The 56,324-nt window shown below is 66.8% G+C and carries 51 protein-coding genes (2 of these 51 cut by a window edge); 23 read left to right on the top strand and 28 right to left on the bottom strand.

All coding sequences use genetic code 11. The features are described from left to right. The 3 genes from G5A46_RS14300 to G5A46_RS14290 form a co-directional block, all read left to right on the top strand. Positions 1-727, top strand: partial view of a heme lyase CcmF/NrfE family subunit gene (locus G5A46_RS14300; protein WP_163850420.1) — the 3' end only. It extends 1,241 nt beyond the left edge of the window; only the last 727 of its 1,968 coding nucleotides appear in the window; the start codon falls outside the window, past its left edge; it ends in the stop codon at positions 725-727. After that, positions 724-1,185 (top strand): cytochrome c-type biogenesis protein, encoded by a 462-nt coding sequence (locus tag G5A46_RS14295; protein WP_163850417.1) that lies wholly within the window; start codon positions 724-726, stop codon positions 1,183-1,185. The genes G5A46_RS14300 and G5A46_RS14295 overlap by 4 nt, the downstream gene beginning before the upstream one ends. 89 nt (positions 1,186-1,274) lie before the next feature. Next, on the top strand, positions 1,275-2,054 hold the full coding sequence (locus tag G5A46_RS14290; protein WP_163850415.1) for an enoyl-CoA hydratase-related protein: 780 nt from the start codon (positions 1,275-1,277) through the stop codon (positions 2,052-2,054). 108 nt (positions 2,055-2,162) lie between these two features. Here the strand turns inward: G5A46_RS14290 and gltA are convergent, their stop codons facing one another. Both gltA and gltX read right to left on the bottom strand, forming a co-directional pair. Next, the gene (gene gltA / locus G5A46_RS14285; protein ID WP_163850413.1) at positions 2,163-3,458 is read right to left on the bottom strand and encodes a citrate synthase; all 1,296 of its coding nucleotides are present in this window, start codon (positions 3,456-3,458) and stop codon (positions 2,163-2,165) included. 81 nt (positions 3,459-3,539) lie between these two features. After that, positions 3,540-4,952: a glutamate--tRNA ligase gene (gltX, locus tag G5A46_RS14280; RefSeq protein WP_163850411.1), complete on the bottom strand. Its 1,413-nt coding sequence runs from the start codon at positions 4,950-4,952 to the stop codon at positions 3,540-3,542. A 78-nt stretch (positions 4,953-5,030) separates the two neighbouring features. Between gltX and G5A46_RS14275 the strand changes: the two genes are divergently transcribed. Continuing rightward, a complete protein-coding gene (locus G5A46_RS14275; RefSeq protein ID WP_163850409.1) occupies positions 5,031-7,109 on the top strand; it encodes a ComEC/Rec2 family competence protein in 2,079 nt (692 codons plus the stop codon). 32 nt (positions 7,110-7,141) lie between these two features. Here the strand turns inward: G5A46_RS14275 and lexA are convergent, their stop codons facing one another. The 6 genes from lexA to trpD form a co-directional block, all read right to left on the bottom strand. Further along, positions 7,142-7,843 (bottom strand): transcriptional repressor LexA, encoded by a 702-nt coding sequence (lexA, locus tag G5A46_RS14270; protein WP_163850407.1) that lies wholly within the window; start codon positions 7,841-7,843, stop codon positions 7,142-7,144. Positions 7,844-7,935: 92 nt separating this feature from the next. Beyond that, complete coding sequence (locus G5A46_RS14265) at positions 7,936-9,108, bottom strand: molybdopterin molybdotransferase MoeA (RefSeq protein ID WP_163850405.1); 1,173 nt, start codon at positions 9,106-9,108, stop codon at positions 7,936-7,938. After that, a complete protein-coding gene (gene moaC / locus G5A46_RS14260; RefSeq protein WP_275585268.1) occupies positions 9,105-9,578 on the bottom strand; it encodes a cyclic pyranopterin monophosphate synthase MoaC in 474 nt (157 codons plus the stop codon). Before moaC ends, G5A46_RS14265 begins: the two co-directional genes overlap by 4 nt. Continuing rightward, positions 9,578-10,393, bottom strand: a complete 816-nt coding sequence (trpC, locus tag G5A46_RS14255; RefSeq protein WP_163850403.1) for an indole-3-glycerol phosphate synthase TrpC — start codon at positions 10,391-10,393, stop codon at positions 9,578-9,580. The genes moaC and trpC overlap by 1 nt, the downstream gene beginning before the upstream one ends. Continuing rightward, complete coding sequence (locus G5A46_RS14250; protein ID WP_163850401.1) at positions 10,390-11,058, bottom strand: uracil-DNA glycosylase; 669 nt, start codon at positions 11,056-11,058, stop codon at positions 10,390-10,392. The genes trpC and G5A46_RS14250 overlap by 4 nt, the downstream gene beginning before the upstream one ends. A gap of 6 nt (positions 11,059-11,064) precedes the next feature. Further along, entirely contained in the window at positions 11,065-12,081 is a 1,017-nt protein-coding gene (gene trpD / locus G5A46_RS14245; RefSeq protein ID WP_163850399.1) for an anthranilate phosphoribosyltransferase, read from the bottom strand. A 343-nt stretch (positions 12,082-12,424) separates the two neighbouring features. Between trpD and G5A46_RS14240 the strand changes: the two genes are divergently transcribed. Continuing rightward, on the top strand, positions 12,425-14,056 hold the full coding sequence (locus G5A46_RS14240; protein WP_163850397.1) for a divergent polysaccharide deacteylase family protein: 1,632 nt from the start codon (positions 12,425-12,427) through the stop codon (positions 14,054-14,056). A 152-nt stretch (positions 14,057-14,208) separates the two neighbouring features. On the opposite strand, the gene G5A46_RS14235 is transcribed toward G5A46_RS14240, so the two are convergent. After that, positions 14,209-16,047 carry a SurA N-terminal domain-containing protein gene (locus tag G5A46_RS14235; protein WP_239520923.1) on the bottom strand — a complete coding sequence of 613 codons (1,839 nt, stop codon included), beginning with the start codon at positions 16,045-16,047 and terminating at the stop codon, positions 14,209-14,211. Between the two features lie 255 nt (positions 16,048-16,302). After that, entirely contained in the window at positions 16,303-17,556 is a 1,254-nt protein-coding gene (gene tyrS / locus G5A46_RS14230) for a tyrosine--tRNA ligase (RefSeq protein WP_163850395.1), read from the bottom strand. Positions 17,557-17,620: 64 nt separating this feature from the next. Between tyrS and G5A46_RS14225 the strand changes: the two genes are divergently transcribed. The 4 genes from G5A46_RS14225 (at position 17,621) to pgi (ending at position 22,685) form a co-directional block, all read left to right on the top strand. Further along, entirely contained in the window at positions 17,621-18,742 is a 1,122-nt protein-coding gene (locus tag G5A46_RS14225) for an anhydro-N-acetylmuramic acid kinase (protein WP_163850394.1), read from the top strand. A gap of 117 nt (positions 18,743-18,859) precedes the next feature. Continuing rightward, entirely contained in the window at positions 18,860-20,314 is a 1,455-nt protein-coding gene (gene zwf / locus G5A46_RS14220) for a glucose-6-phosphate dehydrogenase (RefSeq protein WP_163850392.1), read from the top strand. Then, positions 20,311-20,982 carry a 6-phosphogluconolactonase gene (gene pgl, locus G5A46_RS14215; protein ID WP_163850390.1) on the top strand — a complete coding sequence of 224 codons (672 nt, stop codon included), beginning with the start codon at positions 20,311-20,313 and terminating at the stop codon, positions 20,980-20,982. Before zwf ends, pgl begins: the two co-directional genes overlap by 4 nt. A gap of 83 nt (positions 20,983-21,065) precedes the next feature. Further along, the gene (gene pgi, locus G5A46_RS14210; RefSeq protein ID WP_163850388.1) at positions 21,066-22,685 is read left to right on the top strand and encodes a glucose-6-phosphate isomerase; all 1,620 of its coding nucleotides are present in this window, start codon (positions 21,066-21,068) and stop codon (positions 22,683-22,685) included. Positions 22,686-23,008: 323 nt separating this feature from the next. Here pgi and G5A46_RS14205 read toward each other — a convergent pair whose 3' ends face one another. From G5A46_RS14205 to guaA, 5 genes are all read right to left on the bottom strand, one after another. Continuing rightward, positions 23,009-24,067 carry a serine hydrolase domain-containing protein gene (locus G5A46_RS14205; RefSeq protein WP_163850386.1) on the bottom strand — a complete coding sequence of 353 codons (1,059 nt, stop codon included), beginning with the start codon at positions 24,065-24,067 and terminating at the stop codon, positions 23,009-23,011. Positions 24,068-24,327: 260 nt separating this feature from the next. After that, entirely contained in the window at positions 24,328-25,605 is a 1,278-nt protein-coding gene (gene eno, locus G5A46_RS14200; RefSeq protein WP_163850384.1) for a phosphopyruvate hydratase, read from the bottom strand. Positions 25,606-26,012: 407 nt separating this feature from the next. Continuing rightward, a complete protein-coding gene (locus tag G5A46_RS14195; RefSeq protein ID WP_163850382.1) occupies positions 26,013-26,435 on the bottom strand; it encodes a Fur family transcriptional regulator in 423 nt (140 codons plus the stop codon). A 157-nt stretch (positions 26,436-26,592) separates the two neighbouring features. After that, positions 26,593-27,372 (bottom strand): class I SAM-dependent methyltransferase, encoded by a 780-nt coding sequence (locus tag G5A46_RS14190; RefSeq protein WP_163850380.1) that lies wholly within the window; start codon positions 27,370-27,372, stop codon positions 26,593-26,595. An 89-nt stretch (positions 27,373-27,461) separates the two neighbouring features. Beyond that, positions 27,462-29,030 (bottom strand): glutamine-hydrolyzing GMP synthase, encoded by a 1,569-nt coding sequence (gene guaA / locus G5A46_RS14185; protein ID WP_163850378.1) that lies wholly within the window; start codon positions 29,028-29,030, stop codon positions 27,462-27,464. A 204-nt stretch (positions 29,031-29,234) separates the two neighbouring features. On the opposite strand from guaA, the gene G5A46_RS14180 reads away from it, so the two are divergent. Continuing rightward, positions 29,235-30,782 carry a trimethylamine methyltransferase family protein gene (locus G5A46_RS14180; protein ID WP_163850376.1) on the top strand — a complete coding sequence of 516 codons (1,548 nt, stop codon included), beginning with the start codon at positions 29,235-29,237 and terminating at the stop codon, positions 30,780-30,782. Between the two features lie 217 nt (positions 30,783-30,999). On the opposite strand, the gene G5A46_RS14175 is transcribed toward G5A46_RS14180, so the two are convergent. Next, complete coding sequence (locus G5A46_RS14175; RefSeq protein WP_163850374.1) at positions 31,000-31,350, bottom strand: DUF6477 family protein; 351 nt, start codon at positions 31,348-31,350, stop codon at positions 31,000-31,002. 312 nt (positions 31,351-31,662) lie between these two features. Here G5A46_RS14175 and G5A46_RS14170 point away from each other — a divergent pair, with 312 nt between their 5' ends. Then, a complete protein-coding gene (locus G5A46_RS14170; RefSeq protein WP_163850373.1) occupies positions 31,663-32,478 on the top strand; it encodes a DUF6456 domain-containing protein in 816 nt (271 codons plus the stop codon). A 97-nt stretch (positions 32,479-32,575) separates the two neighbouring features. On the opposite strand, the gene G5A46_RS14165 is transcribed toward G5A46_RS14170, so the two are convergent. Both G5A46_RS14165 and G5A46_RS14160 read right to left on the bottom strand, forming a co-directional pair. Beyond that, positions 32,576-33,307: a VIT1/CCC1 transporter family protein gene (locus G5A46_RS14165; RefSeq protein ID WP_163850371.1), complete on the bottom strand. Its 732-nt coding sequence runs from the start codon at positions 33,305-33,307 to the stop codon at positions 32,576-32,578. A 174-nt stretch (positions 33,308-33,481) separates the two neighbouring features. After that, positions 33,482-34,972 (bottom strand): catalase, encoded by a 1,491-nt coding sequence (locus tag G5A46_RS14160; protein WP_163850369.1) that lies wholly within the window; start codon positions 34,970-34,972, stop codon positions 33,482-33,484. 94 nt (positions 34,973-35,066) lie between these two features. On the opposite strand from G5A46_RS14160, the gene G5A46_RS14155 reads away from it, so the two are divergent. The 4 genes from G5A46_RS14155 (at position 35,067) to G5A46_RS14140 (ending at position 38,784) form a co-directional block, all read left to right on the top strand. After that, positions 35,067-35,990, top strand: coding sequence for a LysR substrate-binding domain-containing protein (locus tag G5A46_RS14155; protein WP_163850367.1), 924 nt, complete (start codon positions 35,067-35,069; stop codon positions 35,988-35,990). Positions 35,991-36,260: 270 nt separating this feature from the next. Further along, complete coding sequence (locus G5A46_RS14150) at positions 36,261-37,670, top strand: cytochrome ubiquinol oxidase subunit I (RefSeq protein ID WP_163850365.1); 1,410 nt, start codon at positions 36,261-36,263, stop codon at positions 37,668-37,670. 3 nt (positions 37,671-37,673) lie between these two features. Next, positions 37,674-38,678, top strand: a complete 1,005-nt coding sequence (cydB, locus tag G5A46_RS14145) for a cytochrome d ubiquinol oxidase subunit II (RefSeq protein ID WP_163850363.1) — start codon at positions 37,674-37,676, stop codon at positions 38,676-38,678. Between the two features lie 13 nt (positions 38,679-38,691). Then, on the top strand, positions 38,692-38,784 hold the full coding sequence (locus G5A46_RS14140) for a DUF2474 domain-containing protein (RefSeq protein WP_163850361.1): 93 nt from the start codon (positions 38,692-38,694) through the stop codon (positions 38,782-38,784). Positions 38,785-38,974: 190 nt separating this feature from the next. On the opposite strand, the gene G5A46_RS14135 is transcribed toward G5A46_RS14140, so the two are convergent. Then, positions 38,975-39,523, bottom strand: a complete 549-nt coding sequence (locus G5A46_RS14135; RefSeq protein WP_163850359.1) for a peroxiredoxin — start codon at positions 39,521-39,523, stop codon at positions 38,975-38,977. 296 nt (positions 39,524-39,819) lie between these two features. On the opposite strand from G5A46_RS14135, the gene lipA reads away from it, so the two are divergent. Beyond that, positions 39,820-40,773, top strand: coding sequence for a lipoyl synthase (gene lipA, locus G5A46_RS14130; RefSeq protein ID WP_163850357.1), 954 nt, complete (start codon positions 39,820-39,822; stop codon positions 40,771-40,773). A gap of 176 nt (positions 40,774-40,949) precedes the next feature. On the opposite strand, the gene G5A46_RS14125 is transcribed toward lipA, so the two are convergent. From G5A46_RS14125 to hpt, 4 genes are all read right to left on the bottom strand, one after another. After that, positions 40,950-41,837 (bottom strand): c-type cytochrome, encoded by an 888-nt coding sequence (locus G5A46_RS14125; protein WP_163850355.1) that lies wholly within the window; start codon positions 41,835-41,837, stop codon positions 40,950-40,952. 257 nt (positions 41,838-42,094) lie between these two features. Next, entirely contained in the window at positions 42,095-42,568 is a 474-nt protein-coding gene (locus G5A46_RS14120) for a c-type cytochrome (protein WP_163850353.1), read from the bottom strand. A 153-nt stretch (positions 42,569-42,721) separates the two neighbouring features. Further along, complete coding sequence (locus G5A46_RS19660) at positions 42,722-42,892, bottom strand: hypothetical protein (RefSeq protein ID WP_204318761.1); 171 nt, start codon at positions 42,890-42,892, stop codon at positions 42,722-42,724. Then, positions 42,892-43,431, bottom strand: coding sequence for a hypoxanthine phosphoribosyltransferase (hpt, locus tag G5A46_RS14115; RefSeq protein ID WP_163850351.1), 540 nt, complete (start codon positions 43,429-43,431; stop codon positions 42,892-42,894). The genes G5A46_RS19660 and hpt overlap by 1 nt, the downstream gene beginning before the upstream one ends. Positions 43,432-43,502: 71 nt before the next feature. Here hpt and G5A46_RS14110 point away from each other — a divergent pair, with 71 nt between their 5' ends. Further along, a complete protein-coding gene (locus G5A46_RS14110; protein WP_163850349.1) occupies positions 43,503-43,946 on the top strand; it encodes a type II toxin-antitoxin system RatA family toxin in 444 nt (147 codons plus the stop codon). Between the two features lie 160 nt (positions 43,947-44,106). On the opposite strand, the gene G5A46_RS14105 is transcribed toward G5A46_RS14110, so the two are convergent. Then, positions 44,107-45,285 carry an ammonium transporter gene (locus tag G5A46_RS14105; RefSeq protein ID WP_163850347.1) on the bottom strand — a complete coding sequence of 393 codons (1,179 nt, stop codon included), beginning with the start codon at positions 45,283-45,285 and terminating at the stop codon, positions 44,107-44,109. 146 nt (positions 45,286-45,431) lie between these two features. Next, positions 45,432-45,932 (bottom strand): CinA family protein, encoded by a 501-nt coding sequence (locus G5A46_RS14100; protein WP_163850345.1) that lies wholly within the window; start codon positions 45,930-45,932, stop codon positions 45,432-45,434. Between the two features lie 297 nt (positions 45,933-46,229). Here G5A46_RS14100 and G5A46_RS14095 point away from each other — a divergent pair, with 297 nt between their 5' ends. Continuing rightward, positions 46,230-46,733 (top strand): hypothetical protein, encoded by a 504-nt coding sequence (locus G5A46_RS14095; RefSeq protein WP_163850344.1) that lies wholly within the window; start codon positions 46,230-46,232, stop codon positions 46,731-46,733. 73 nt (positions 46,734-46,806) lie between these two features. Here the strand turns inward: G5A46_RS14095 and G5A46_RS14090 are convergent, their stop codons facing one another. Together G5A46_RS14090 and G5A46_RS14085 are read right to left on the bottom strand one after the other, a co-directional pair. After that, entirely contained in the window at positions 46,807-47,301 is a 495-nt protein-coding gene (locus G5A46_RS14090; RefSeq protein ID WP_163850343.1) for a phosphatidylglycerophosphatase A family protein, read from the bottom strand. Then, positions 47,298-48,497 carry a bifunctional 2-C-methyl-D-erythritol 4-phosphate cytidylyltransferase/2-C-methyl-D-erythritol 2,4-cyclodiphosphate synthase gene (locus tag G5A46_RS14085; RefSeq protein WP_163850342.1) on the bottom strand — a complete coding sequence of 400 codons (1,200 nt, stop codon included), beginning with the start codon at positions 48,495-48,497 and terminating at the stop codon, positions 47,298-47,300. Before G5A46_RS14085 ends, G5A46_RS14090 begins: the two co-directional genes overlap by 4 nt. Before the next feature lie 226 nt (positions 48,498-48,723). Between G5A46_RS14085 and dusB the strand changes: the two genes are divergently transcribed. The 5 genes from dusB (at position 48,724) to ntrX (ending at position 56,056) form a co-directional block, all read left to right on the top strand. Next, positions 48,724-49,719 carry a tRNA dihydrouridine synthase DusB gene (gene dusB, locus G5A46_RS14080; protein WP_163850341.1) on the top strand — a complete coding sequence of 332 codons (996 nt, stop codon included), beginning with the start codon at positions 48,724-48,726 and terminating at the stop codon, positions 49,717-49,719. After that, positions 49,716-50,894: a two-component system sensor histidine kinase NtrB gene (locus tag G5A46_RS14075; protein ID WP_163850340.1), complete on the top strand. Its 1,179-nt coding sequence runs from the start codon at positions 49,716-49,718 to the stop codon at positions 50,892-50,894. The genes dusB and G5A46_RS14075 overlap by 4 nt, the downstream gene beginning before the upstream one ends. A 6-nt stretch (positions 50,895-50,900) precedes the next feature. Beyond that, positions 50,901-52,268 (top strand): response regulator, encoded by a 1,368-nt coding sequence (locus tag G5A46_RS14070; RefSeq protein ID WP_163850339.1) that lies wholly within the window; start codon positions 50,901-50,903, stop codon positions 52,266-52,268. Between the two features lie 135 nt (positions 52,269-52,403). Then, the gene (locus tag G5A46_RS14065) at positions 52,404-54,620 is read left to right on the top strand and encodes a sensor histidine kinase NtrY-like (RefSeq protein WP_338050041.1); all 2,217 of its coding nucleotides are present in this window, start codon (positions 52,404-52,406) and stop codon (positions 54,618-54,620) included. 8 nt (positions 54,621-54,628) lie between these two features. Continuing rightward, the gene (ntrX, locus tag G5A46_RS14060; RefSeq protein ID WP_163850335.1) at positions 54,629-56,056 is read left to right on the top strand and encodes a nitrogen assimilation response regulator NtrX; all 1,428 of its coding nucleotides are present in this window, start codon (positions 54,629-54,631) and stop codon (positions 56,054-56,056) included. A 142-nt stretch (positions 56,057-56,198) separates the two neighbouring features. Here the strand turns inward: ntrX and G5A46_RS14055 are convergent, their stop codons facing one another. Further along, a protein-coding gene (locus G5A46_RS14055; RefSeq protein ID WP_163850333.1) for a retropepsin-like aspartic protease family protein crosses the window boundary here: on the bottom strand, positions 56,199-56,324 show its 3' portion. 456 nt of this gene lie beyond the right edge of the window; the window shows 126 of its 582 coding nt (coding positions 457-582); the start codon falls outside the window, past its right edge; its stop codon occupies positions 56,199-56,201.

The raw sequence follows: 56,324 nt of genomic DNA, 5'->3' as shown, positions 1-56,324 counted from the left end.
ACGGGCCAAGGTCGGGCGTGTTCTGCGACAATTGATGCCTGCGGCCGGGCTGGCGGTCGCAATCGGCGCGGCGGTCTGGGCGCTTGGCACCGGGCGCACGGCCGGCGGGCCACTGGGGCTGGCTCTGGGCGCCTGGCTGGTGGCGGGCTCTGCCGTGGACCTGTGGTCGCGCACCGGGCGCAGCGGTGCGGCGCGGCTGCTGCGGCTGCCCCGCGCCGATTGGGGGAAGGCCGTGGCTCATGCGGGACTGGGCGTCACCATTGCGGGCATCGCCGGGATGCTTGCCTGGGAAAGCGAGGATATCCGCATCGTCCGCTCCGGCGATACGGTGACTTTGGCAGGCTATGCCGTCACCCTGAACAGCGTGGCGGAGACGCAGGGCCCGAACTACCTGTCCACCATGGCCGACGTGACCTTGGCGGATGCGGATAGCGGGGACCGGATTGCCACGCTCTACCCTGAGAAACGGGTGTATCCGGTGGCCGGGATGCCGACCACGGAGGCGGCGATCGACAACGGGTTCCTGCGAGACGTCTACGTGGTGATCGGTGACCCGCAGGAGGGCGGTGGCTGGGCCTTGCGGACCCATGTCAAACCGTTGGCCAACTGGATCTGGGGCGGCTCCATCCTGATGGCTCTGGGCGGCGCGCTGTCATTGAGCGACCGCCGTCACCGGGTGGCGGCTGGCGCTAGACGGGGCTCTGCCGCGGGGGTGCCGGCGGAATGAAACGGCTGGTTTTGTTCCTTCTGCTGCTGCTGGTGCCGCTGTCCACCCCGGCGCTGGCCGTGCAGCCGGATGAGGTTCTGCCCGACGCGGCGCTGGAGACACGGGCCCGTGAAATCTCCAAAGGGTTGCGCTGCCTGGTCTGCCGCAACGAGAATATCGACGACAGCAATGCAGAGCTGGCCCGCGACCTGCGCCTGCTGGTGCGCGAACGGCTGGTCGCTGGGGATACGGATGCGCAGGTGGTGGATTTCGTGGTCGATCGCTACGGCGAATATGTGCTGCTGCAACCACGGCTTGGCGGTTCGACCTGGGTGTTGTGGGCGGCAGGCCCGGTGATGCTGCTGCTGGCGCTTGGCGCCGGTGGGCTGTTCATCCGCCGCCGGTCTCGCGCTACGGGCGGCTCTGATCCCTTGAACGCGGAAGAGCAGGCCAGGCTGCGCGAAATACTGGACCGATGACGCCCCGTTCCGGTTTACCTGGCGGCGGCGTCGGGGTCTGCTGACGGACAAATCGCCACATCGGCGACGTGACGACGAGGAGAGGCGCCATGAACTACGACACCATCACTCTGGACATTGCCGACAGCGGTATCGCGGTGATCACCCTGAACCGGCCCGACGTTATGAACGCGCTGAACACCCAGATGCGGGCGGAACTTACCGATGCCGTGCGCCGCGCCGGGGCGGAGGCACGGGTGATCGTTCTGACAGCACAGGGCCGGGCTTTCTGCTCGGGCCAGGACCTGACCGACCGGCGCGATGTGTCCAACCCTGATCTGGAACGCACGCTGCGCGACGAATACCAGCCGATGATCCGCGCCATCGTCGACAGCCCCGTGCCCACCATCGCCGCCGTCAACGGTGCCGCCGCCGGGGCCGGGGCCAACCTTGCGCTGTGCTGCGATGTGGTGATTGCGGCGGAAAGCGCCTATTTCCTTCAGGCGTTCAGCCGGATCGGCTTGATCCCCGACGCGGGTGGCACCTGGACCATGCCGCGGCTGATGGGCCAGGCCAAGGCGATGGGCGCGGCGCTGTTCGCCGACAAGATCAGCGCCCGCCAGGCCGATGAATGGGGGCTGATCTGGGAGGCGGTCGCCGACGACAGCTTTGCCGACCGCTGGCAGGCGCGCGCGCTGCACCTGGCCAAGGGGCCGACGCTGGCCTACCGCCATATCCGCGAATCGATCCGGGGAAGCTGGGAAAACACGCTGGCCGCGCAGCTTGATGATGAAGGCAAGCGCCAGGGAGATTGCGGTCAATCCCGCGATTTCAAGGAAGGCGTGGTCGCTTTCCTTGAAAAACGCCCGCCGCATTTCGAAGGGCGCTGACCGCGCCGCAGGGGCATCCGGGGCGATCCCTGTCCGTCCTCTGATCCGGAACGAAAAACGGCAGGCCCCAGGGCCTGCCGTTTGCATTTTCCGGAAGGTGGTCCCGCCTTAGCGGTTTTCCACATCCACGTAATCGCGGGCACCGGCACCGGTGTACAGCTGGCGCGGGCGGCCGATCTTCATCGCCGGATCCTCGATCATCTCTTTCCACTGCGAGATCCAGCCGATGGTTCGCGACATGGCGAAGATCGGGGTGAACATCGCGGTGGGGAAGCCCATCGCCTCGAGGATGATGCCGGAATAGAAATCGACATTCGGGAACAGCTTCTTGTCGACGAAGTAATCGTCCTGAAGCGCCTGTTTCTCCAGCTCTTTTGCCACCTGTAGGGTCGGGTTGTCCTCGATCCCCAGCAGGTCCAGAACCTCGTCCGCGCTTTCCTTCATGACCTTCGCCCGGGGGTCGAAGTTCTTGTAGACGCGGTGACCAAAGCCCATCAGGCGGAAGGGATCGTTCTTGTCCTTGGCACGGCGGATGTATTCGGGGATCTGGTCGACGGTCCCGATTTCGCGCAGCATTTCAAGGCAGGCCTGGTTGGCGCCACCATGGGCCGGACCCCAGAGACAGGCGATGCCCGCCGCGATACAGGCAAAGGGGTTCGCCCCGGAGGACGACGCCAGCCGCACCGTGGAGGTGGAGGCGTTCTGCTCGTGATCCGCATGCAGCGTGAAGATCCGGTCCATCGCGCGGCTCAGCACCGGGTTGGGGGTGTAATCCTCGGCCGGAACGGCAAAGCACATGCGCAGGAAGTTGGACGCATAGTCCAGATCGTTGCGCGGATACACGAAGGGCTGGCCGATCGTGTACTTGTAGGCCATCGCGGCGATCGTCGGCATCTTGGCGATCAACCGGATGGAGGCCACTTCGCGCTGCCAGGGATCGGAGATATCGGTGCTGTCGTGGTAGAAGGCCGACATGGCGCCGACCACGCCCACCATGATCGCCATCGGATGCGCATCGCGGCGGAACCCGGTGAAGAAACGGTGCATCTGTTCATGCACCATGGTGTGATTGGTCACGCGGCTTTCGAAATCTTCCAGCTGCGCGGGGGAGGGGAGTTCACCATACAGCAGCAGGTAGCACACTTCCAGATAATGCGATTTGCTGGCCAGCTGGTCGATCGGGTAGCCGCGGTGCAGCAGCTCGCCCTTGTCGCCGTCGATAAAGGTGATCTCGCTGTCGCACGAAGCGGTGGAGGTGAAGCCCGGATCATAGGTGAACACATCCGCCTGCGCGTAAAGCTTGCGGATATCGATCACGTCGGGGCCTTCGGTCGGGGACAGGATCGGCAGCTCGTAATTTGCGCCTCCGATCGTCAGGGTTGCCGTTTTGTTCGCGTCTGCCATGAAATCAAACCTTCCTTCGTTCCCGCGCCTTGGGCCGGTTTCCCGGCCGGGCGCCCCTTTTTTCTCACGGGGCGGGGTGCCTCAGGCACCTGCCGCCGTCGCTGCATCCGCGATGCGAAGGATCGACTCCTCCCGCCCGAGAACCAGCAACATATCGAATACGCTAGGGGTGGCGGCCCGTCCTGCGAGTGCGGCCCGAAGCGGACCCGCCAGTTTCCCGAATTTCACACCTTGCCCTTCGGCGAAGCCGTTCAGAGTTTCCTCCAATTCCGACCGGTTCCAGCTAGCATTTTGCAAGCGCGGCGTCAATTCTGACAGCATCTGTCGGGCGTTGTCGTCCAGGTGTTTGGCGGCTTTCTCTTCTGCCACGATGGGGCGATCTGTCAGGACAAATGCCGCTTTTTCAATGACTTCCGGGAAGGTCTTCGCGCGTTCTTTCAACAGCGGCATGGCCTGGGCCAGCAGCGATTTTTTCCCATCGGACAGGGCGTCACGGCCCGTCGCGGTCAGCCATGCCTCCAACTCATGCAGCAGTGCAGCATCTTCCGCAGCCGCCATGTGATGGCCACAGATATTCTCCAGTTTCTTGAAATCGAACCGCGCGGGTGACTTGCCCATCCCGTCAAAGCCGAACCAATCCTGCGCCTGGGTGTCGGTGAACACCTCGTCATCGCCATGGCTCCACCCCAGGCGGGCCAGATAATTGCGCATCCCGGCGGCCGGATAGCCCATGTCGCGATATTCCTCGACCCCAAGCGCGCCGTGGCGTTTGGACAATTTCTTGCCGTCGGGCCCGTGAATCAGCGGGATATGGGCGTAGACGGGCAGGGGCCAGCCCATCGCCTGGTAGATCCCCATCTGCCGCGCGGCATTGTTCAGGTGGTCGTCACCGCGGATCACGTGGGTGACGCCCATGTCATGGTCATCCACCACCACGGCCAGCATGTAGACCGGGCTGCCGTCCGACCGCAGCAGAATCATGTCATCCAGCTGGTCGTTGCGGATTCGCACGTCTCCCTGCACCTGGTCGGCGATCAGAGTCTCGCCGTCGCGCGGGGCCTTCAGGCGCAGGGCATAGGGGGCGTCCGGATGGTCCGACGGATTCGTATCCCGCCAAGGGGAGCGGAACAACGTCGAGCGCCCCTCTGCCTTGGCCGCATCGCGGAACGCCTGAATTTCTTCCTGCGTGGAAAAGCATTTGTAGGCTGCGCCCGCTTCCAGCAGCTCCAGCGCGACGGCGCGGTGCCGGTCGGCGCGCGCGGCCTGGCTGACGATCTCTCCGTCGTGGTCGAGGCCGAGCCAGGCCAGGCCGTCGATGATTGCCTGGGTGGCCTGTGGGGTGGACCGTTCGTGGTCCGTATCCTCGATCCTGAGCAGGAAGCGGCCGCCGCGTCCGCGCGCGAACAACCAGTTGAAAAGCGCCGTCCGCGCCCCGCCGATATGCAGGTATCCCGTGGGAGAGGGTGCGAAACGGGTGACAATCTGTTCTGCCAAGGAGGGATCCTAACCTTCGTTTAACCTGTCCCCGGATAGGGTCGGGCATTGTCTATCGGCCCGAGGAAGGGGTGACAAGTGCGGCGCTTGGGCGAAGTTGCGGCGGCGATCCTGATTGCGCAGCGCGGTGCGCTGTTCGGTTGGGCGCCGGTCTGTCTGGGTACCGGCATCGGGGTCTATTTCCTGCTGGGCGCGGAACCGGGCATCGGCTGGCTGGCGGGACTGGCCTGCGTGGCCCTGGGGCTGGCTGCGCTGGCGCTGCGCGCAGGCGCGGTGGCCGGGCCGCTGCTGTGGGCACTGACGTTGCTGGCAGCGGGGCTGTCGCTGGCGGGCGGACGGGCGCGCATGGTCGGCGCGCCGGTGCTGGAGGGTCGGTACTACGGGACGATCGAAGGGAGGATCGTGGGACTCGACCGCTCCGCCTCCGACGCGCTGCGCGTGACCCTGGACCGAGTGCGCCTGCCGGACCGCGCGCGTTGGCCGGTGCCGCGCCGGGTCCGGGTCTCGTTGCGCGGTCCGCAAGGCACCCGGCCCGAACCGGGCAAGCGGGTGATGACAACCGGGCATCTCTCGCCCCCCGGCGGCCCGGTGGAGCCCGGGGGCTTCGACTTTCAACGCCACGCCTGGTTCCTGCGGCTGGGCGCCGTCGGTTACACGCGTGTGCCGTTGATGGCCCACGCCCCGCCCCAGGGGGCGGAGGCGTTGGTGTTTCGTGCCCGTCTGGCATTGTCGGCGCGGGTCACGGGGGCTTTGCCAGGGGAAACCGGGGCGTTTGCCGCGGCTGTGATGACCGGAGACCGCTCCGCCATGGCGCCGGCCACGCTGGAGGCGCTGCGCGTGTCGAACCTGGCGCATCTGCTGGCGATCTCGGGCCTGCACATGGGGTTGTTGGCCGGATTTGTCTTTGGCGCCATGCGGTTGGCGCTGGTACTGCCGGAACGTATCGCGCTGCGTTGGCCGGTCAAGGCGCTGTCGGCCGGCGTCGCACTGGCGGCAGCGGCAGGCTACCTGGCGCTGTCGGGCGGAAATGTCGCGACAGAACGGGCCTTTGTCATGGTGGCGGTGGCGCTGATCGCGGTGATGGCCCGGCGGCGCGCGATGTCCCTGCGGTCAGTGGCGATCGCGGCATTGATCGTGCTGTTCCTGCGCCCGGAGGCCTTGTTGTCCCCGGGGTTCCAGATGTCCTTTGCCGCGACGCTGGGGCTGGTGGCGGTGTTCGGCGCCTTGCGCGGGCGGATGCGGGGGCGCGGCTGGGTCTGGGCGGTGGCCAGTCTGTTGATCTCCTCCGCCGTGGCGGGGGCTGCGACCGCGCCATTCGGGGCGGCGCATTTCAATCAGGTCTCGCCCTATGGGTTGGCCGCGAATCTGTCCTCTGTCCCTTTGATGGGGCTGGTGGTGATCCCCGCCGCTGTGGTCAGCGCCTGCCTGATGCCCTTGGGGTTGGAGGCGCTGCCGCTGGCCGTCATGGGGGTGGGATTGGATTGGATCCTGTTCGTCGCGCGCGGCGTCTCGGGATGGGAGGGCGCGCGGCAGATGGTGCCATCGCCACCGGGCTGGGCACTCACGACGCTGTCGGCGGGGGCGCTGATGCTGATCCTGTGGCGCGGACCGGGACGATGGCTGGGGCTGGCCCCGATGGGGCTGGCGCTGCTGGCCTGGGTGGGCCCCGCGCGCCCCCCGATCCTGATCGCGGACAGCGGTGGGCTGGTTGGAGTGATGACCGGAGAGGGCCGTGCGCTCAGCCGGCCACGCGGCGCCGGGTTCATCGCCAGCGTCTGGCTGGAGAACGATGGCGATCCGGCAAGCCAGGAGGAGGCCGCTGCCCGCCGCCCCGGTCGCAGCCCGGTGATCCACGTCACCGGCAAACGCGCGGTGGCCGAACTGACCGGATGCGCCGCCGGGACGATCCTGGTGCTGAACCACCCCGCGCCCGAGGGGCTGCGCGGCTGCACGATCCTCGACCCTGACAGTCTGCGCCAGACCGGAGCGATCGCCCTGTGGCCGGCAGGCGCGGGGGCGGCCGAACCGACGGGTATCGCCACTTCAGATCAGGGATGGCGCATGATCACTGCGCAATCGGTGACCGGGCGCAGGTTCTGGAATACCCCCGGCCTTTGGCATCCCTTGGCGATGGACATCGGGGCGATGCTGCCGTGATCCCCCCGGCGAACGCGTGGCGGCCGGATCTGTCAATAGGTGCGAATCAGGCCGACCAACCGCCCCTGAACCCGGACCCGATCCGCAGGCAGAAGGCGGGGCGGGTAGGCGGGATTGGCGGCGACCAGTTCGACGGTGCCGCCCTTGCGGTAGATCTTTTTCAGGGTGGCTTCCTGGTCCTCCACCAGGGCGACGACGATATCACCGTCATCGGCCACCTCCGTCTCCCGAATAACGACCACGTCGCCATTGTTGATCCCGGCCTCCACCATCGAATCGCCGCTGACCTCCAGCGCGTAATGGCTACCGCGCGCCGACAGCATGTCGGCGGGCACGGCGACATTGCGCGTCATCTGGTTGATCGCCTCGATCGGGACGCCAGCGGCAATCTTGCCCATGACCGACAGGCTTTGCGCCTGCGCGGCCTCCACCGGCTGGGCGTCGCGCGGCCGCGAGGCGGGCTCCGACCGGTCGCCGTCGATCACGCGGGGAGAGAAGCCGCCGAATTTCTGGTTGAACCCGTCGGGTAGCTTCACGATCTCGATCGCGCGGGCGCGATGGGCAAGCCGGCGGATGAACCCACGTTCCTCCAGCGCCGTGATCAGCCGGTGAATCCCCGATTTTGAGCGGAGGTCCAGCGCCTCCTTCATCTCGTCGAAAGAAGGGGGGACACCGTCCCGCTGCATCCTTTTGTGAATGAATTCAAGGAGATCTAGTTGTTTCTTCGTCAGCATCTGCCTTGCTCCGCCGCTATTGCGTCCGATTTTGTTCTACTCATGTTCCCTTTTTGTGTCAATAGCGCGAGAGTGGATACTTGCATAGCTGGTCAGATCGGGATGTACTCCACCACGGTCCCCTCCGGTGCCGCTGGCGCATCGGGCGGGCGCAGGATCAGCGCGTCGGATCGCGCCAGCACCGACAATAGCGCGCTGTCCTGACGGGATTCGGGCAGGATCCCGCCTGCGGTCAGGCTGGCGCGCAAGTAATGTTCCCGCGAACCATTTGCAGGCATCGCGGTGCCCAGCGGCGCGCGGCGACGGGGCGCGGGGGCTGCGGGCAGGCCTTGCAACGCGCGGATCACCGGGGCCACGAAGACATGCCCGCATACCATGGCAGAGACGGGATTGCCGGGCAGGCCGATCATGGCTGCCGTCCCCATGCGCCCGGCCATCAGCGGTTTGCCCGGACGCATGGCGACCTTGTAGAAGCTCTGCTTCATGCCGAGTTCCGTCGCAACCGCGCCGACCAGATCATGATCGCCGACGGAGGCGCCGCCTATGGTGATCACCAGGTCTGCCCCTCGCGCCAGGTCAAAGGTGGCGCGCAGGCTGTCGCGGCTGTCGCGGGCGATGGGCAACAGGCGAACGCGGGTGCCCATGGCGCGCAGCATTGCGTCCAGCCCGTAGGTGTTCGATGCGATGATCTGGTCCGGGCCGGGGCTGTCGCCGGGGTTGACCAGCTCGTCCCCGGTAGAGATCAAGGCGACCTCCGGCGCGCGTGTGACCTGCACCCGCGCCGCGTTCATGGAGGCCAGAAGCGCGATTTCCGACGGCCCCAGGAGACATGGCGCGGGAAAGGTGAAATCTGATGGAAAATCAGACCCCTGAGGGCGGATATTGATGTTCTGACTTAAGTCTTGCACCAATGTAACACCATCACCCTCGCGGCTCATGTCTTCTTGAATGATGACGCGGGCGGTGCCCTGGGGAATTGGCGCGCCGGTAAAGATACGCACCGCCTGATTTCCCCCGATACTGCCGGAAAATCCATGTCCTGCAGCGCTTTCGCCGATGATGTTGAACTGCGTGCCGGGGATGGGATCGGGGTCCGCCACTGCGTAGCCATCCATGGCGGAGGCGGAGAACGGCGGCTGCGCACGCCAGGCCCGGACCGGAGCGGCCAGCACCCGTCCAGCGGCGGCACGCAGCGGTATTTCTTCGGAGGGGAGCGGCGCGACGAGTTCGAACAGCGCGTCGAGGGCTTGGGAAACCGGGATCATTCCGCTACGTAACGGCCTGATTTCCCGCCGTCTTTGAGGGAAACCCGGATGCCTCCGATTTCCATCGCACGGTCGACGGCCTTGACCATGTCATAGATCGTCAGCGCGGCGATGGATACGGCAGTCAGGGCCTCCATCTCCACCCCGGTCTGACCGGAGGTCTTCACACTGGCCTCGATCCGCAGGCCGGGCAGCTCGGGATCCGGAGTGATCTCCACCGCTGCCTTGGTCACCGGCAGGGGGTGGCACAGCGGGATCAGGTCCGGCGTTTTCTTTGCGCCCATGATCCCGGCCAGGCGCGCGACGGCGGCCACATCGCCTTTTCCGGCCTGACCGTCAGTGATCATCTGCAAGGTCTCGGGGCGCATCTTCACCCAGCCCTGGGCGGTGGCGATCCGTGCGGTCACGGGTTTGTCCGAGACATCGACCATATGGGCATCGCCCTTGCCGTCGAAATGTGTCAGCGCCATCAGAGTGATCCCGCCGGGCGTGCGCTGCGGGCCAGCAGTTTGCGGGTGGCGGCCTCCACGTCGTCCTGACGCATCAGGCTTTCGCCAATCAGGAAGCAGCGGGCGCCATATTGCGCCATGTCAGCCAGATCTTGCGGCGTGGACAGCCCGCTTTCGGAGATGATGATGCGGTCTTCGGGGACACGGCGGGCCAGGTCACGGGTGGTGTCCAGGCTGGTTTCGAAATTGTGCAGGTTGCGGTTGTTGATGCCGATCAAGCGGCTGTCGAGCTGGGCGGCGCGCTCCAGTTCCTCGCGGTTGTGGACCTCCAGCAGAGCGTCCATGCCCCATTCGTGCGCGGCGGCTTCGAGTTCCGCCGCCTGGGCATCGGAGACGGAGGCCAGGATGATCAGGATGCAATCGGCGCCAAGCGCGCGCGCCTCCGTCACCTGGTAGGGGTCATACATGAAATCCTTGCGCAGCACCGGCAGGTCGCAGGCCTCCCGCGCGGTGATCAGGAAGTCGGGCGCGCCCTGGAACGAGGGGGTATCAGTCAACACCGAAAGGCAGGCGGCGCCAGCAGCGGCATAGGCGCTGGCGATCGCGGCAGGATCGAAATCCTCCCGGATCAAGCCTTTGGACGGGCTTGCTTTCTTCACTTCCGCGATCAGGCCGTAACCCTCGCGGGCGGCTTCGTGCAGGGCGTCGGCAAAGGGGCGGATCGCGGGGGCGTTCTGGGCCTCCGTCGCCACCACGTCGAGCGGTTTCGCGGCCTTGGCGGCGGCAATCTCTTCCAGCTTGTAGGCCTTGATGCGGTCCAGAACGGTCTCGGTCATGCGCCCTCCGGGTGGGTCCAGTTGATCGGCTGCTCCCTCCTTGCTGTAAGCCAGTTGTTGAGGGTTGAAAATGGGCGGGAGCCAAAAAACCCGCGCCGCGCCGACAGGGGCGAGGGATGCGCGCTGCGCAGGATCAGGTGATCCGCGCCGGTGATCTCGGGGGCGAAGGCCTGAGCCTTGGCCCCCCACAGCACGAAGGCGCGGGGCCGGTCGGACAGCGCGCCAAGCACCTGCCGGGTCAGCCGGTCCCAGCCGTATCGGGTGTGGCCGCCCGCGTCACCTTCCGGCACCGTCAATGCGGTATTCAGCAACAGCACGCCCTGGCGGGCCCAGAAACGCAGGTCACCGTTGTCCGGAGCTGCATCAAGATCGGATTGCAACTCTTTGAAAATATTTCCCAAACTTCGGGGCAGGGGGCGGACATGCGGCTCCGCCGAAAAGGCCAGCCCATGGGCATGGCCCGCCGTGGGATAGGGGTCCTGGCCCAGGATCACCACGCGGGTGGCGGCGCGCGGCGTCAGTTCCAGTGCCGCCAGCCGCTGCGGTTCGGGCGGAAAGACGGGCTGGCCCTCCGCTGCCAGACGGCGCGCGATAGCCGGGTAATCCTCGGTAAAGAACGGCAGGTCGGCCCAGTCGCCGATCCGGTCCCGCAGGGCATCGGTCACGGTGGCCTATCCTTCGGAGGTGATCCGCGCCAGCGCGGCAACCCGGTCGCGGGCGGCGCCGCTGTCGATGCTGTGGGCGGCCTGTTCGGCGCCGTCCTTCAGATCCCGTGCCTTGCCCGCGATGGTCAGCGCGGCGGCGGAATTCAGCAGCACGGCATCGCGATAGGCGGTGCGCGCCCCGTCCAGCAGGGCGCGGAACGCCTGGCCGTTCTGCTCTGGCGTGCCGCCCAGGATCTCCTCGAACGGATGGGGCGACAGGCCAGCATCCTCGGGGTGCAGTTCGAACTCCCGCAGGGTGCCGTCCGCCACGGCGCAGACCCAACTGACGCCGGAAATCGCCAGCTCGTCCGTGCCGTCGGAGCCATGCACCAGCCAGGCCCGGTCGGACCCCAGGGTCAACAGCGTCTCCGCCATCGGGCGGATCAGGTCGCGGGAAAAGGCGCCGGTCAGCTGGCGGGTCACCCCGGCGGGGTTGGTCAGAGGGCCGAGAATGTTGAAGATCGTGCGTGTGCCCAGCTCTGCCCGGACGGGACCGACATGGGCCATCGCCGGGTGATGCATCGGCGCCATCATGAAGGCGATGCCGGCCTCTGCCAATGCCCGTTCGACCACACGGGGGCCGACCATGACGTTGATCCCCATCTGGCCCAGGGCATCGGCGGCGCCGGATTTCGACGACAGGTTGCGGTTGCCGTGCTTGGCCACCGGCACGCCCGCGCCCGCCACGACAAAGGCGGTGGCGGTCGAGATGTTCAAAGTGCCCTTGCCGTCGCCACCGGTGCCGACGATGTCCATCGCATCGGCCGGCGCGGTCACTGCGGTGCAGCGGGCGCGCATCACGGCGGCGGCGGCGGCGTATTCGTCGACCGTTTCACCGCGTGTGCGCAGGGCCATCAGCAGTCCGCCGATCTGACTGGGCGTCGCCTCGCCGTTGAACAGGATCTCGAAGGCGCTTTCGGCCTCTGCCCGGGTCAATGGCCGGTCCGCCGCCTGGGCGATCAAGGGTTTGATGGTTTCGGACATGGATGCTCCCCTGCCTCTTCCCGAGGGCGGATATGGTTCTTATACTCCCGCCAGGCGCCCGTTTGACAGGGTGCGCCTGGCAGGCCGGGCGAGGCCGGGCCAGTCGAGACCGGGACAAGCCTAGGCAATCCGTCCCGTCTCGGCCAGGCAATCGGGCCGGGCTCTGTTTGCCCGTGTCGCGCCGCCAGCGTCAAGAGGCGGGGTGTCGGAACTGGCCGGGACAGGGTATTCCGGTCGGGGATCATGGGGGGCAAGCCGGGCGAGGCACGACAGAGTGCCGCGCGCGGGCAGGGACAACAGGCCGGGCAGCAAGCGTGCCGGGCCGATGAAGAAAGGGCAGGCAATGGCACGCGGTTTCCTCTCGGGCATCATATCGGGGCTTTTCGTCTCGACCGCGACGCTGGGATTCATCTCGTTGAACGAACCGCTGCCGGGGGGAGAGGTGCCACAGGCGCCCGCGCCGGATCAGCCCGCCGCCGGGGGCGCTGGCGATGTCGGGGCGGTGGACGCGCGGTTGCCGCAGGCCACCGGCGCCCAGCCCGAGCAGCGCGACGCTTCGCGATCCGTCGCGCCCCGCCCCGACGGGCTGGGGCTGGACCTGGACGCGACGCGCACCGCTGCCGTGCCGGAAACGGGGCAGGCGGAGACGGCGTTGGCACAGGAGCCATCGGACAGTGCCGCCCCGGGCCAGGCGCCGGCGCCCGACACGCCGGTCCAGCCCGCGCCGCAATCCGCGGTGCCCACCGCGCCGCGCGGCGATGCCCGGCCCGATGTGACGACCAGCGCCATCGCCCCGACTGCCACCGCCGCTGCCTCTGGTCCTGATCCCGCCGGGGACGGCCCCGCCGTGCCGCCGACGCCGAGCGATGACAGGGGCGACAGCGCGGGTTTTCCCGCCGGTGAATTGTCCGCGCTGGCGACCGCGCCCGGTGTGGCCGCGCCCCAGGCCGCGCTGCCATCCTCACCGGTGGAACCCGTTTCGCCCGAAGCCGCGCCCGGCGCGGTTGGCGCTGCGGATCAACCCATGGCGGAGGACGCGCAGGAGGTGATCCGCGACACGCCCGAAGCAGCGCCCGAGTCCACAGAGGGCGAAACCGCGTCCGACATTGCGACGGACCCGCCCGAAGAAGCTTCACCGACTGACAACGCCGGTGAAGCCGCCACACCGCCGCCCGCCGTGGCGCGGGCAGGCGGGGGGGGCGCCAGCCTGCCCGGACAGCCCGCCCGACGCTTTACCGACGCGCCCGCGGACGCGTCCGGGGCCGGGCCGGTGCCGCCCTTCATCGCCAATTCCGAACCGGCGGAGGCGGATGACGGCCGCCCCCGCATGGCCATCGTGCTGATCGACGACGGCCCGGAGGGCATTGGCGCGGAGGCGCTCGGAAGTTTCCCCTATCCGCTGACCTTTGCCGTCGATGTCGCCCGCCCCGACGCGGCGGAGGCGATGCGTGCCTATCGCGCCGCCGGGTTCGAGGTGCTGGCCCTGGCCGGCCTGCCCGAAGGCGCCACCGCCCAGGATACCGAGGTCGCGGCCCAGGAATGGTTCCGCCGCATGCCGCAGGTGGTGGGGGTGATGGAATCGCCCGATGCCGGATTGCAGGACAGTCGCGACCAGAACGAACAATTGGCGCGGGCGCTGTCGGATGCGGGCTATGGGCTGCTGCTGTATCCGCAGGGGCTGGATGCCGGGGTGAAATTCGCCAGCCGTCTGGGCGTGCCGTCCGCGACCGTGTTCCGCGACCTGGACGCCAACGGGCAGGAGGCGACGGTTGTGTCGCGGTTCCTGGACCACGGCGCGTTCAAGGCAGGGCAGGAGGGCGGCGTCGTCATGGTTGGCCGTCTGCGGCCCGAGACGGTATCTGCGCTGTTGGTCTGGGGGCTGGCCGACCGCGCCAGCCGCGTCGCGCTGGTGCCGGTGAGCGCCGTTCTGCGTCCGGAGGGCCGCGCGTCGGCGTCGGATGCGCAAGGCGGCTGACCCGGCTCCGACTGTCTGGGGTTCACTGCCTCGATCCTCGGCATCGACGGCAAAGTGCCGGCCCGGAAACAAGACATGAAATGGCAGAAGGCCGCGCCCGAAAGCGCGGCCTTTTTCATGGTGAACGGCGGTGTCGCGAAAAGGCGTCGGCCTTATTGCAGGTTCGCATGCACCGCGTTGATCGCTTCCTGGTCCAGCCTGATCCCGGCATTGTCGCGCAGCAGGACGGAGTAATTGGCGAACAGATCCCGCGCGACCGAAGCGCTGGCCTGGTTGCGCAGGTTCTCGCGCATCTGGGCAATGGTTGCATCCTCGGCATCGGGTCCGCTGATTCCGTCCAGCCGCACGATCAGCACCGCGCCGAACCCGCTGGTGACGCGGATCTCTCCCGGCGCCATCTCGAAGATCGTGTCGACGAAGCCGTTGGGCGTGCCGGCAATCGCGCCCCGGCGGGTGATCTCCTCGCTGGTGGGGGACAGGCCGGCGCCGGCGAAGGTTGCGCCTTCGCGCAGGCGCGGCAGCATTTCCTCGGCCTTGGCGGTCAGCAGGCGGTCGGTCTCCGACGCTTCCCAGGCGGTTTCCAGGCGGTCGCGGACCTCCTCGAAGGGTTGCGGCGCGGGGGGCAGAACCTCGTCCAGGCGCATCGCCAGCAGGGCGCCGCCCTGCAGTTGCATCAGCTCGGGATAATCTTCGGCTGTCAGGGCGTCGGCGGCGGCGTCAAAGCCCGGCTCTGCCGCGATCCCGGTGGAGACACCTTCGAACCAGTCGATGGTTTCCAGCCGCAGGGGCGTGTCCTGTGCGACTTCTTCCAACGTCGCGCCGCCCGCCAGCAGATCCTCCACCGGTTCCATCGCCGCGTCCACTGCGCGTTCGGCAGACAGCAGGGCCAGTTCGCTGCGGATCTTTTCGCGGGCGGTGGCCTCGTCCGTGATCTCGGCTTCCAGGATGCCGTTGATGCGATAGAGCGCCGGGCCAAGATCGCTGGGCGCGGGGCCGACGACGCTGTTGCCCTCGGCGGCAAAGACGACATCGCCGGCAGCGCCAAGCGCGCCCTGGGTCACGTCGCCCAGATCCACATCGGCCAGATCCAGGCCGCGCCCTTCCACCAGGTCGTCGAAATCGGCGTCACCGGACTGGATGCGGGCCATCGCCGCGTCGGCGGCATCCTGGTCGGCGAAGACCAATCGTTCGACCAGACGCCGTTCGGGACGTTGGAATTCGGCAAGGCGCGCCTCGTATTGGGCGGTCACGTCGTCTTCGGAAACCTCGACCTCGCCCAGCAGCATGTCGGGGGTCAGCCAGACATGGGTGATCCGTTTCTGCTCCGGCAGGGTGAAATCGGCGATGTTGTCCTGGTGATAGGCACGCAGGGTTTCTTCGTCGGGGGTGGGCAGTGGCGCATCCAGATCGGACGGTCCCATCCGGGCAAAGGTCACGCTGCGGCGTTCACCGACGTAATCGGCCAGCGTGTCGGCATAGGTCTGCGGCATCACGATCCCCGAGGTGACGGCAGCCTGAAGCAGGGTACGGGTCGTCTCGTCGCGCAGATCGGCCTCGAAGGTCTCTTCGCTCAGACCCGCGCGATCAAGCGCGAAGCGGTAGGTTTCGCGGTCAAAGGCGCCATCGGGAGACTGAAACGCGGGGATGTCGCGGATCTGCTGGCCCAGCGTGGCATCGCCGATGGAGATGCCCATGCGGTCGGCCTCCACATCCAGGGCGCGATCGTTGACCAGCCGGGCGATGACGCCCTCGCTCAGCCCGAATTGCTGCGCCTGCTCGAAAGTCAGCGTCTGCCCGGTCTGGGCCTGCACCGCGCGCAGTTCTTCCTGAACGGCGCGGGCATAGCTGTCGACGCGGATGTCCTTGTCACCGACCGTGCCGATGTTGCGGACCGTGCCGGTGAAATTGGTGGCGCCGAACCCGCCCAGTGCCAGCACCAGAAACCCCAGAAGGGCATAGGCCGCCATGTTCGACCGCTTCTTCTTGGCCATGTAAGTCTCCCTTGGCGCGGGGGGTCCGCGCATCTGGTTCTGTCTAGTCGGCAGCGCGCAGCGGAGCAAGGGCGCGCCGCCAGGGCTGGGCCGTCACGAAACCGTGGGGCGGTTGGGGCAGGACGGGCCGGGGCGTTGGCGCATCGGTTCCGGCCCGGCTGGCAGGCGGCAGGCCGGGGGCGCGCTGCGCAAAGGCCGCCCCCCGGCAGGGGGGGCGGCCCGGTGCGGGGCCGCGGCGCACGCGGTCCGCGGGGATCAGTCGGCCAGGCGCACCAGCGCGTGGCGTTTCTTGCCGGCGGACAGTTTCACCGGCGCCGACAGCGTGGCGCGATCCAGCACCAGGCCCGCATCGGTCAGCGGCGCGTCGTCCATCCGGGCGCCGTTGTCGGCGATCAGTCGCTTGGCCTCCTTGCCAGTCTTGGCCAGGCCGGAGCGCACCAGCAGCTGCACCACCGAAATGCCGTCGCCCAGGTCGGCGGCGCTCAGGGCGAGGGTGGGAAGGTCATCCCCTATGCCGCCCTTCTCGAACACCTCGCGGGCGGTGGCTTCGGCGGCTTCGGCGGCGGCGGCGCCGTGGCAAAGCGTAGTGACTTCGCGGGCCAGGATGATCTTGGCCGCGTTGACCTCCGCCCCGCCCAGAGCGCCTAGCCGCTCGCATTCGTCTACGGGCAGTTCGGTATAAAGCTTCAGGAACCGGCCCACATCGGCATCGGTGGTGTTGCGCCAGAATTGCCAGAAATCAAAGACCGACAGCATGTCGCCGTTCAACCAGATCGCGCCGCCGGCGCTTTTGCCCATCTTCTTGCCGTCCGACGTGGTCAACAGCGGCGTCGTGGCGCCGAAGATCTGGTTGTCCAGCACCCGGCGCGTCAGGTCGATCCCGTTGACGATGTTGCCCCATTGGTCCGATCCGCCCATCTGCAACCGGCAGCCGTAGCGGCGGTTCAGTTCCAGAAAATCGTAAGCCTGGAGGATCATGTAGTTGAATTCCAGGAAGGACAGCGACTGTTCCCGGTCGAGGCGCGATTTGACGGATTCGAAGGACAGCATCCGGTTGACGCTGAAATGGCGCCCGATGTCGCGCAGGAAATCCAGGTAGTTCAGCCCGTCCAGCCATTCGGCATTGTTCAGCATCAGCGCATCGCCGGGCCCGTCGCCGTAATCCAGGTATTTGGCAAAGACCTGTTTCATCCCGTCGATATTGGCGTCGATCGCGTCGGGGGTCAGCAGGGGCCGTTCCTCGCTGCGGAAGGAGGGATCGCCCACCTTGGTCGTGCCGCCACCCATCAGGGTGATCGGCTTGTGCCCGGTCTTCTGGAACCAGCGCAGCAGCATGATGTTCAGCAAATGTCCCACGTGCAGGGATTTCGCCGTCGCGTCATAGCCGATATAGGCGGGCACGATTCCCGCGATCAGTGCCTCGTCGAGGCCTTGATAATCGGTGCAATCGGCCATGAAGCCGCGCTCGATCATCACGCCCATGAAGTCTGATTTGGGATGGTAGGTCATGTCACTTGTCCAGATAGAGGTTGCGCGGCACTGTATAAGGGCCGGTCGGTTAAAGGGAAAGACCATGCGGAAGACGCAAAGCAAAGAGACCCCGGTTCTTGCCCTGGGCGCGATGTCGGGCACCTCGCTGGACGGGGTTGATGCCGCCGTGGTGGAGACCGACGGCCACCGCATCCTGGGGTTCGGCGGCAGCGATTACCGACCCTATACGGAGGCCGAGCGCGCCGTGCTGCGCGCCGCCCTGGGTCTATGGCCGGAGGACGATGTGGAGGCCGCGTCCCAGGTGGTGATGGAGGCCCACGCCGCCCTGCTGTCGCGGTTCCCGGAGGTCGATGTGATCGGCTTTCACGGTCAGACGCTGGCCCATCAGCCGCGCGGGCGGGGCACCCATCAGCTGGGCGATGGCCAGGCGCTGGCTGACCGGCTGGGCCGTCGGGTGGTGTGGGATTTCCGCTCGGCCGACATGGAGCTGGGGGGCGAGGGCGCGCCGCTGGCGCCGTTCTTCCACCATGCCTGCGCGCGCCATATCGGTGCCGATGCGCCGCTGGCGTTCCTGAACATGGGTGGGGTGGGCAATCTGACCTGGGTCGATCCGCGCATCCCGCGCCCCGAGGCCGAGGGCGCATTGCTGGCCTTTGACACCGGGCCGGCCAATGCGCCGTTGAACGATCTGATGCAGACGCGGCGCGGCCAGGCCTTCGACCGTGACGGTGCCCTGGCCGCCGAGGGGGAAGTGGTCGAAGGCGCGTTGGAGCTGTTCCTCGACGATCCCTATTTCTCCCGGATGCCGCCGAAATCGCTGGACCGGAATTCCTTTGGCGACATGGTCGGCCTGGTGGGAGAGCTGGGCGATGCCGACGCCGCCGCAACCCTGACGGGCATGGCGGCGGCCTCTGTCCTGCGCGGCATGGACCATTGCCCCAGCCCGCCGGCGCGGATGCTGGTGACGGGCGGCGGGCGGATGAACCCGGTGCTGATGGAGATGCTGCGCGCCACTCTGGATTGTCCGGTCGAACCGGTGGAGGCCGTGGGCCTGGACGGCGACATGCTGGAGGCGCAGGCCTTTGCCTACCTGGCGGTACGGGTGATGCGCGGCCTGCCGACATCCTGCGCCAGCACCACGGGTGTGCGCATGGCGGTGGGCGGCGGCACGGTCAGCCGCCCGCGCGGCGCCGCGACGGTATGACAGCGCACCGCCGGGGAGGGCGAAAGTCGCGTTACCGCTAACATTCGACATTGTGATGAGGCCGCGATCTGCTATGGTGCGCGCGACTTTCGCACCCCGATCCAGAGGGAGCCCACCATGGTATCGCGCGTCATCCCGGTTGAATCCTTCGACCTTGTCATATTCGGCGGCACCGGCGACCTGGCCCGGCGCAAGATCCTGCCGGCCCTGTTTCGCCGCTTCTGCGCCGGCCAGATGGAGGACGGCGCCCGCATCATCGGCGCGGCGCGGTCGGAACATACCACTGCCGAATACCGGCGCTTCGTCGCGGAGGCGATCGCCGAATTCAACGCGGGCCGCAGCTGCGAGACCGGAACGCTGGACGCCTTTCTGGACAGCATCTCCTTTGTGCAGATCGACGCGATGGGGGACACCGGCTGGTCGGAACTGGCCGGGCTGATGCAACCCGACCGGGTGCGCGCCTTCTATTTCTCCGTCGGGCCCAGCCTGTTCGGGCCGCTGGCCGAACGGCTGCACCAGCACGGCATGGCCGACAGCGATACCCGGATCGTGGTGGAAAAGCCTTTTGGCCGTGACCTGGACAGCGCGCGGGCACTGAACGTCACGCTGGCGCAACATTTCGACGAAAGCCAGATCTACCGGATCGACCACTACCTGGGCAAGGAGACGGTGCAGAACCTGATGGCGGTCCGCTTCGGCAACATGCTGTTCGAACCTTTGTGGAACTCGCAATATGTCGACCACATCCAGATCACCGTCGCCGAGACCGTCGGCGTGGGCGGGCGTGGCGAATATTACGACAAGTCGGGCGCCATGCGGGACATGGTGCAGAACCACCTGATGCAGCTGCTGTGCCTGATCGCGATGGAGCCGCCGGCCAAGTTCGACCCAGACGCCGTGCGCGACGAGAAGCTCAAGGTCATCCGCGCGCTGGACGCGGTGCGCGCCGAGGACATCGTGCGCGGTCAGTACCTGGCAGAGGCCGAGAAGCCCGGATACCTGGAACATGTCGACGATCAGACCAGCCGCACCGAAAGCTTCATCGCGCTGAAACTGGGGATCAGCAATTGGCGATGGGCCGGCACACCGTTCTACCTGCGCACCGGCAAGCGGCTGCGGGCGCGGACCTCTGAAATCGCGGTGGTGTTCAAGGAAACGCCGCATTCGATCTTTGAAGACGACGGCGGCCGGCACCGCAACATCCTGACCATCCGCCTGCAACCGAATGAAGGCATGGACCTTGGGGTGACGATCAAGGAGCCGGGACCGGGGGGGATGCGCCTGATCGACGTGCCCCTGGACATGACCTTTGCCGATGCCCTTGGCCCCGACGGCGAGGACGTGCCGGACGCCTATGAGCGCCTGATCATGGACGTGGTGCGCGGCAACCAGACCCTGTTCATGCGCGGCGACGAGGTAGAAGCCGCCTGGGCCTGGACCGATCCCCTGATCGCCGCGTGGGAGGCACGGGGCGATCGGCCGCAAGCCTACGAATCGGGTTCCTCCGGTCCGGAGGACGCCCTGATGCTGATGCATCGCGATGGCCGGCGCTGGCGGGAGATCCGGCCATGAACCTGATTGAATACCCCGATCGCGACGCGCTGGCGCTGGACCTGTCGGATGTGCTGACCTCGGAACTTGGCGCCGCGCTGCGCCACGAGGATCGCGTGACCTTCTGCGTGCCCGGCGGGTCGACGCCCGGACCGATCTTCGACGCGCTCACCGCCGTGCGACTGGATTGGGATCGGGTCGACGTGGTGCTGAACGACGAACGCTGGGTGCCCGAGACGTCGGAGCGATCCAACACCGCCATGCTGCGCCGCCGCCTGCTGACCGGCCATGCCGCCGCCGCCACCCTGCTGTCGATCCGTGCCGATACCGCCACGCCCGAGGACGCGCTGGACGGTCTGGCCGCGGACCTGGCGCCGCATCTGCCGCTGGACGTGCTGCTGCTGGGAATGGGCGCGGACATGCACACCGCCTCGCTCTTTCCCGGCGCGGACCGGCTGGCGGATGCGCTGGCTCCGCGCGCGCCGCTGCTGCTGCCGATGCGCGCGCCCGACCTGCCGGAGGCCCGGATCACCCTGTCGGCCGAGGCCCTGCGCGGCGCGCTGTCCACTCATATCCTGATCACCGGCGCGGAAAAACGCCGGGCCCTGGAGGCCGCGCGCGATCTGCCGCCCGAAGAGGCGCCGATTGCCGCGCTTCTTGACGGGGCGATTGTTCACTGGGCGGAATAGGGCCGGACGAGACAGAACCGATACCGCCGGAGATTTTCCCGGACCAGACAAGGCCGGACGAGACCAGACAAGGATTACCGCCCATGTGGGACAGATTGAACCGCCTAGGCGCGCAAAGCGGTGACCGCGCCATTTCCACCCTGTTCGAGGCGTCCGACAGGTTCGAAAGCTACTCGGTCCGCTTTGACGGGCTGGTCTTTGACTATTCCAAGACCAATATCGACGCCGACACCCGCAATGCCCTGATCGCCCTGGCGTCTGAGGCCGATCTGGCCGGGCGCCGCGCCGCGATGTTCAAGGGCGCCGCCATCAACGAGACGGAGGGCCGCGCCGTCCTGCACACCGCCTTGCGCAACCTGGATGGCGGGCCGGTCCTGGTGGACGGCACCGACGTGATGCCGCAGGTGCATGCCACCCTCGATCGCATGGAAACCTTTGCCGAGGATCTGCGCACCGGCCGGATCAAGGGGCAGGGCGGGCGCATCACCGACGTGGTCAATATCGGCATCGGCGGCTCGGACCTGGGACCGGCGATGGCCTGCCAGGCGCTGCGTCCCTATTGTGACGGGCCACGGGTGCATTTCGTGTCAAACGTCGATGGCGCCCATGTGCATGACGTGCTGGCATCGCTGGACCCCGCGACGACGCTGGTGATCGTGGCCTCCAAGACCTTCACCACCATCGAGACGATGACCAACGCGCAGACCGCCCGCGACTGGATGGCGCGCAAGGTCACCGACCCGGCGGCGCAATTCGCCGCGCTTTCCACCGCGTCGGACAAGACGGCGGAATGGGGCATCGCGCCGGACCGCGTCTTCGGCTTTGCGGATTGGGTCGGCGGGCGGTATTCCATGTGGGGACCGATCGGCCTGTCGCTGATGATCGCCATCGGCGCCGAGGGCTTCGGCCAGATGCTGCGCGGCGCGCAGAGCATGGACCGCCATTTCCGCGATGCCGATCCGCTGCACAACATGCCGCTGATGCTGGCGCTGGTCGGGATCTGGCACAACCAGGTGCTGGGCCATGCCACCCGCGCGGTGCTGCCTTATGAACAACGCCTGCTGCGGCTGCCCGCCTATCTCCAGCAGTTGGAGATGGAAAGCAACGGCAAGCGCGTGTCGATGCAGGGCAAGGAGCTGGGCCACCATTCCGGCCCCGTCGTCTGGGGAGAGCCGGGGACCAACGGGCAACATGCCTTTTATCAGCTGATCCACCAGGGCACGCGGGTCATTCCCTGCGAATTCCTTGTCGGCGCACGCGGGCACGAGCCCGATCTGGCACATCAGCATGACCTGCTGGTCGCAAATTGCCTGGCGCAGTCCGAGGCGTTGATGCGGGGCCGCCCGCTGACGGAGACGCGCCGGATGATGGCCGAACGCGGGTTGCAGGGCGCAGAACTGGACCGCCAGGCCGCCCATCGCGTCTTTCCCGGCAACCGGCCCTCGACCACGCTGCTCTATCCGCTGCTGACGCCCTACCGGCTGGGTCAGATCGTGGCGCTTTATGAACATCGCGTGTTTGCGGAGGGGGTGATCCTGGGGATCAATTCCTTCGACCAATGGGGGGTGGAGCTGGGCAAGGAACTGGCCTTGTCCCTGGCTCCGATGGTTACCGGTGCGGCGGCGGCGCAGGGCAAGGACGGCTCGACCCTCGGGCTGATCAGCGAATTGCACGACATGCAAGCCGAGGAAACCGACGCCTGACGCCGCAGTGCAAGGCGGGAGGCCCCTCGCGACCGCGTATTGAACGCACCTTGGGGAAAGGCCGTCAGCCGCGAGGGACGCGCCATCCGTCCAGGCAACGGCCCAGGAGACAGCAGAATGGCGCGTAGGGCAGCGAAACCGGCCACCTTGCCACCGCGTATACACGGTGGGTCGCGGGAGAAGTTTCACCATCGGTGAATTTTTTTCACAGGTCGTGGCTGCTGTCGCTTGCTGGCGGCGTGAACCGCAGTGCCTGGCCGCCCGCTGCTCGTCGCCTGCCGCCTTTCGCCTGTCACCCGGTTCGCGATGCACCGCTGGCCGAGTCAGAGGGCGGCGAAATGATCCTGCGCCTGGCGCAGCGGGTTTGACCAGCTCAGCCTGGCGGCGGCCCGAAGGTTCGCGGAGACGCCATTGTTGGACAGGACCGCCAGGGCGCCCGATTTCTCTGGGCACAGGCAGATCGCGCAGGTTGATCCTGCGGTCCCGCCATCGTGGTAAATCAGCCGCGGCGATTGGCTGTCGGGCCGCCAGGACAACCAGCCGGCGCATTGCGCCGACCTGTCGGGATTGCCCCGAAACCCCAGCCCGACGATCGGCACGGCAGATCGGCAGATCGCCCGGTCAAGCGGCGTTTCCGCCCCTTCCAGCGCCCGCAGGACCGCCCTGGAAAACCGCGCCAGATCCCCTGCGGTCGACCGCAGGCACCCCGCAGCGGCCATCGCATCGAAGGTCCAGGGCGGGACTGGTGCCCCCCGGGTGGTCCGGGGTTGCATGAACCGCGCGGTCTGCTGGGCATCCAGACGGCTGGTGGTATCGCGCAGGGCAAGGGGGCGCAGGATCCTGTCCGCCAGCAGATCGACAAAGGGTTGCCCTTCACACAGGGCCATCGCCTCGCCCAGCAGGCCGACACCGAGGTTCGAATAGGCATGGCGGCGCTTCGATCCGGGGTCCGTGCCGGGCCATGTGCGGATCCAGTCGAACAGATCGGCACGGGAGAATTCGGCATAGGGATCGGCGGGCAAGGGGTGGATCAGCGCTTTCCAGATCGGCACGTGAATGCGCGGCAGGCCGCTGGTGTGGGAAGTCAGGCGCGCCGGGGTGATCCAGTCCGGCACGTCGTGCAAATCGTCCGAGATCTCGCGCAGGGGCGCTGCGGGGTCGATCTTGCCTTCCTCCACCAGCAGACACAGCAGGATCGCGGTGAACACCTTGGTGATGGAGCCGATTTCAAAGATCAGGTCTTCGCAGGGCACCCCGGGCATCTCCGCGCCGGCAAGGATCGTCTGGCTGGCGTCGCGGTGCAGGGCGAAGGCAACGACGCGGTGTCCCGGCCCCTCGTAGGGGGCCATCATGCGGCGAAGGCGGGTGGTTTGCGATGGCATGTCCAGGGCCCTTTGGACGGCGGGTGCAGGCGGTATCCTGCGAAAGGGCCTTCGCCCGTGACCGGGCCGGGCTGGGCCGGGGCGTGCGGGCGGGGGCAGGCGGTCGTGGGCGAAGGAGCGCCTGACCGGGGTCCGGGGCCTTTGGGGGCAGCGTTGCCGCGACAACCTCCCCCACCATTCGGCGCGGGGTCAGCGGCCCTGAACCTCGGGCCGGGGGTGCCCCTGCCGGCTTTGCGGCTGACCGGCAAGGGCGCGCAGGCTTAGCCGCGCAGGATGGCGCGGCCGGCATATTCCGCCGTCTCGCCCAGCAATTCCTCGATCCGGATCAGCTGGTTGTACTTGGCCAGCCGGTCGGACCGCGCCAGCGAACCGGTCTTGATCTGACCGCAATTCGTGGCCACCGCCAGATCGGCGATGGTGGCATCCTCCGTCTCGCCGGAGCGATGCGACATGACGTTGGTATAGCGCGCGCGATGGGCCATATCGACGGCCTGCAACGTCTCTGTCAGGGTGCCGATCTGGTTGACCTTGACCAGCATGGAATTCGCGCAGCCCCGCGTGATGCCATCGGCCAGCCGCGCCGGGTTGGTGACGAAAAGGTCATCTCCCACCAGCTGCACCTTGTCGCCCAGCAGGTCGGTCAGCGCCTTCCAGCCCTCCCAGTCGTCTTCGGACATGCCGTCCTCGATCGAGATGATCGGATAATCTGCGACAAGCCCGGCAAGATATTGCGCGTTTTCCTCGGCGGTGAAGGTCAGCCCCTCGCCGGACAGGACGTATTTGCCATCGCGGTAATATTCGGTCGCGGCGCAATCCAGCGCCAGGTGAATATCCTCTCCGGGGCGATAGCCGGCCTTCTCGATGGATTTCAGGATGAAATCCAACGCGGCGCGGCTGCTTTCGATCTCGGGGGCAAATCCGCCCTCGTCGCCCAGCCCGGTGGACATGCCGGCGGCCGAAAGTTCTTTCTTCAGGACATGGAAGACCTCGGCGCCCATGCGCACGGCCTCGCGGATGTTCTCTGCCGCGACGGGCATGATCATGAATTCCTGAATGTCGATCGGGTTGTCGGCATGTTCGCCGCCGTTGATGATGTTCATCATCGGCACCGGCAGCACCCGCGCCGAGGTGCCCCCGACATAGCGGTAAAGCGGCTGGGCGGTGAAATCCGCCGCCGCCTTGGCCGTGGCCAGGGAGACGCCGAGGATGGCATTGGCGCCCAGCCGGGCCTTGTTGTCGGTGCCGTCCAGCTCGATCATCGCCATGTCGACGGCGACCTGTTCCGTGGCGTCGAACCCGACCAGCGTTTCCGCGATCTCGCCATTGACGGCGGCGACGGCCTCCAGCACGCCCTTGCCGGCGTAGCGGGCGCTGTCGCCGTCGCGTTTCTCCACCGCCTCGTAGGCGCCGGTGCTGGCGCCCGAAGGCACGGCGGCGCGGCCCAGGGTGCCGTCCTCCAGCATGACATCGACCTCGACCGTGGGATTGCCCCGGCTGTCGAGGATTTCGCGGGCGTGGATATCGACAATTGTGCTCATGGGGTGGTCCTTCGCCGGAATGGATTTTGCCCGCGTTGTACGGGGGCTTGCGCGGCTTGGGAAGGGTGGGACGCGGGGTTTTGCGCAAACACCGCAGGCTATGGAGAGCGGGGGCAACAGCAAGGGCGCGACCGTGCCGGTGTTTGCAATCCCCCTGCCCACAAGGCGCGCGCGACACGTCGGATCGGTCGGGGGCGGACCGGTGCCATGCGGTTCGGGGAAGGTCGCGGGGCGTGGGCGGGGCGCTGCCGTTTCCCTTTTCGCGGGCCCCTCGGGGACATGGCGCGGCAGGCCGGAAAGGGGCTCGCCGTTATGGCTTGGCCAAGGTTCGGAATGCGGGGGTGCGTGGGTCTTGCGCGTCTCCTGTTCGATCCCTCAGCGGCGCCGTTGAGGGCAGACGAGGCGGATCAGTCGTCTGTCTTGCGGCGCACACCGTAAAGTTCCAGCTTGTGGCCGCGCAGCTCGTAGCCCAGTTTGGCGGCGATGCGCTCCTGCAAGGCTTCGATCTCGGGGTCGACGAATTCGATCACCTTGCCGGTTTCCATGTCGATCAGGTGGTCATGGTGGTCGCGTTCGGCATCTTCGTAGCGCGCGCGGCCATCGCCGAAATCGACCTTTTCGAGGATCCCGGCTTCCTCCAGCGTCTTGACGGTGCGGTAGACCGTGGCCAGCGAGATTCGAGGGTCGCGGGTGGCGGCGCGGGCGTGCAGTTCCTCCACATCGGGATGGTCGCGGGACATGTCCAGTACCGAGGCGATGACCTTCCGTTGCTGGGTCAGGCGCAGGCCGCTGGCTTCGCAGCGGGTGATGATGGTGTCGCGCTTTGGCATTCAGCTCTCCCGATGGCACCCTTGTGGCAAACCCCGTGTCCCTTGGGCAAGTCTTTCGAGGGGGCACAGCGCAGGAGGCGGCGCTGTGCCACAGCCGCGCGGGCAGGGGAAGGGGCAAAGGCGCCACGCCGGGTCTTGCCGCAGGGGAGGGAGCCCGTCAGGGACCGGGACGCGGAAGGTCCACCAGAAATTTCCGACCAAGGGTCGCGGCGGGAGGCGTGGAGGAAGGTCCGGCGCCGGTGGGGGCACGGGGGTTCAGACGGCGGAGCAGGGTCGGCGCACCCCACCTGTAGCGCGGCGCTACGCATAACGGTGGGCGCAGAGTAGCGCCCAACGGGGCGCGTTTGCGCAGCCGCGCCAGCCCGGTCGACCCGTGATCGATGCGCAGATCCAAGATGTCGCGATTTGCCTGAAAAATCTCCCGGATCAAAGCCTCGATCCGGCGGTTGGCAATTTCCGTGCCCCGGTTGTCCTTGCGCGCGCCGCGCATGTAGGGGCCGCTGTCGACATCGTCGAAGAAGATTTCCGCCCCCTCCGCCAGGTGGGGGAAATAGCCGTAGACTTCGCGCGCGACATGTTCGCGGGTGTGCAGGCTGTCGATATAAAGGATGTCGATCCCCGCCCGCAGCCCCGGCGCCGCGTCCAGCACCCGCGCAACGTCGGCAGAGCAGGATTGCACGAATTGCCACTGGCCCGAGTGGGCCGCCCCCGCGCAATCGCGGATATCGACGGAGACCAGGCGCGCGCCGGTTCGGCCATGGATCGCGTTCAGGAAAACCCGCGTGCTTTGTCCCTGATCGACGCCCAATTCCAGGATCTGCGCGGCGGGGCGGGCCGTTGCGGCTGCGTGAAGTTGCAGCAGTTGGTCGGCGGCGAACCGTCCGTCATCGGGATCGGCCGCGCGCTGGCGCAGAATGGCAATATAGTCGTCATACATCTCCTGTCCCCCGTTGCGGCGGCCCCTGTTCGGGGCAGCTTGGGGGGAGAGACGTTAATTTTTGGTGTAGAGCGACCCGCCTTTGCGGATCACTCCCACTCGATCGTGCCCGGCGGCTTGGAGGTCACGTCATAGGTGACGCGATTGATCCCCTTGACCTCGTTGATGATGCGGGTGGCGGTTTCGCCCAGGAAATCATGGCTGAAGGGATAGTAATCCGCCGTCATCCCATCGACGGAGGTCACCGCGCGCAGGGCACAGGCGAAATCATAGGTGCGCCCGTCGCCCATCACGCCCACGGTGCGCACCGGCAGGATCGCCACGAAGGCCTGCCAGATCTCGTCATAAAGGCCATGCTTGCGGATCTGGTCGATATAGACGGCATCGGCCTTGCGCAGGATCTCCAGCTTTTCGCGGGTGATCTCGCCGGGGCAGCGGATCGCCAGGCCCGGCCCGGGGAAGGGGTGGCGGCCGATGAAACTGTCGGGCAGGCCCAGTTCGCGGCCCAGATCCCGGACCTCGTCCTTGAACAATTCCCGCAGGGGTTCGACCAGTTTCAGGCCCATCTTTTCGGGCAGGCCGCCGACGTTGTGGTGGCTTTTGATCGTGACGGAGGGGCCGCCGGAGAAGCTGACCGATTCGATCACATCGGGGTAAAGCGTACCCTGCGCCAGGAATTCCGCGCCTTCGATCGTGTCGGCATGTTTCTGGAACACGTCGATGAACAGGCGGCCGATGATCTTGCGCTTGGTCTCCGGGTCGGAAACACCGTCCAACTCACCCAGGAACAGATCGCTTTCGTCGGCGTGGATCAGCGGCAGGTTGTAATGCTCCCGGAACATGCCCACGACTTCTTCGGCCTCGTTCAGGCGCAGCAGCCCGTGATCGACGAAGACGCAGGTCAGTTGCTCGCCGATCGCCTCGTGCAGCAGGATCGCGGCGACAGAGCTGTCCACCCCGCCGGACAGGGCACAGATGACCTTGCGGTCGCCGACCTGTTCGCGGATCTTGCGGATCGCCTCTTCGCGGTAGGCGCCCATGGTCCAGTCGCCGGTAAATCCCGCGTCGCGCACGAAATTCTCGTACAGCGTGCGACCATTGGGGGTGTGGTGCACCTCCGGGTGGAACTGGACCGCGTAGAACCGGCGGTCAAGATCGGCGGTGATCGCAAAGGGCGCGTTGGGCGAGGTGCCGTAGACCTGAAAGCCCGGCGCCAGGTCCGAGACGTGGTCGCCATGGCTCATCCACACCTGTTCGCGGCACGTTCCGTCCAGGAACCAGCCCTGCAACAGGTCGATCCGGTCGTCCGATGGGGTCACCCAGGCCCGGCCGAATTCGGACGTGCCCTCGCCGCCCACGACGCGGCCGCCCAGATCCTGCATCATGACCTGCTGGCCATAGCAGATGCCCAGGATCGGCACGCCCAGCCGGTAGACCGATTGCGGCGGGCGGGGCGATCCCTCCCGCGTGACGCTGTCGGGCCCGCCGGAGAAGATCACCGCCTTGGGCGCGAAATCGGCCAGGAAGGCATCGGTGACGTTCTGGTAGGGGTGGATCTCGCAATAGACATTCAGTTCCCGCAGGCGGCGCGCGATCAGCTGCGTCACCTGGCTGCCGAAGTCGATGATCAGAAGGCGGTCGTGTGAGGTCTCGGACATGGGGGTGCATTAGCTTCCGCCGCGCGAGAGGGCAAGCGCGTTCGCAGCCCGGCCCGCCGCTTTGACGCCGGTTGTCGCCGGTGCGGGCGGCGGCATGTCGTTTTCCCCCCTCACGCGCCGCAATCCATCCGTGGACGGCAGGGCCCGGATTGTAGAGATATCCCCAGACCGGCCGACTCGCCGGACAGACGCAGAGGGCACGGCATGAGCGAAGCAACCACCAAAGGACGACGCACCCGTGGCGGCGGAGGCGCGGCCCGTCGGGCCGAACGCACCGCTGTGAGTTTCGACAGCGCCGCCGTCATCCAGCGTAATATCCCCGATATCGAAATGCTGAATGCCGAGGCGCTGGAGATCATCGAAACCAACGCCGAAACGGTACTGGAGGAAATCGGCGTCAACTTCGTCAACAACCCCGCCGCGCTGGAGCGCTGGCGTCAGGCCGGGGCCGATGTCCACGGCGAACGGGTGCATATCCCCCGCGGCCTGGCGCGTCAGCTGATCGCAACGGCCCCGCGCCAGTTCACCCAGGTGGCCCGCAACCCGGAGCGCAGCGTCGAGATCGGGGGGCGCAATCTGGTGCTGGCGCCGGTCTATGGCCCGCCCTTCGTGCGCGACGCCGCCGGCGGCCGCCGCTATGCCCGGATGGAGGATTTCCGCAACTTCGTGAAGCTGGGCTACATGTCCAAATGGCTGCACCATTCCGGCGGCACGGTCTGCGAACCGACGGACGTGCCGGTGAACAAGCGGCATCTGGATATGTTGCTGGCCCATATGACCCTGTCGGACAAGCCGTTCATGGGCTCTGTCACCGAACCCTCCCGCGCGCGCGACAGCGTGGAGATGTGCGAGATCCTGTTCGGGGCCGAGTTCGTGCAGCGGAACACGGTGATGACCTCGCTGATCAACATCAATTCTCCGCTGACCTTCGACGACGTGATGATGGGCGCGCTTGAAGTCTATGCGCGCAACAATCAGGCCTGCATCATCTCGCCCTTCATCGTGGGTGGGGCCATGGCGCCGGTCTCGGTCGTGGGCACGCTGACCCAGGTTCTGGCCGAGGTTCTGGCCGGCGTGGCCTATTCGCAGCTGGTGCGCCCCGGCGCGCCGGTGATCTTCGGGGCTTTCGTCACCTCCATCGACATGAACAGCGGGGCGCCCACCTTCGGCACGCCGGAGGCCAGTCAGATCCTCTATGGCGCGGGTCAGCTGGCGCGGCGGCTGGGGCTGCCGTTCCGGTCGGGCGGGGGGCTGTGCGGGTCGAAACTGCCCGATGCGCAGGCCGCCTACGAGACGACGCAGACGTTGAATGCGGCGCTGTTCGGCGGGGTGAATTTCATGCTGCACGCCTGCGGCTGGCTGGAGGGGGGGCTGGTCGCCTCCTACGAGAAATTCGTGATGGACGCCGATCAGCTGGGCATTCTGCACAAGATGGCGCAGGGGGTCACGGCGGATGCCGAGGCGCAGGCGATGGACGCCCTGCGGGAGGTCGGGCCGGGGGGCCATTTCCTGGGCTGCGGCCATACCCAGCGGAATTTCAAGGACGCGTTCTGGCGGACCGAGCTGATGGATTACAAGCCGTTCGAGACCTGGGACGAGGAAGGCGCCCGCGATACGCAGACGCTGGCCGCCGACCGGGTGGCGAAGATGCTGGCGAATTACCAGCAGCCACAGCTGGATCCGGGCATCGCCGAGGGGCTGGCCAGCTATGTCGCCCGCAAGAAGGCGGAGGCGCCGGACGCCTTCATGTGATCGACCTGCGGCCCGCAGCCGTGGCCGGCCAGGCGCCGGGCGGCGGGGTGGATATCACCGCTTCGGCCCCTTCGCCTTGGCGTCCGCTTCTTCCAACCCCGGTATTTTACGGTCGCGCGGTGTGGTGGATTGTTCCGCGCGACATCTGTCACGTCTCTTCGGACCTGCCCTTCCGGTCTGTCCCGTGGTGCGGCCGCCCGGAGGCCTGCGCCGGGGATCAGGCCGGACCCGGCCGCGTGACCCTGGCTCCGACGCTGTGAGGTGGCACCAATGCCAGGCTGTCGGGCAAGGACGGCGCGGCCTGGCGCAGCGCGTGGGTGGCGATCACCGCGCCCAGGGCGGTGACATGGCCCGGCGCGCTGTAACTGGCATCGCGGGCGCGGCGGCGGGCCTCGTGCTCGGCCTCGTCCTCCAGCAGGCGCAGCAGATGCGCCGTTGATCCCGGCGCGGCGCAGCAATCCTCGGGCTGATCAAAGCGGCGCGCGGCCTGTCCCGCGGCAATTCGCGCGGCGGCCACCAGAAGGCGCGGCCGGCGCAAGGTTCTGACCCGTGTATCTACATCCTGCATCGTCATTCTCCTTGGTGCGAGCATCCCGACACCAGCAAAGCGGCGAGAGCGTTGCGCATTACGGAATCCAGCGCACGGTCAGGAAAGAATAGTTTATCAAATGGAAACAATTATCGGAGCAACGGCCGATATTAACCATTTGGCAAGTTTCTCGCCGTTAACTTGTGGATAAATGTGGGGATAAATACGGCCAGAGGGATCGACCAGCCAAGACAGGTTGGAAAACACCGGCAAGCGGGTGTCGTGGCAACGATGCATGCAGGCCGGGTCCAGCAGCCGGAACCGTCCCGAATTCGTGAAGGAGCCTTGACGATGACTGCGCATGCGACCCGTACCCGGCCCTGCACCGGGCCCAATCCGCCCCCCAGGCTGGTGACCGACGACTTGCCTGATCCCGATCTTCAGGAGATCCTGCAAATGCTCTGCGAGCCGGCGACCTGCCTGGCCCTTGCCTTCGATATGGAGCGCGCCGTGCTGGTCCGCTCTGACGCGCAGGGCCAGCCCGAGCGCCGCGCAGTGGTGGATCGCCAGCAGGTGCATCGCCTGGCCGATGCGGGATGGATCCATTGCGCCACGCCGGGGCGCATCATGCGATATACGATCACCGCCGTCGGTCGCACCGCGCGGGACGAAATCGCGGAGAACAGCGCCAAACCTCAATCGCCGTTGACCTCCGGGGCGGATGCGGCAGGGCGTGCGGCGCGGGGCTATCGCTGTGACACGCCGGTCACAGCCCTGGGGCGGCGTCGGGATCGGGACGGGGCGCGGTTCCTGTCACCGCCGCAACTGCGGGCGGCGGAACGCCTGCGGGAGGATTTCGAACTGGCCCGCATGACCGCCGGCACGCAGATCGACTGGGCGGAAATCCCCGATCGGCCGATCCCCGACACCGCGATCGGACCGGCGCTGCGAGATCCGCAGACGCGGGTGCGCGCCGCCCTGGCAGAGCTGGGGCCGGGGTTGGGTGACGTGGCGCTGATGTGCTGCTGTCACCTGACCGGGCTGGAAGAGGTCGAAAAGACGCTCGGCTGGTCCGCCCGCTCGGCCAAGATCGTGCTGCGCATCGCGCTGGAGCGCCTGCGCCGGTTCTACGACGATCAGCCCCGTGATTGCGGTCTCATCGGCTGAACCGCGACCTTAGGGCGCGCGGACAGGTTAACGGCCGTCAAGGCCGCCAGGGTCGGGGGGGAATTCTCCGGCCTGTTTTTGTTTCCGAAGTGGAAACTCAGCCGCCGACAATCCAGCCCACACCATAGGCCACAACCGCACAGATCGCCCCCACAGCGACGGTTTCCCCGACGCTGCGGCCCGGATTCTCGCCCGTGGCGCGCCAGCGCAGAAGACCCAGACCGGTCAGCGCGCCCAGGGTTGCGGCGATCGACCAGTGGAACGCCTGGGTCGAGGGCGGACCCAGGAAATAGGGCAGCAGCGGCACCGCGCCAAAGGTCACGAAGGCGCAGAAGGTGAACAGGCCGTTGACCGCCGGGTCTTCCTCCTCCGGGTCATGCATGCCGAATTCATAGGTCATCATCAGGTCCGCCATCATCGCGGGATGGCGTTGCAGGATATCGGCGGCGGCCAGGGCATCGCTCTGCGGCAGGCCGCGCTGGCGCAGAATGGTTTCCAGCTCCTGGCGTTCGCGGGCGGGATTGCGGGCGATCTCCTCCAGCTCCATCGCGCGGCGTCGGTGGTAGAGATCACGCTGTGCCCGGCCAGACAGGAATTCGCCCAGCCCCATGCTGACCCCGTCGGCAAAGAGGTTGGCCAGTCCGAAAACCAGCACCGCCATGCCGCCGATCTGGGCCACCCCCTCTGCCGCCGCCCCGGCAAAACCGGCGACGATGGCAAAGGTGGTGACGATACCGTCATTGCCGCCATAGACGATCTGGCGCAGGAATTCCTGCAACCGTCCCAATTTGTGCGCCTCGCGGCGGTGCGTGTTCCAATCGATGGACATCGTAGGCTCCGGGCTGGGGGACGTGCGGCGGGCGCCGTCTGTCGGGGCCGGGATTAAGCGGCGGCGACGGGCATGGCAACCGCCGCGTGATCGGCGCGGCGCGGAAACCGCCGCGCATGCAAAGGGCCGGGAAATCCATCCCGGCCCTTCGTCGGTGTGGGTCGGCAAGACGGGTCAGGCCCGTGTGGGCGTCTCGTCCGTGACGGGGATGGCGTTGGCATCATCCTCGACGGCGCGGCGTACACCGGCCTCGTAATCGGGATGCACCTTGGCCAGCACGGCGTACCACCGCTCCTTCACGCTGTCGGAGCATGGCCCCATGGCCGAGGCCATGTTGGAATGCAGCCGCGCGCGCTGTTCGTCGTTCAGAACTTCGGCATAAAGTGCCCGGGGCTGAACGAAATCCGCGTCCGGATCGGCCTGGTCATAGCGCGCCGCGTCGCCGTCGATCTTCATTGGCGGTTCCGTCGCCGCCGGGTCGGGGCGCGCCGCCTCCTCGTATTGGTTCGGTTCGTAATAGGCGTCCGGGTGGCCGGTCTGCTGCGGGAAGAACCGCATGCCGCCGTCCTTGTGATAGAAATGCACCTCGGCCGCCTTGGCGACGTTGGCGGGCAGCTGCTCGTAATGGGTGCCCAGCCGGTAGCGATGCGCATCCGCATAGGAAAAGACCCGCGCCTGCAACATCTTGTCCGGGCTGAAGGAGATGCCGGGCACGATGTTGGACGGCGAATAGGCCGCGTTCTCGACGTAGATGAAGTAATTGTCGGGATTGCGGTTGAATTCCAGCTCTCCGACCTCGATCAGGGGAAAATCGCCATGCGGCCAGACCTTGGTCAGGTCGAACGGGTTGAACGGCTGGTTGGCGGCGTCTTCCTCGTTCATGACCTGAATGAACATGGTCCATTTGGGGTGTTGCCCCTCTTCGATCATGTTGAACAGGTCTTCCTGATAGCTTTCACGGGTCTTGCCGATCAGCGTTTCCGCCTCTTCATTGGTGAAATGCGCATGGCCCTGCTGGGTCTTGAAGTGGAATTTGATCCAGTAGCGTTCGCCGGCATCATTCCAGAAGCTGAAGGTATGAGAGCCGTAGCCGTTCATCCGGGCCGGGTTCTGCGGGATGCCGCGATCGGACATCAGGATCGTGACCTGATGCACCGATTCGGGTTGTGCCGCCCAGAAGTCGAACATCGCTTCCGGCGAACGAAGGTTGGTCACCGGGTGGCGTTTCTGGGTGCGGATGAAATCGGGGAACTTGTAGGGGTCGCGAACAAAGAAGATCGGGGTGTTGTTGCCGACCAGATCCCAATTGCCTTCTTCGGTGTAGAATTTCAAGGAAAAGCCGCGCACGTCCCGTTCGGTGTCGGCCGCGCCCAATTCGCCCGCCACGGTGGACCAGCGCGACAGGACCTCTGTCTTCTTGCCGACCTCGGAGAAGATCGCCGCCTTGGTGTATTTCGTGATGTCATGGGTCACGGTGAAAGTGCCGAAGGCACCCCAGCCCTTGGCGTGGACGGCGCGTTCGGGGATGCGTTCGCGGTTCTGATGGGCCAGCTTTTCGATCAGCTGGTAATCCTGCATCAGCAGCGGACCGCGCGGCCCGGCGCTGAGGCTGTGTTCGTTGGTGGGCATTGGCGCGCCGGCGCTGGTGGTCAATTTCCTGGACATCGGTCCCTCCTGTCGTCGGTTTCTGTGGAGAGTATCTAGAACAGTTCTAATAAGGTCCAATTGCAGATTGTTCGCCTTGTGATAGGTTTTGGTTATGAATATCACCCTCCGTCAGCTGAGCTATTTCAAGGCTCTCGCCAAACACGCCCATTTCGGCCGCGCGGCCGAGGCGGTGCATGTGTCCCAACCCGCGCTTTCCGTCCAGATTCGCGAATTGGAGACGACGCTGGGCGCTGCGCTGGTCGAACGTGGACCGCGCCGGGTGGTGCTGACCGCCTTTGGCCGGACGGTGCTGGCGCAAACGGACAAGGTGCTGGCGGAGATGCAGGTGATGCAGGATATGGCGCGGTGGAAGGGCGGATTGGCCGGTGACCTGCGGTTGGGATTGATCCCGACGGTCGCGCCCTACCTGCTGCCCGGTGCGCTGGCCGCGATCCGTGCGCGCGACATCGGCCTGAATGTCCAGGTGGAGGAGGCAAAGACCGCGCGCCTGCTGGACGACCTCTTTGCCGGGCGTCTGGACGCGGCGGTGATCGCCTTGCCGGCAGATGCGCCGGGTCTGGTGGAATTGCCGCTGTTCGAGGATCGGTTCCTGCTGGCCGGATCGCCTGCGCGGTTGCAGGCGATGGACCCCGCCGCCCGCAACCTGACGCCCGAGGATCTGGGTCGCACGCCACTGATGCTGTTGGAGGACGGCCATTGCCTGACCGACCAGGCGCTGGCGGTCTGCGGGCGCGGCCGGGAACATGCGCTGATCAACATGGGCGCCTCGTCGCTGGCGACATTGTCGCGGCTGGTGGCGGCGGGGTTCGGCCTGACCCTGATGCCCGAGCTTGCCGCCGGGGTCGAGGGGCAGGGGCTGGCGATGCACCGCTTTGCCACGCCGGAACCCAGCCGCACCATCGGCCTGGTGCGCCGCGCCTCCAGTCCCGATGACGGGTGGTTTCACACCCTGGGCACCCTGCTGGCCGAAACCGGGGCCGAGATCACGCGTGCGGTGCGCGCGCAGCCTGCCTGACCGGGTGACCGCGCCGGGCCGGCGGTATTGGGGGGTGGCACCGGGTGGCGCTTGGGGAAATCCACAGGGGGTGGCATCGGGGTGACGCGCGGATGACGGGGCGCAGGCTGCGACAGGTCGGGCAGGGCGCCTCATCGACTGCCTTCCCTGATACCCCTCGGCCCGTCCCGCGGTTCCGCGCCAAAAGATCGCACTCCCCGCGCCGGGCCTTGGACTTCGACGCCGCCGCGATACCTTGCAAGGCAGGTACCCCTTTGCCGGAGGTTTGGGATGTTTGACGCCACTGCACTGGAACTGGCCCGGATCCAGTTCGCCTTTACCGTTTCGTTCCATATCATCTTCCCGGCCTTTTCCATCGGCCTGGCCTCCTATCTGGCGGTGCTGAACGGGCTGCATCTTGTCACGGGGCGCGAGGTCTACCTGCGCCTGTTCGACTATTGGAAAATCATCTTCGCGGTGGCCTTCGGCATGGGCGTCGTGTCGGGCATCACCATGTCCTATCAATTCGGCACCAATTGGTCCGTCTTCTCCGACAAGACCGGGCCGGTGCTGGGCCCGCTTATGGGATACGAAGTCCTGTCGGCCTTCTTTCTTGAGGCCGGGTTTCTGGGGGTGATGCTGTTCGGCCGGTCCAAGGTGGGGCCGAAGTTGCATTTCCTGGCCACTTTCATGGTGGCCATTGGCACATTGGGGTCGGCCTTCTGGATCCTGTCGGTGAATTCCTGGATGCAGACGCCGCAGGGCCATGGCGTGAACGAAGCGGGGCAGTTCATCCCGCTGGATTGGTGGGCGATCGTCTTCAACCCCTCCTTTCCCTATCGGTTGGTGCATATGGTGTTGGCGGCCTATCTGACCACCGCGCTGGTGGTTGCCGGGGTCGGCGGCTGGCACCTGCTGCGCGACCGTGCGGATCCGGCCGCACGGCGCATGTTCGTCATGGCGATGGGGATGCTGGTGGTGGTCGCGCCGCTTCAGATTCTGGCCGGTGATCAGCACGGGCTGAACACGCTGACGCATCAGCCCGCCAAGGTCGCCGCGATGGAGGGCCATTACGACGGCCACCCCGAGGGCGGCGCCCCCCTGATCCTGTTCGGCATTCCCGACGATGACGCGGCCGAGATCCGCAACGTGATCGAGATCCCGAACCTGTCGTCGCTGATCCTGACCCATGATCTGACCTCTCCCTTGCCCGGGCTGAAGGATTTCCCGGAGGATCAGCGGCCCCCGGCGGAAATCGTCTTCTGGTCCTTCCGAGTGATGGTCGGCCTGGGGTTCGCCATGCTGGGACTGGGGATCTGGGGCGTGGTCGCCTGGGCGCGTGGGCGGATCTGGCAGGCGCCCTGGCTGTGGCGCGCGTCGATGGCCATGGGGCCTGCGGGATTTGTGGCGGTGCTGGCGGGCTGGATCACGACGGAGGTCGGCCGCCAGCCCTGGACCGTCTACGGTGAGCTACTGACCGCCGACAGCGTCTCCCCCCTGCGGCTGGAGGCTGTGTCGGCCTCGCTCACCGCCTTTGTCCTGGTCTATTTCGCGGTGTTCGGCGCCGGAACCTTCTATATCCTGCGCCTGATGTCCAAACCGCCCGAAGGCGGCAATCCAGAGCCGGACATGGGCCCCACCCGGGCCGAAGGCATCACCCCCGGCACCGTCCGGGGCCGTCATCCGCAAGGGGAGACCTGATCCATGTGGTTCGAACTCGCGCATATCTGGGCCGCGCTGATCGCCTTTGCCATCCTCGCCTACGTGGTGCTGGACGGCTTCGACCTGGGCATCGGCATCCTCTACCCGCTGCTGCGCCGGGGGGAGGAACGCGACACCGCGATGAACACCGTCGCGCCGGTCTGGGACGGCAACGAAACCTGGCTGGTGCTGGGCGGCGGCGGGTTGTTCGCTGTCTTTCCGCTGGCCTATGCGGTGGTGATGCCGGCGCTGTACCCGGCGGTGATCGCCATGCTGCTGGCGCTGGTGTTTCGCGGCGTGGCCTTCGAATTCCGCTGGCGCGCCACGCGCGGGCGCTGGATCTGGGATCTGTCCTTCTTTGGCGGATCGCTGATGGCGGCGCTGTCGCAGGGGATCATCCTGGGCGCGCTGGTGCAGGGGATCGAGGTGGAGAACCGGCAATATGCGGGCGGCAACTGGGATTGGCTGACGCCGTTCAGCGGGCTGACGGCGGTGGCGCTGATCTGGGCCTATGCGCTGCTGGGGGCCTGCTGGCTGGTGATGAAGACCACCGGCGACCTGCGCGACCGGGCGCGCGCCATGGCCTGGGTCGCGGGGGGCGGGACGCTGGTGCTGGTCGGGCTGGTGTCGCTGGCCACGCCATTCCTGAACCCGGCCTATCTGGACCGCTGGTTCGACCGGCCCAATGTCTTTTTCACCCTCTGGGTGCCGGCGGCGATCCTGGGCGTGGCGGCGCTGTTCTTTCACGGCATGCGCCGCGACCGGGACGCCTTGCCCTTCGTCGCGGCGCTTGGCCTGTTCGTGCTGTGTTTCATCGGGCTGGGGATCAGCTTCTTCCCCTATATCGTGCCGCCCTCCCTGACCATAATCGAGACGGCTGCACCGGAATCCTCGCTCTGGTTCCTGCTGGCGGGGGCGTTGGTGCTGGTGCCCACGATCCTGGCCTATACCGCCTATGCCTATTGGGTGTTTCGCGGCAAGATCGAACCGGGGGAGGGGTATCATTGACCCGTCGCGCGCCATGAAACGCCTCTTCTGGTTTGTCCTGCTCTGGTGCGGTGGCGTCGCCGCCGTGGGCCTGCTGGCCCTGCTGATCCGCACCGCGATCATGTAAGCCGCCCGGCGCGTGTTCCCGCGACAAGGCCCCTGCCACGCCCCCGAGCGAAACCGGACCCGGAACGCAAAAAGGGCGCGCCCTCGCGGTGCGCGCGCCCTGCTTCATCATCCGCAACCGCCGGGGGAAAGTTGATCGCGCCGCGCTCGGAAGGCGGCCGGACTTTCGCCCCGGCGAAACGGCAGCCAGATCAGGCCGCCGCTTCCTTGCGGGCTTCTTCCAGATAGGCCAGCAGCGTCTCGGGGCTGGATTGGCCATAGGGGTCTTCGCCGTGGTTGTCGGCGATCCCCGGCTCTTCGAACCAGGCCTCGACCGTGCCGTTGTCGATCACCGCGGCATAGCGCCAGGACCGCAGGCCAAAGCCCAGGTTGTCCTTGCGCACCAGCATGCCGACGCGGCGGGTGAACTCGCCGGAGCCGTCGGGGATCACCTTCACATTGCTGATGTTCTGCGCCTTGGCCCATTGGTTCATGACAAAGCTGTCGTTGACCGACATGCAGTAGATCTCGTCCACGCCCAGCTCCTGGAAGCGGGCGAAGTTCTCTTCGAACCCCGGCAGCTGGTAGGTGGAGCAGGTCGGCGTGAAGGCGCCGGGCAGGGAGAACAGGATCACCCGCTTGCCGTCGAAGTAATCCGCCGTGGCCTTGTCCTCCCAGCGGAACGGGTTGCTGCCGCCGATGCTCTCGTCGCGGACGCGGGTGTGAAAGGTGACTTTGGGAAGCTTGGCGCCGGTCTGCATGGCCATCTCCTGCGTTGAGTGTGAATTTGTCCTCCTTTTCCCCAAGGGCGACCGCGCGTGCAACCGTTTTTCTGCATCTGCATTGGGCGGAGGCGTTGGGGCAAGTTTTTGATATGTCAGATCAAAGCACGGGGATTGCACGGTAATGCTGCGTCTGCATCGTCCAGCGTCCCACCTTTTGCAGACCGGTCATGCACCCCATGGCGGTTTGGTTGGTCCCGCGATATGCTATCTGCCAGTCAGACAGGCACCCGGGGCTGGCACAGAACGTCCGGCACCCGAGGAGGAGTAGCAAGATGCGCGATCTCAAGATCCCGGAACAGCGTCACCCCGAGAAGGCGCGCCGCCCCGACAACGCCCAGCCCAAGAAACCGGATTGGATCCGGGTCAAGGCGCCCTCCGGCGCGGCCTATGCCGAAACCCGCCGCATCATGCGCGACAACAAGCTGGTCACCGTCTGCGAAGAGGCCGGGTGCCCCAATGTCGGCGAATGCTGGAGCCAGGGCCACGCCACCATGATGATCATGGGCGACGTTTGCACCCGCGCCTGCACCTTCTGCAATATCGCCACCGGCAAGCCGCCCGAGGCGCTGGACGTGTTCGAGCCGGGGCGCGTCGCCGAGGCGGTGAAGAAACTGGGGTTGAACCATGTGGTCGTCACCTCCGTCGATCGCGACGATATCGAGGACGGCGGGGCAGAGCATTTCGCCCAGACGATCCGCGCCATCCGCCACCGGTCGCCGGGCACCACGATCGAGATCCTGACCCCGGATTTCATCCGCTGTGACGACAGCGCGCTGGAAATGGTGGTCGCGGCGAAACCGGACGTGTTCAATCACAACCTTGAAACCGTGCCCGGCCTCTACCCGGAGGTGCGGCCCGGCGCGCGCTACTTCCACTCCCTGCGCCTGCTGCAACGGGTGAAGGAGCTGGACCCGGAGATCTTTACCAAGTCCGGGATCATGGCCGGGCTGGGTGAGGACCGGCAAGCGGTGGTGCAGGTGATGGATGACATGCGTGCGGCGGATGTCGATTTCCTGACCATCGGGCAATATCTGCAACCAACGCCGAAACACCACGCCGTGGCGCGGTTCGTGCATCCCGATGAATTCGCCGCCTATGAGAAAGCCGCCTATGGCAAGGGATTCCTGATGGTCTCCGCCACGCCGCTGACCCGGTCCAGTTATCACGCAGGCGACGATTTCGCCCGTCTGCGCGCGGCCCGGTTGAAACGGCTGGGCAACGGCTGATCGGCCAGGCCCTGTGACGGCGGTCCGGCACCGGGATCGCCCGTGCCGGGCGATGCGCGCCGCGCGGCGGTATTTGTCGCCCGAAGGACACAGGCGTCGTACGAAAGATGCGAACACCAGTTTCGAAGGATCAGGATTGACGGGGCGGGCGCTGGATGGCGGCCGCCCCCGGCCTGTCAGGGGACGGGTGGCACGGCCTTGAGGTAGGCGGCGATGGCGGCGCGATCCGCGTCGGTCAGCTGTGCGGTATTGGCGATGACATCGGCCATTTCGCCGCCGGCCACGTCGAATTCCGGAGTGAAGCCGCTGCTGAGATATTCCGCGATGTCGCCTGCGGACCAGTCCAGCCCGGCGGGGGTGATGTTGGGGATCCGTCCCTCGCCCGAAGGGTTGGGCGCGCCGCCCAGCCAGGCGGTGCGGTCCACCCCGCCCAGCGCGTTGCGCGCGGTGTGGCATTCGGCGCAATGGCCCAGTGCCTCCACCAGGTAGCGGCCGCGCGCGACCTGATCGTCAGCCGGGTCTGTCAGTACCCAATCGTCTTTCAGAAACAACAGCTTCCAGCCACCCAGAGCACGGCGGATATTGAACGGGAACCCGACCTCGTGCGGCGGGGCCTGGTTGTCGCTTGCCGGTAGGGTGGTGAGGAAGGCGTGGAGATCGGCCACGTCCTGCGGCGTTGCGCGGGCATAGGAGGTATAGGGAAACGCCGGATAGTAATGCGCGCCGGAGGGGGAGACACCGCGGATCATCGCATTGGCCAGATCCATCGCCGTCCAATCGCCGATCCCCTGCGCGGAGGGTGAGATGTTGGGCGCGTAGAAGGTGCCGAAGTCGGAGGCGAAGGCCCGGCCACCCGCCAACACCAGCTTGGCCGCGTCCTGGGCGCCTGGGGCGGCGTGGCAGGAGGCGCAGCCGCCGGCATAGAACACCTGCTCTCCGCGGGTGGCATCTCCGGTGACACCATCCAGCGCGGTGTCGGGCAACCGGTCAGGGCGGGTCAGGAACCAGGCGGTGGCAAGTCCCGCCACGATCACGAAAGCCAGCAGGCGGAGAAGGGTATACATGGCGCGTCCTTGGGCGGGGGCGGACTGGAGCGGTGTCGGTCCAGAGGGTGAGGGCGTGGATCAGGCGGGAGCGTCCGACCGTGGATATGGTGGAGGGCGGCGGTCAGGCCGGGCGGTGCCCCGATGCGGAGGCCGGGGGCGCATCTCGGGGCGGCGGCCCGACACCCGGAGCTGAAAGGCGGCACCGGGGCCAGGGGGTCTGGGCCGGGGCGGGGCTGCATGTAGCGCCGGCCCCGTCCCCGGTCCGATCCGGACCGTCAGTTCGACTGGCGGAACTCCTTGTGGCAGGCACCGCAGGCTCCACCGATGCCACGCATCGCGCCCTGAAGCGTGGCCAGATCCTGTCCGGCGGCGGCCTGCATGTCGGAGGCGGCCTCCGTCATGGCGGCAATCGCGGCGTCGAAATCCTCGGGGTTTTCCCAGATCGCGGGCAGGGCGCGGGTGGCGTCGCCCAGCGCGTCATTGCCCGATCCCTCGACCCAGAGGCCGGTCTGATCGATATCCGAGAGCGCATGCAGATCGGAGGCGGCACGACTGGCCACGGCGGGGTCGAATGCGACCTCTTCCTTGGCCATGGCGCCCAGAATGCCGAGGTTCATGGCATACATCTGCATCAGTCCCTGACGAGCCTTGATGGCGCCGGCGGTGGCGCGGTCCATGTGGCTGGCGGCCTGGGCGGCGCTGGCGAAGGTCAATCCGGCAAGAGCTGCGGCGGCGACGATGGTTTTCATGGTGTTCTCCGTGAAAGGACATTGCAGATCACGGTACCAAAGGTTTGCACCGCCGTCTCTGACACTTCTGTGAAGCGGAGGATTTTCCGGCGCCGGGCACCCGGTGGCCCGGCGTGGCGATTCGCGCCGGTTTGGCCTGCGGATGACCCCCGGTCAGTGGCGCAGGCTGTTGGGGGCCAGCCAGTCGGGAAAGCCTACCAGCTGTTCCAGCCCCCAGATCGCAAGGCAGGCCAGGATGATGCCCAGCACCAGCAGTACGCGTTTCTCCGAAGGGGGATTTCGTGCCCAGCGGGAGGCGCGCAGCAGCCAGCGGGTCGGATCCATCAGGTGAACCTGACCTTGCCGATGAACGGCAGGTTGCGATGGTGCTGGGCGTAGTCGATGCCGTAGCCGACGACGAATTCGTCGGGGATCTCGAACCCGGTCCAATCGGCCCGGAAATCGACTTCCCTGCGGGTGGGTTTGTCCAGCAGTGCAATGGTTTTCAGCTTCTTGGGCTGGCGCGCCGTCAGCATGTGGATGACATGGTTCAGCGTGTGACCGGTGTCCACGATATCTTCCACCACCAGCACGTTGCGCCCGGCGATTTCGCCGCGCAGATCCTTGAGGATACGGACCTCCCGGCTGCTTTCCATGGCGTTGCCATAGGAGGAGGCCTCCAGGAAATCGACCTCCACGTCGCGGTCGCCCAGCTCGCGCACCAGGTCGGCGATGAACACGAAGGAGCCGCGCAGCAGGCCCACCACGACGATCTTCTCGTCGGCGGGGAAATCATGCCGGATGCGGCGGCACAGATCCTCGATCCGGGCGGCAATCGACTTGGCCGAGATCAACTCGTCGATGACATAAGATGCTTGAGACATGGAGATCCCCTTGATTTTGCCGCCCGCTTCTACGACATCGCAAGGCGCAGGGAAACGCCCCAAGGAGCCACATGCCGATCCATTCCGAAACCCGGAGCCTGCCGTATAGCGCGCAGCAGATGTATGACCTCGTCGCGGATGTGGGATCCTATCCCGAATTCCTGCCCTGGTGCGCCGCCGCGCGCATCCGGTCGCAGGAGGATCTGGGCGATCACAGCGTGATGGAGGCCGACCTTGTCATCTCTTTCAAGGTGTTCCGGGAGCGATTCGGCAGCCGCGTGACCCTGTGGCCCGAAACGCGGAAGATCGACACCGAATACCTGGACGGGCCATTTCGCCACATGCGCTCCACCTGGGGGTTTCGCGATGTGGACGGCGGCTGCGAGGTCGATTTCTTCGTCGATTTCGAATTCCGCAACGCCATGTTGCAGCGATTGATCGGCGTGGTCTTCAACGAGGCGATGCAGCGGATCGTGCGCGCCTTCGAGGATCGCGCCCGCGCGCTTTACGCCTGATCCGGTGCAGGGCAGCGTCGGGGCCGTGTAAACGGCGGCCCCGTCGATGGGCCGCCGTGTGGGTCCGTCAGCGATGCCCGTCAGCTCAGGATCCAGCCAGGAGAGGGCCCACAGCCAGGTAAGGGCCCGCTCAGTATCGGACATTGAGTTCTGGGCCGCGTCAGGAAACGTGGTCGTAGGCCCGCTCTCCATGCTGGGCGAGGTCGAGGCCGTTGACTTCCGTCTCCTGGTCGACGCGCAGCGGCACCAGCAGCGACACCAGCTTTACCAGCGCCCAGGTCATCACAAGGGTGAACACCCCCACCACGGCCAGCCCGCCCAGCTGCGCAGCCCATGTTCCGGCGCCGAAGACGGCGATCATGACCGTGCCGAAAATCCCGCCGACGCCGTGCACCGCAAAGACATCCAGCGTGTCGTCGATGCGGATGCGATTGCGAATCAATGTCACGGCCTCCTGGCACAGCACCCCGGCGATGGCGCCGATGATCAGCGCCTCTGCCGGGCCGACGAAGCCCGAGGCCGGCGTGATGGAGGCCAGGCCCGCGATGGTCCCGGTCACGATGCCGACCAGGGAGGCCTTGCCGTGTTTCATCCGTTCCCAGATTGCCCAGGACAGGGAGGCCGTCGCGGCGGAGATATGGGTGACGGTCACCGCCATGGCGGCGCCTCCGTCGGCGGCCAGCTGCGAGCCGCCGTTGAACCCGAACCAGCCCACCCACAGCATCGCGGCACCGATCATCACGTAGCCCGGATTGTGCGGCGGCTTGGACGCGTCGCGGCGCCGGCCCAGCAATACGGCGATCACCAGCGCGGCCAGCCCGGCGGTTTCATGCACCACGATGCCGCCTGCGAAATCGCGCACGCCAATCTCACCAAAGATCCCGCCATCCGCCAGCATCCCGCCGCCCCAGATCCAATGCACCACCGGCGCATAGCAGATCAGCATCCACAGGGTGGAGAACAGCACCACCCAGGCGAAATTCGCCCGCTCCACATAGGCGCCGACGATCAGCGCGGGGGTGATGATGGCGAACGTCATCTGGAAGGCAAAGAACAGCACTTCCGGCAGGGAGCCCGCCAGACTGTCCACGGTGACCCCGGACAGGAAGGCCTTGCCCAGCCCGCCCCACAGCGCGCCGCCCTCGCCAAAGGCGATGGAATAGCCCAGGGCGAACCAGGCCACGCTCATTGCGCAGGCGATGGAATAGCATTGCATGAACACGCTGAGCACATTGCGCGACCGCACCAGCCCACCGTAGAACAGCGCCAGCCCCGGCAAGGTCATGAACAGGACCAGCGCCGTGGCGGTGATGATCCATGCGGTATCGGCTGCGTTCATCGGTGTTCCCTCCCGTTTCGATGTGGGGGGCAGATGGCGAACGCGGGACGGTGAAGAAAAGGGCGAAGGCGCGCGGGCGGGGTGAAAAAGGGGGCGTTTCGCAAATCGCCCGTATTTTCACCGCAAAAATTGTGCGAATGCCGGTTTTATGGGCGGCTCTGTGCTGCCTCTGTCAGCAGCGCCAAGGCATGATCACAGGTAGCCGCGCGCACCGCGTCCCGGCCCAGGGGGCCGAAATCAACCGTTTCGACCCGCAGGTGATCGGCGCCGCGCACCACGGCGAAACAGACCCGGCCTTCGGGTTTGGTCGCGGTGCCGCCAGGCCCGGCCACGCCAGAGACGGCAACAGCCAGGTCCGCCCCCAGGGCCGCCTGCGCCCCGCGCGCCATGGCCCGGACCACCGGTTCGGACACAGCGCCGTGGCGGTCGATATCCGCCGCCGGAACGGCCAGCAGGTCGCGCTTGGCCGAATTGGCATAGGAGACGATGCCGCCCAACACCACCGCCGAGGACCCCGGTACCGCCGTCAGCGCCGCCGCGATCAGCCCGCCGGTGCAGCTTTCTGCGGTGGCGATGGTCAGCCCTGATGCGGTGCACAGGTCGAGAAGCCGTTCGGCTTGGGCGGTGGTGTCGGCGCTGAACGTCATGGTGTTGGTCCTTCGGTCGTGGAGCGGTTGCAGGGCGGGGCTTTGGTGCACCCGTTGTGCCCCAAGTCAGACGGGGCGCCAAGGGGCGCGGGGTATCGGCGCCCGTTCCGGGCGATGCGCTTCGCGCAGCGGTATTTGGCGCCCGAAGGAGGGGGGAGGCCTGCCCCGGTCCGCAAGGGCCAAAGACGAGCCGCAGCGCGGCGGTTGCCGCGCATTGACCCCGTGGCGGCCGCATTTCGACCCGCTTTTGATGCGACTTTTCGCCATCTATCGCTGGGATTATCGAAAGGAGCGCATATGATATCTTTGTTCGGATCGGGGGGTGGCACCCTGTTCCAATCCCTTGGACTGGGCCGCCGGGACCGCGCCGAGGAGACCACGCCCGAGACCGGACCGCAGGCGTCTCCGGCGCCCGTGGCCGACGCTCTGACCGCGGATGCCGTGACAATGGCCGCAAAGGGCGTGGTGGCAGAGGCCGTGGTGGCAGAGGTCATGCCAGACGCGACACAGGCACCCGCAGCGTCCGCCTCAGCTGCCGCGGCGCCGCAGGCCCAGGACGACGCGGCACCGTCCTTTGCCGCCGTTCAGGCCCGCGCGAATGAAGAGGCCCGGCCCACCGCCGACCTGTCCGCCCGCGCGCAGGCGGAGGCGACGCAGCGCGCCCTGCAAGCCGCGCGTCTGGTGGATGCCATCGCCGCACCTGCTGCGCGCAGCTATGCCGCAGCCGGCGACGGATCGGCGCTGTTGCAGGCCGAGGCCGCGAACGATCGGCCCCGTGCCGAGCTGGATCTGACGGCCTGACCGTCCCTCCCCCCCCCCCCGCTCCGCAAGGTCCAGGCCGTGGTTTGGATTTGGTCCGGGCGGGGGGAACTGGCTACATCAGGAAGATATGGAACAGCGCCGCCAGCGCGACCACCACCAGCGCCGCCAGAACCCCTGCGATCACGTCGTCCAGCATGACACCGGTGGGACCGTGCTTGCGATCCGCCCAGCCGACCGGGCCTGGTTTCAGGATGTCAAAGGCGCGGAAGGCACCGAAGGCCACGATCCAGCCGGGCCAGAGCGCGGTCAGATCCGCCCCCGCATAGGACGCCCCGAAGGAGACCGGGAAGAAGGCGATCCATTGGCCGACCAACTCGTCCACCACGATTTCCGACGGGTCGTGATCGGCCTGGCCGCGCGTCTCCTGCGCTGTGGCCCAATGGCCCAGCCCGTAGAACAGCGCGATCCCCAGGGCCAGCAGCGCAGGTCCGCCCAGCACATGCAGCACCCAGGCCAACGGCAGCGCCGCCAGCGACCCCCAGGTGCCCGACGCGGGCTGGATATGCCCGACACCGCCCAGCGTGGCGATCATCGCGGAAAGCTTCATGCTCTGTCCTCCGGCCTGTGCGGCGCGGCGATCAGCGTCGCGGTGGCCAGGGCGGCGATCCCTTCCCTGCGCCCGGCAAAGCCCAGCTGTTCGGTGGTTGTCGCCTTGACGGAGACGCGGCTGACGTCGATGTCCAGGCAGGCGGCGACAACGGCGCGCATCGCGCCCGCATGGGGGCCGATCCTGGGCGCCTCGCAGATCAGGGTGCAATCGACATTGGCGATCGCATAGCCGCGCTCCGCCGCGCGGCGGGCCGCATGACGCAGGAAGATGTCGCTGGCCGCGCCCTTCCACTGCGGATCGGAGGGCGGGAAATGCTGCCCGATATCGCCATCCGCCAGCGCGCCGTAGATCGCGTCGGTGATCGCATGCAGGCCGACATCGGCATCGGAATGCCCCGTCAGCCCGCGTCCGTGCGGCACATGCACGCCGCACAGCACGACGTGATCGCCCTCGCAGAAGGCATGCACGTCAAACCCGTTGCCCAGCCGGACATCCATCTGTGTTTCCTTTCGCCGCAGGATCGCCTCGGCCCGGGCGTGATCGCCGGGCCAGGTGATCTTCAGATTGTCTTCGTTGCCGGGGGTGATGGCAATATCCAGCCCCGCCGCAAGGGCCACCGCGACGTCATCCGCCGCCGCGTCCGCCCGGGCGGCAGCGGCCTGATGCGCTGCGGTGATCGCCGCCAGGTGGAACCCCTGCGGGGTCTGGGCGCGGAACAGCCCGTCGCGGGCGCGGATCGCGGTGACGTGGCAGCCGGTGATGTTGTCGCCGGCATCCGGCCTGTCACTGCCCTGCCACAGCGCGTCGGTCACCGGCAGGCCGGGAGCGGCGGCAGGCGCATCGTTCAGCGCGGCGCGCACCGCGTCGATCACTGCCCGGTCCACGCAGGGGCGGGCCACGTCATGGATCAGCACCCGGTCGACCCCGCGACCCGCCAGCGCCGCCAGCCCTGCCCGGACCGAGGCGCCGCGCGTTGCTCCTCCGGCCACCCGTTCGACGGCTGCCGGCAGGCCCGGCATTTCCATGTCATCGGGATGCAGTACCAGCACCACGGGCGACAGCCCGGCCTCAAGGATCGCCGCCAGCGTCCAGTCGGCCACGCGCCGGCCGGCCAGGGGCTGCCATTGCTTGGGCAGGTCGCCTCCGGCGCGCAGGCCCCGGCCCGCCGCCACTATGATCGCTGCATCATTCATGTCATGTGACCGCCATTGTGCCCCCTGCCGGCGGAGCTTCGTCGCCGGACCCGTCAGGGATATGATGCCGGCCCGGCAAGGGCAACGGTTGGCCGCAACGGGTGTGGTGCCTATTTTTTGGGCGTTGACCTTGCGGCGTGGCCGCCTTTTGGGCCGTATTCGGGCCGGTTTCGTTGTCGCGGGCAGGGTTATCGTCTAGCCAGAAGTCACTGCACAAGGATTAAGCATGTCGTTTGTCTTTCCCCTTCAGGCCGCGCGCAGCGCCGTTTGCCTTGCCCCGCTGGCGGGAATCACCGACCGGCCGTTCCGGGACCTGGTAGGCCGGTTCGGCGCCGATCTGGTGGTCAGCGAGATGGTTGCCAGCCAGGAAATGGTCCAGGCCAAACCCGGCGTGCGCGAACGGGCAGAGCTGGGCGCGGACCAGGCGCGGACATCGGTCCAGCTGGCCGGGCGCGACACCGGCTGGATCGCCGAGGCGGCGCGCATGATCGAAGGGCAGGGCGCCCGCGTGATCGACATCAACATGGGCTGCCCGGCCAAGAAGGTGGTGGGCGGGCTGTCAGGATCGGCCCTGATGCGGGAGCCGGACCATGCTCTGCGCCTGGTGGAGGCGGTGGTTGGCGCCGTCTCCGTGCCGGTGACGTTGAAAATGCGGCTGGGCTGGGACGACCACAGCCGGAACGCCCCTGACCTGGCGCGCCGGGCGGAAGACGCCGGGATCGCCCTGGTCACGGTGCATGGCCGCACCCGCTGCCAGTTCTACAAGGGCCGTGCCGATTGGGCTGCCATCGCGGCGGTGAAACGGGCCGTCACCATTCCCGTGATTGCCAATGGCGACATAACCGGCCCCGCCACCGCCCGCGAGGCGCTGCGCCTGTCGGGCGCGGACGGGGTGATGATCGGACGGGGCGCGCAGGGCCGGCCCTGGCTGCTGGCGCAGGTGCTGGCGGACCTGGCCGGAACGGCGCCGCCCGTGGTGCCACAGGGGGCTGCGCTGACCGCGATGGTGCGGCGCCATCACGGCGAGATGCTGGAGTTCTACGGTGCCGATCTGGGACTGCGCGTCGCACGCAAGCACCTGGGCTGGTACATGGACGGCGCCGCCACCGCGCCGGAGCTGCGCGGGCGCATCCTGCGCGCCACCGACGCCGGGGAAATCGCGCGGATGCTGCCCGAGGCGCTGGAAACCCCGCCCCGCCAGATCGAGGAGGCCGCCGCATGAGCGCCCCGCAAGACCCCGCCACCCCGCGCCCCGGCCGCACCTCTGCCGCGCGACAGGACGCGGTGATCGCGGCGGTCGAGGATACCGCGCTCTGGTCGTCGCTGCCGGTACCGGCGCTGGTGCTGGATCCCGAGGATTCGATATTGACGATCAACGCCGCCGCCGAGGGGTTCCTGAACACCTCTGCCAAGTCGATCCGCGGGCAGCGGGTCTGGGAACGGGTGATGATCGACAGCCCGTTGGAGGACGCCTTTGTCCGGGCGCGCGACACGGCCTCGCCCCTGTTCGTCAATGATGTCGATGTCGGCACCGGCGAACGCGCGCCGCTGCATTGCAACTTGCAGATCGCACCGCTGCTGGATCATCCGGGGCATATGCTGTTCCTGATTTCGCCGCGTGAACTGGCCGGGCGGATGACGCAGGACCATTCGGTCAAATCCGCCGCGAAATCCGCCATCGGCATGGCCGAGATGCTGGCCCACGAGATCAAGAACCCGCTGGCGGGCATCACCGGGGCGGCGCAATTGCTGTCCATGGGCCTGTCGGGGGAGGATCTGGAACTGACCGACCTGATCGTCGCCGAAAGCCGCCGCATCGTGAAGCTGCTGGAACAGGTGGAGCAATTCGGCAACCTGACCCTGCCCGACCTGAAGCCGGTGAACCTGCATGACGTGCTGGACCGGGCGCGGCGCTCTGCGCTGCTGGGTTTTGGCGCCTCCATGAAGATCGTGGAGGATTACGACCCCTCCCTGCCGCTGGCGCAGGGCGACCCGGACCAGCTGTTGCAGGTTGTGCTGAACCTGCTGAAGAACGCGGCAGAAGCGGCGGGCAAGGATGGGGGCCGTATTCGCCTGCACACCTATTTCGAACACAGTTTCCGCCTGCGCCGGTCGGACGGGCAGGGCAAGTCCCTGCCGCTTCAGATCGAGGTGGAGGACGACGGCCCCGGCCTGCCGGAGGAGATCAAGGGCGACATCTTCGATCCCTTCGTCTCGGGGCGGGAGAACGGCACCGGTCTGGGGCTGGCGCTGGTCAGCAAGATCATCTCGGACCATGACGGCTGGATTTCCGTCACCTCGGTTCCGGGGCGGACGAAATTCCGCATCTCCCTGCCGATGGCGCCCAAGGACAAGAAGCCGGCGAAGCCTTCGCCCGTGGACAACGAAAAGGAGTAATCCCGCATGGACGGCACGATTCTGGTGGCGGATGATGACCGCACGATCCGCACGGTGCTGACGCAGGCCCTGACGCGGGCGGGCTGCAAGGTACATGCGACCTCTTCCCTGACCACGCTGATGCGCTGGATCGGCGAGGGGAAGGGCGATGTCGTGATCTCGGACGTGATGATGCCCGATGGCAACGGGCTGGAGATGCTGCCCAAGATTTCGCAGGACCGGCCCGGCTTGCCGGTGATCGTGATCTCGGCGCAGAACACCATCATGACCGCCATCCAGGCGGCCGAGGCCGAGGCCTATGATTACCTGCCCAAGCCCTTCGACCTGCCCGACCTGATGAAACGCACCGCCCGCGCGCTGGATGCCCGGCGCCGCGCGCCGCAGGCCCCCCGGCCCGAGGAAAACGATCGGCCTGACGACCTGCCGCTGGTCGGGCGCACGGCAGCGATGCAGGCGCTTTACCGGTTGGTGGCACGGGTGATGAACACCGATCTGCCGGTGCTGATCGCGGGCGAAAGCGGTACCGGCAAAAGCCTGATCGCCAAGGCCATTCACGATTTCTCCGACCGGCGGACGCTGCCTTTCGTCGCCGTCAGCGCCGGGGATCTGCAAGATCTCGAAGGTCCGGCGCGGGTTCTGGCGCGGGCCAAGGGCGGCACCATTCTTTTTGACGAAATCGCCGATATCGACGCCGAGGTGCAAGCCCGCATCGTGCGCATGATGGACGGGCCGGCGGATTCCCTGCCTCGGTTCATGGCGACCTCGCAGGGGGATCTGAACCGCGCGATGGAAGAGGGGCGGTTGCGGCAGGATCTGTTCTACCGCCTGTCCGGCGCCACGATCCAGGTGCCGCCGCTGCGCGAACGGGTGGACGATATCCCGCTGCTGGTCGAACATTTCCTGGGCCGGGCAGAGCGCGAGGGCGCGCCCAAGCGCTGGTTCTCGGACGAGGCGAAGGAGATGATGCGCACCTATTCCTGGCCCGGCAACGTGCGCCAGCTGGAAAACGCCATTCGCCGTCTGGCGCTGACCGCCCGCACCGACGAGATGACACGCGCCGAGGTGGAAAGCGTGCTGGGCAATCAACCCGCGACCGAACCGGTGCTGGGCCAAAGCGACGGAGAGAAGCTCTCAGGCTCGGTCGCGCGTCATTTGCGCCGCCATTTCGATTTGCACGGCAACATGTTGCCTCCGCCCGGTCTCTATGCGCGGATCCTGCGGGAGGTGGAACAGCCGTTGATCGAGATCGCGTTGGAGGCGACGGGCGGAAACCAGGCGAAATGCGCCGATCTGCTGGGAATCAACCGCAATACCCTGCGCAAGAAGATCACGGATCTCGATATTCGCGTGACACGCCGCCGCAAGTTGATGTAAAACTGCCACAGAAGAGTGGCCGATGGGCGTCAGCCCCCGGTAGAGCCACTACATGTAGCAGTAGGCGCCTGGGGGCGCCGCATCAGACAGGGGCAACTTGTGGCAACGCGGGCACGACAGCCAAGCTGGAATCGGCTGGTGCGGTTGCGGCGGCAACGCCGTTTCCAGAATTTCGCTACCCTCGGGCTGGTGATCCTGGGCCCCTCGCTGGCCTTTGCGACCTTCCTCGTTCTGGGGCCGCTGGACCAGGGGGCGGCGGCGCAATCGCTGCGCCTCGTCCTGCTGGCGGATCTGGTCTACGTGCTGGTCGTCGCGGCGCTGGTGTTGCAACGGGTGGCGCGGATGATCGCGGCGCGGCGGGCGCAATCGGCCGGGTCACGGCTGCATCTGCGGCTGACCGGGGTATTTGCGCTGATGGCGCTGATCCCTACGGTCACCGTGGCGATCTTTGCCGCGTTGACCATCAACATCGGGCTGGAGGGCTGGTTTTCCGACAGGGTGCGGCAAGTGGTTGGCGCCTCCCTTTCTGCCGCGCGGGCCTATGAGGACGAGCACCGGCAGGATCTGCGCGACGACGCCAATGCGCTGGCCGATCTTCTGGACAGCACCCGCGATGCGCAGTTCTTCATCGGGGATGCGGAGCTGCGCCAGGTTCTGACCTCCGGGCAGGCGCAGATCCAGCGCGGGTTGAAAGAGGCCTTTGTCATCGACGGCGCAGGAGAGATCCGGGCGCGGGGGGAGCGGTCCTACCTGTTCGATTTCGAACAGCCGCAGCCCGCGCAAATGGTGCAGGCCGAGGCCGAGGGCCTGCTGATCATCGAGGATTGGGACAACAATGAATTCCGTGCCCTGGTGGCGCTGGACCGGTTTCCCGATCGGCTGCTGTATGTGTCCCGGGAGGTCGATGGCCAGATCCTGAACCTGCTGGACGACACGCAGGAAACGGTGCGCCTGTACCAGCAACTGGAAAGCGAACGCGGCCGGGTGCTGTTTGAATTCGGGCTGTTGTACCTGGGCTTCGCGGTCATCCTGATCCTTGCCGCCGTCTGGCTGGGCCTGTGGTTCGCGGAACGGCTGTCGCGGCCTGTGGGGCGGCTGACCGGCGCGGCGCAACGGGTCGGTGAGGGCGATCTGAATACCAGTGTCTACGAAGAGGAAGGCGACGACGAGATCGCCCTGTTGTCCCGCTATTTCAACCAGATGACCCGACAGCTGAAGCAACAGCGCGACACCCTGCTGACCAATACCCGGCAGATCGAACAGCGCCGGCGGCTGTTCGATTCGGTGCTCAGTTCGGTCACCTCCGGGGTGGTCGGGCTGGATGCGAAGGGGCGGGTGACCTTCGTCAACCGCTCCGCCGAACGGTTGCTGGACTGGCACGAGGAAAAGCAGGACATGGCGCTGGCCGTCGCGGTGCCGGAATTCGGCGCGCTTTATGAACAGCTGCGCGCCGGGCCGGGGGAGGTCGTGCAGGACGAGGTCAAGGTCTCGCGCAATGGCCGGATGGAGAACCTGCTGGTGCGCATGTCCACCCGCCGCAACGCCGAAGGACGGCGCGAGGGCTACGTCGTGGCCTTTGACGATGTCACCGATCTGGTCGCGGCGCAGCGCATGGCCGCCTGGGGTGACGTGGCACGCCGCATCGCGCATGAGATCAAGAACCCGCTGACCCCGATCAAGCTGTCGTCCGAACGGATTCGCCGCAAGTTCGGTCGCCATCTGGACGCGGAACAGGAGGCCGCGCTGGAAAGCCTGACGGATGTGATCATCCGCCAGACAGACGATCTGCGCCGTATTGTCGATGAATTCTCCAAATTCGCGCGGATGCCGCAACCCGAACCCCGCGACGAGGATATCGCCGATCTGCTGGGCCGCGCGGTGACCTTGCAGGAAAGCGGTCAGCCCGACGTGGCCTTTGCCACCGATATTCCCGATAGCGCCGTGCCCGCCGAACTGGATGCGACAATGATCATGCAGGCGCTGACCAACCTGATCAAGAACGCCGGCGAAGCCACCCAGACCCTGCGTGAAAAGGGCGCGCCGGACGGCTACGCCCCGCAGATCCGCGTCAGCTTGCGGGCCGATGCGGCCAGCGGTCAGGCCGAAATCCGTATCGCCGACAATGGCGTCGGCCTGCCGGAGGACCGCGCCCGGCTGTTCGAACCCTACGTGACCACCCGCGACAAGGGCACCGGCCTGGGCCTGCCCATCGTGAAGAAGATCGTCGAGGAACATGGCGGCAGCCTGATCCTGGACGACGCACCCCGGTTCGACGGGGCCGCACATTCCGGCGCCATGGCGGTGATCCGGCTTCCGTTGAAGCCGGACGCCACGCCGGACAAGGAAAAATGAGGACGGTAATGAGCGACATTCTTATTGTTGATGACGAACGCGATATCCGCGAATTGATTTCGGACATTCTGGAGGACGAGGGCTTTACCACCCGGCTGGCCGGAAATTCCGACGATTGTCTGGGGCATCTCAACAGCGAGGCGCCCGGCCTGATGATCCTGGACATCTGGCTGAAGGACAGCCGAATGGACGGGATCGACATCCTCAAACATGTAAAGCGCAACAATCCCGACGTACCGGTGGTGATCATTTCGGGCCATGGCAATGTCGAGATCGCGGTCGCCGCGATCAAGCAGGGCGCCTATGACTTTATCGAAAAGCCGTTCAATATCGATCAGCTGCTGGTCGTTATCCGCCGCGCCATGGAAACCAGCCGTCTGCGGCGGGAGAACAATCAGCTGAAAAGGCGGGAGGTTCAGGCGGCCGAGATGATCGGCGCCTCGGGTGCGTTCCGCACGCTGGTCAGCCAGTTGGACAAGGTGACGAAATCCAACGGCCGGGTGATGTTGTCGGGGCCTTCCGGCTCGGGCAAGGAGGTCGCGGCGCGGTTTGTGCATGCAAATTCGGCGCGTGCCGATGCGCCGTTCGTCACCGTGAACTGTGCCCAGATCGACCCCGACCGGATGGAAGACGTGCTGTTCGGCCGCGAAAGCGGAGAACGTGGGATCGAACCCGGCCTTCTGGAACAGGCCCATGGCGGCGTGATCTATTTCGACGAAGTCGCGGATATGCCGCTGGGCACCCAGTCCAAGATCCTGCGCGTGCTGGTCGATCAGCAGTTCCTGCGGGTTGGCGGTGCGGACAAGGTGCGTGTGGATCTGCGGGTGATTTCCTCCTCCGCGCGCAATCTGGAGGCAGAGATCGAAGCGGGGCGCTTCCGGCAGGAACTCTATCACCGGCTGAACGTGGTGCCGATCGCCGTGCCCTCACTGGAGGACCGGCGGGAGGACATTCCCCTGTTGGCCGAACATTTCATCGAAGGGCTGCACAAATCCCAGGGCCTGCCCCTGCGCGCGCTGTCCGAAGAGGCGGCGGCGCTGATGCAGACGATGGTCTGGCCCGGCAATGTGCGTCAGCTGCGCAACGTGATCGAACGTATCCTGATCCTGGGCGAGGGGACCGGCGATATCGACGCCCGCGAAGTCCCGAGCGAGGAGGAAAAGCCGGTGGATGGCGACGGGCGTGTGGTCATCTCCGGCTCTGTCGCGACGCTGCCCCTGCGGGAGGCGCGAGAGGCGTTCGAACGGGAATATCTGCTGACGCAGATCAACCGCTTTGGCGGCAATATCTCCAAAACCGCGCAATTCGTCGGGATGGAACGCAGCGCCCTGCACCGCAAGCTGAAGTCGCTGAACGTGGTCACCACCTCGCGCTCCGGCAACCGCGTGGCGCATGTGGACGAGGATGAGGGCGCAGAGATCGACGCCTCGTCGTGATCCGTGCGCCGCTGTGAGGGGCTGCTGCAACGGGTCTGAAGGATCGTCGGATCGGGCCGGGTGACGAGTCCGGTGCGCGGGCTCTCGGGCGCGGCGGTAGGCCCGCCCGTCGGGCGTTCCGCAAAACGGCGGTATCGGGCGCTCAGCGGGTCAGCCGCAGGGCGCCATCCGCAATTTCGATCCGGGAGAAGCGGTCCAGATAGGTCATGCCCAGCAGGGGCATCCGCATGTTGCCCTCGTTCACCATGGCGCGCAGGTCGAAATCCTC

Origin of the sequence: Pseudooceanicola aestuarii, assembly GCF_010614805.1 — a bacterium.
Lineage (GTDB): Bacteria > Pseudomonadota > Alphaproteobacteria > Rhodobacterales > Rhodobacteraceae > Pseudooceanicola > Pseudooceanicola aestuarii.
The sequence above is the reverse complement of the archived record's forward strand: the minus strand, read 5'-3'. Positions and strand labels throughout refer to the sequence as shown.

Excerpts from the sequence above, each read along its gene's own strand:
- G5A46_RS14090 (WP_163850343.1), bottom strand. The coding sequence starts at position 47,301 with ATGAAGCTTTCCGCGATGATCGCCACGCTGGGCGGTGTCGGGCATATC.
- lexA (WP_163850407.1), bottom strand. The coding sequence starts at position 7,843 with ATGCTGACGAAGAAACAACTAGATCTCCTTGAATTCATTCACAAAAGG.
- hpt (WP_163850351.1), bottom strand. The coding sequence starts at position 43,431 with ATGTCTCAAGCATCTTATGTCATCGACGAGTTGATCTCGGCCAAGTCG.
- lipA (WP_163850357.1), top strand. The coding sequence starts at position 39,820 with ATGCGCGATCTCAAGATCCCGGAACAGCGTCACCCCGAGAAGGCGCGC.
- G5A46_RS14165 (WP_163850371.1), bottom strand. The coding sequence starts at position 33,307 with ATGTCCATCGATTGGAACACGCACCGCCGCGAGGCGCACAAATTGGGA.
- G5A46_RS14175 (WP_163850374.1), bottom strand. The coding sequence starts at position 31,350 with ATGCAGGATGTAGATACACGGGTCAGAACCTTGCGCCGGCCGCGCCTT.
- dusB (WP_163850341.1), top strand. The coding sequence starts at position 48,724 with ATGTCGTTTGTCTTTCCCCTTCAGGCCGCGCGCAGCGCCGTTTGCCTT.
- G5A46_RS14195 (WP_163850382.1), bottom strand. The coding sequence starts at position 26,435 with ATGCCAAAGCGCGACACCATCATCACCCGCTGCGAAGCCAGCGGCCTG.
- G5A46_RS19660 (WP_204318761.1), bottom strand. The coding sequence starts at position 42,892 with ATGGATCCGACCCGCTGGCTGCTGCGCGCCTCCCGCTGGGCACGAAAT.
- G5A46_RS14180 (WP_163850376.1), top strand. The coding sequence starts at position 29,235 with ATGAGCGAAGCAACCACCAAAGGACGACGCACCCGTGGCGGCGGAGGC.
- ntrX (WP_163850335.1), top strand. The coding sequence starts at position 54,629 with ATGAGCGACATTCTTATTGTTGATGACGAACGCGATATCCGCGAATTG.
- G5A46_RS14120 (WP_163850353.1), bottom strand. The coding sequence starts at position 42,568 with ATGAAAACCATCGTCGCCGCCGCAGCTCTTGCCGGATTGACCTTCGCC.
- pgi (WP_163850388.1), top strand. The coding sequence starts at position 21,066 with ATGTGGGACAGATTGAACCGCCTAGGCGCGCAAAGCGGTGACCGCGCC.
- G5A46_RS14100 (WP_163850345.1), bottom strand. The coding sequence starts at position 45,932 with ATGACGTTCAGCGCCGACACCACCGCCCAAGCCGAACGGCTTCTCGAC.
- pgl (WP_163850390.1), top strand. The coding sequence starts at position 20,311 with ATGAACCTGATTGAATACCCCGATCGCGACGCGCTGGCGCTGGACCTG.
- G5A46_RS14070 (WP_163850339.1), top strand. The coding sequence starts at position 50,901 with ATGGACGGCACGATTCTGGTGGCGGATGATGACCGCACGATCCGCACG.
- trpC (WP_163850403.1), bottom strand. The coding sequence starts at position 10,393 with ATGACCGAGACCGTTCTGGACCGCATCAAGGCCTACAAGCTGGAAGAG.
- G5A46_RS14125 (WP_163850355.1), bottom strand. The coding sequence starts at position 41,837 with ATGTATACCCTTCTCCGCCTGCTGGCTTTCGTGATCGTGGCGGGACTT.
- moaC (WP_275585268.1), bottom strand. The coding sequence starts at position 9,578 with ATGGCGCTGACACATTTCGACGGCAAGGGCGATGCCCATATGGTCGAT.
- G5A46_RS14235 (WP_239520923.1), bottom strand. The coding sequence starts at position 16,047 with ATGGCCAAGAAGAAGCGGTCGAACATGGCGGCCTATGCCCTTCTGGGG.
- G5A46_RS14295 (WP_163850417.1), top strand. The coding sequence starts at position 724 with ATGAAACGGCTGGTTTTGTTCCTTCTGCTGCTGCTGGTGCCGCTGTCC.
- trpD (WP_163850399.1), bottom strand. The coding sequence starts at position 12,081 with ATGTCCGAAACCATCAAACCCTTGATCGCCCAGGCGGCGGACCGGCCA.
- eno (WP_163850384.1), bottom strand. The coding sequence starts at position 25,605 with ATGAGCACAATTGTCGATATCCACGCCCGCGAAATCCTCGACAGCCGG.
- G5A46_RS14150 (WP_163850365.1), top strand. The coding sequence starts at position 36,261 with ATGTTTGACGCCACTGCACTGGAACTGGCCCGGATCCAGTTCGCCTTT.
- G5A46_RS14135 (WP_163850359.1), bottom strand. The coding sequence starts at position 39,523 with ATGCAGACCGGCGCCAAGCTTCCCAAAGTCACCTTTCACACCCGCGTC.
- cydB (WP_163850363.1), top strand. The coding sequence starts at position 37,674 with ATGTGGTTCGAACTCGCGCATATCTGGGCCGCGCTGATCGCCTTTGCC.
- tyrS (WP_163850395.1), bottom strand. The coding sequence starts at position 17,556 with ATGACCTACCATCCCAAATCAGACTTCATGGGCGTGATGATCGAGCGC.
- G5A46_RS14170 (WP_163850373.1), top strand. The coding sequence starts at position 31,663 with ATGACTGCGCATGCGACCCGTACCCGGCCCTGCACCGGGCCCAATCCG.
- G5A46_RS14190 (WP_163850380.1), bottom strand. The coding sequence starts at position 27,372 with ATGTATGACGACTATATTGCCATTCTGCGCCAGCGCGCGGCCGATCCC.
- G5A46_RS14290 (WP_163850415.1), top strand. The coding sequence starts at position 1,275 with ATGAACTACGACACCATCACTCTGGACATTGCCGACAGCGGTATCGCG.
- zwf (WP_163850392.1), top strand. The coding sequence starts at position 18,860 with ATGGTATCGCGCGTCATCCCGGTTGAATCCTTCGACCTTGTCATATTC.
- G5A46_RS14140 (WP_163850361.1), top strand. The coding sequence starts at position 38,692 with ATGAAACGCCTCTTCTGGTTTGTCCTGCTCTGGTGCGGTGGCGTCGCC.
- G5A46_RS14110 (WP_163850349.1), top strand. The coding sequence starts at position 43,503 with ATGCCGATCCATTCCGAAACCCGGAGCCTGCCGTATAGCGCGCAGCAG.
- G5A46_RS14075 (WP_163850340.1), top strand. The coding sequence starts at position 49,716 with ATGAGCGCCCCGCAAGACCCCGCCACCCCGCGCCCCGGCCGCACCTCT.
- G5A46_RS14225 (WP_163850394.1), top strand. The coding sequence starts at position 17,621 with ATGCGGAAGACGCAAAGCAAAGAGACCCCGGTTCTTGCCCTGGGCGCG.
- G5A46_RS14085 (WP_163850342.1), bottom strand. The coding sequence starts at position 48,497 with ATGAATGATGCAGCGATCATAGTGGCGGCGGGCCGGGGCCTGCGCGCC.
- G5A46_RS14160 (WP_163850369.1), bottom strand. The coding sequence starts at position 34,972 with ATGTCCAGGAAATTGACCACCAGCGCCGGCGCGCCAATGCCCACCAAC.
- gltA (WP_163850413.1), bottom strand. The coding sequence starts at position 3,458 with ATGGCAGACGCGAACAAAACGGCAACCCTGACGATCGGAGGCGCAAAT.
- G5A46_RS14095 (WP_163850344.1), top strand. The coding sequence starts at position 46,230 with ATGATATCTTTGTTCGGATCGGGGGGTGGCACCCTGTTCCAATCCCTT.
- guaA (WP_163850378.1), bottom strand. The coding sequence starts at position 29,030 with ATGTCCGAGACCTCACACGACCGCCTTCTGATCATCGACTTCGGCAGC.
- G5A46_RS14105 (WP_163850347.1), bottom strand. The coding sequence starts at position 45,285 with ATGAACGCAGCCGATACCGCATGGATCATCACCGCCACGGCGCTGGTC.
- G5A46_RS14205 (WP_163850386.1), bottom strand. The coding sequence starts at position 24,067 with ATGCCATCGCAAACCACCCGCCTTCGCCGCATGATGGCCCCCTACGAG.
- G5A46_RS14265 (WP_163850405.1), bottom strand. The coding sequence starts at position 9,108 with ATGATCCCGGTTTCCCAAGCCCTCGACGCGCTGTTCGAACTCGTCGCG.
- G5A46_RS14240 (WP_163850397.1), top strand. The coding sequence starts at position 12,425 with ATGGCACGCGGTTTCCTCTCGGGCATCATATCGGGGCTTTTCGTCTCG.
- G5A46_RS14155 (WP_163850367.1), top strand. The coding sequence starts at position 35,067 with ATGAATATCACCCTCCGTCAGCTGAGCTATTTCAAGGCTCTCGCCAAA.